This is a genomic window from Pseudomonas sp. Pso3, assembly GCF_055393275.1.
On sequence record NZ_AP043687.1, the window covers coordinates 3,060,452 to 3,114,550 of the forward strand.

Annotated in this window: 54 protein-coding genes and 7 tRNA genes (2 of these 61 only partly in view); 26 read left to right on the top strand and 35 right to left on the bottom strand. The window is 66.8% G+C overall.

The window, feature by feature from the left end; translation table 11 throughout:
• The 3 genes in view from ngg to ACZ5R1_RS14435 are tightly spaced (at most 54 nt apart) and all read left to right on the top strand, a layout consistent with a single transcriptional unit that may run on beyond the window.
• Positions 1–668, top strand: the end of a protein-coding gene (ngg, locus tag ACZ5R1_RS14425) for an N-acetylglutaminylglutamine synthetase (RefSeq protein ID WP_464712438.1). Its footprint begins 1,072 nt before the window's first position; only the last 668 of its 1,740 coding nucleotides appear in the window; its start codon lies off the left edge, out of view; the stop codon is at positions 666–668.
• Positions 665–1,852 carry an osmoprotectant NAGGN system M42 family peptidase gene (locus ACZ5R1_RS14430; RefSeq protein WP_007162736.1) on the top strand — a complete coding sequence of 396 codons (1,188 nt, stop codon included), beginning with the start codon at positions 665–667 and terminating at the stop codon, positions 1,850–1,852. Before ngg ends, ACZ5R1_RS14430 begins: the two co-directional genes overlap by 4 nt.
• A gap of 54 nt (positions 1,853–1,906) precedes the next feature.
• On the top strand, positions 1,907–2,137 hold the full coding sequence (locus tag ACZ5R1_RS14435; protein WP_464712439.1) for a YheU family protein: 231 nt from the start codon (positions 1,907–1,909) through the stop codon (positions 2,135–2,137).
• A 15-nt stretch (positions 2,138–2,152) separates the two neighbouring features.
• Here ACZ5R1_RS14435 and ACZ5R1_RS14440 read toward each other — a convergent pair whose 3' ends face one another.
• The 13 genes from ACZ5R1_RS14440 to ACZ5R1_RS14500 all read right to left on the bottom strand — a co-directional run bounded on the left by ACZ5R1_RS14440 (position 2,153) and on the right by ACZ5R1_RS14500 (position 8,237).
• Positions 2,153–2,482, bottom strand: coding sequence for a YnfA family protein (locus ACZ5R1_RS14440; protein ID WP_007162734.1), 330 nt, complete (start codon positions 2,480–2,482; stop codon positions 2,153–2,155).
• On the bottom strand, positions 2,476–3,618 hold the full coding sequence (locus ACZ5R1_RS14445) for a GNAT family N-acetyltransferase (RefSeq protein WP_145250805.1): 1,143 nt from the start codon (positions 3,616–3,618) through the stop codon (positions 2,476–2,478). The genes ACZ5R1_RS14440 and ACZ5R1_RS14445 overlap by 7 nt, the downstream gene beginning before the upstream one ends.
• A 128-nt stretch (positions 3,619–3,746) precedes the next feature.
• Positions 3,747–3,822 (bottom strand) — tRNA-Glu (locus tag ACZ5R1_RS14450).
• A 34-nt stretch (positions 3,823–3,856) separates the two neighbouring features.
• Positions 3,857–3,932: transfer RNA gene (locus ACZ5R1_RS14455), tRNA-Ala, on the bottom strand.
• A 39-nt stretch (positions 3,933–3,971) separates the two neighbouring features.
• A tRNA-Glu gene (locus ACZ5R1_RS14460) sits at positions 3,972–4,047 on the bottom strand.
• A 34-nt stretch (positions 4,048–4,081) separates the two neighbouring features.
• Positions 4,082–4,157, bottom strand: a tRNA-Ala gene (locus tag ACZ5R1_RS14465).
• A gap of 39 nt (positions 4,158–4,196) precedes the next feature.
• Positions 4,197–4,272: transfer RNA gene (locus tag ACZ5R1_RS14470), tRNA-Glu, on the bottom strand.
• Between the two features lie 41 nt (positions 4,273–4,313).
• A tRNA-Ala gene (locus tag ACZ5R1_RS14475) sits at positions 4,314–4,389 on the bottom strand.
• 99 nt (positions 4,390–4,488) lie between these two features.
• Positions 4,489–5,367, bottom strand: coding sequence for a ParB/Srx family N-terminal domain-containing protein (locus tag ACZ5R1_RS14480; protein ID WP_464712440.1), 879 nt, complete (start codon positions 5,365–5,367; stop codon positions 4,489–4,491).
• A 70-nt stretch (positions 5,368–5,437) separates the two neighbouring features.
• Entirely contained in the window at positions 5,438–6,559 is a 1,122-nt protein-coding gene (locus ACZ5R1_RS14485) for a beta-ketoacyl-ACP synthase III (protein WP_027597597.1), read from the bottom strand.
• Between the two features lie 72 nt (positions 6,560–6,631).
• Positions 6,632–7,621, bottom strand: coding sequence for a DctP family TRAP transporter solute-binding subunit (locus tag ACZ5R1_RS14490; protein WP_044341371.1), 990 nt, complete (start codon positions 7,619–7,621; stop codon positions 6,632–6,634).
• A 187-nt stretch (positions 7,622–7,808) separates the two neighbouring features.
• Entirely contained in the window at positions 7,809–7,940 is a 132-nt protein-coding gene (locus tag ACZ5R1_RS14495) for a hypothetical protein (RefSeq protein ID WP_007162893.1), read from the bottom strand.
• Between the two features lie 57 nt (positions 7,941–7,997).
• Entirely contained in the window at positions 7,998–8,237 is a 240-nt protein-coding gene (locus ACZ5R1_RS14500) for a DUF2789 domain-containing protein (RefSeq protein ID WP_007162892.1), read from the bottom strand.
• Between the two features lie 138 nt (positions 8,238–8,375).
• Here ACZ5R1_RS14500 and cprA point away from each other — a divergent pair, with 138 nt between their 5' ends.
• Positions 8,376–9,527, top strand: a complete 1,152-nt coding sequence (gene cprA / locus ACZ5R1_RS14505) for a cationic peptide resistance protein CprA (RefSeq protein WP_037007239.1) — start codon at positions 8,376–8,378, stop codon at positions 9,525–9,527.
• A gap of 43 nt (positions 9,528–9,570) precedes the next feature.
• Here cprA and ACZ5R1_RS14510 read toward each other — a convergent pair whose 3' ends face one another.
• Positions 9,571–10,509 (bottom strand): bestrophin family protein, encoded by a 939-nt coding sequence (locus ACZ5R1_RS14510; protein ID WP_027597594.1) that lies wholly within the window; start codon positions 10,507–10,509, stop codon positions 9,571–9,573.
• A 283-nt stretch (positions 10,510–10,792) separates the two neighbouring features.
• Between ACZ5R1_RS14510 and ACZ5R1_RS14515 the strand changes: the two genes are divergently transcribed.
• Positions 10,793–11,431, top strand: a complete 639-nt coding sequence (locus ACZ5R1_RS14515) for a DsbA family oxidoreductase (RefSeq protein ID WP_027597593.1) — start codon at positions 10,793–10,795, stop codon at positions 11,429–11,431.
• Here the strand turns inward: ACZ5R1_RS14515 and def are convergent.
• On the bottom strand, positions 11,428–11,967 hold the full coding sequence (gene def / locus ACZ5R1_RS14520; protein ID WP_377708114.1) for a peptide deformylase: 540 nt from the start codon (positions 11,965–11,967) through the stop codon (positions 11,428–11,430). The genes ACZ5R1_RS14515 and def overlap by 4 nt on opposite strands.
• Positions 11,968–12,026: 59 nt before the next feature.
• Between def and ACZ5R1_RS14525 the strand changes: the two genes are divergently transcribed.
• Positions 12,027–13,217, top strand: coding sequence for a serine hydrolase domain-containing protein (locus ACZ5R1_RS14525; RefSeq protein WP_464712441.1), 1,191 nt, complete (start codon positions 12,027–12,029; stop codon positions 13,215–13,217).
• On the opposite strand, the gene ACZ5R1_RS14530 is transcribed toward ACZ5R1_RS14525, so the two are convergent.
• From ACZ5R1_RS14530 to ACZ5R1_RS14565, 8 genes are all read right to left on the bottom strand, one after another.
• On the bottom strand, positions 13,205–14,059 hold the full coding sequence (locus tag ACZ5R1_RS14530; RefSeq protein WP_052382647.1) for a hypothetical protein: 855 nt from the start codon (positions 14,057–14,059) through the stop codon (positions 13,205–13,207). The two genes, ACZ5R1_RS14525 and ACZ5R1_RS14530, sit on opposite strands and share 13 nt — an antisense overlap.
• Positions 14,060–14,062: 3 nt before the next feature.
• On the bottom strand, positions 14,063–14,965 hold the full coding sequence (locus ACZ5R1_RS14535) for a response regulator (protein ID WP_027597590.1): 903 nt from the start codon (positions 14,963–14,965) through the stop codon (positions 14,063–14,065).
• A gap of 67 nt (positions 14,966–15,032) precedes the next feature.
• A complete protein-coding gene (locus ACZ5R1_RS14540; protein ID WP_464712442.1) occupies positions 15,033–16,892 on the bottom strand; it encodes a M48 family metallopeptidase in 1,860 nt (619 codons plus the stop codon).
• A gap of 4 nt (positions 16,893–16,896) precedes the next feature.
• Complete coding sequence (locus ACZ5R1_RS14545; RefSeq protein ID WP_007162885.1) at positions 16,897–17,484, bottom strand: LemA family protein; 588 nt, start codon at positions 17,482–17,484, stop codon at positions 16,897–16,899.
• 123 nt (positions 17,485–17,607) lie between these two features.
• Positions 17,608–18,216, bottom strand: a complete 609-nt coding sequence (locus ACZ5R1_RS14550; RefSeq protein ID WP_278896463.1) for a hypothetical protein — start codon at positions 18,214–18,216, stop codon at positions 17,608–17,610.
• A gap of 383 nt (positions 18,217–18,599) precedes the next feature.
• Entirely contained in the window at positions 18,600–21,239 is a 2,640-nt protein-coding gene (gene pepN, locus ACZ5R1_RS14555) for an aminopeptidase N (RefSeq protein WP_074584670.1), read from the bottom strand.
• Positions 21,240–21,250: 11 nt separating this feature from the next.
• On the bottom strand, positions 21,251–22,093 hold the full coding sequence (locus ACZ5R1_RS14560; protein ID WP_027597587.1) for a DUF2797 domain-containing protein: 843 nt from the start codon (positions 22,091–22,093) through the stop codon (positions 21,251–21,253).
• Between the two features lie 85 nt (positions 22,094–22,178).
• Positions 22,179–22,442, bottom strand: a complete 264-nt coding sequence (locus ACZ5R1_RS14565; RefSeq protein ID WP_007162881.1) for a YeaC family protein — start codon at positions 22,440–22,442, stop codon at positions 22,179–22,181.
• 382 nt (positions 22,443–22,824) lie between these two features.
• Between ACZ5R1_RS14565 and pdeM the strand changes: the two genes are divergently transcribed.
• A complete protein-coding gene (gene pdeM, locus ACZ5R1_RS14570) occupies positions 22,825–23,484 on the top strand; it encodes a ligase-associated DNA damage response endonuclease PdeM (protein ID WP_464712443.1) in 660 nt (219 codons plus the stop codon).
• A gap of 18 nt (positions 23,485–23,502) precedes the next feature.
• Here the strand turns inward: pdeM and ACZ5R1_RS14575 are convergent, their stop codons facing one another.
• Both ACZ5R1_RS14575 and ACZ5R1_RS14580 read right to left on the bottom strand, forming a co-directional pair.
• Positions 23,503–23,727: a hypothetical protein gene (locus tag ACZ5R1_RS14575; RefSeq protein WP_027602825.1), complete on the bottom strand. Its 225-nt coding sequence runs from the start codon at positions 23,725–23,727 to the stop codon at positions 23,503–23,505.
• Positions 23,728–23,794: 67 nt separating this feature from the next.
• A complete protein-coding gene (locus ACZ5R1_RS14580) occupies positions 23,795–24,676 on the bottom strand; it encodes a polyprenyl synthetase family protein (RefSeq protein WP_077173219.1) in 882 nt (293 codons plus the stop codon).
• A gap of 135 nt (positions 24,677–24,811) precedes the next feature.
• On the opposite strand from ACZ5R1_RS14580, the gene fni reads away from it, so the two are divergent.
• The 6 genes from fni (at position 24,812) to ACZ5R1_RS14610 (ending at position 31,449) form a co-directional block, all read left to right on the top strand.
• Complete coding sequence (fni, locus tag ACZ5R1_RS14585) at positions 24,812–25,861, top strand: type 2 isopentenyl-diphosphate Delta-isomerase (protein ID WP_464712444.1); 1,050 nt, start codon at positions 24,812–24,814, stop codon at positions 25,859–25,861.
• On the top strand, positions 25,861–27,156 hold the full coding sequence (locus tag ACZ5R1_RS14590) for a nucleotide disphospho-sugar-binding domain-containing protein (protein WP_464712445.1): 1,296 nt from the start codon (positions 25,861–25,863) through the stop codon (positions 27,154–27,156). The genes fni and ACZ5R1_RS14590 overlap by 1 nt, the downstream gene beginning before the upstream one ends.
• Positions 27,119–28,312, top strand: coding sequence for a lycopene beta-cyclase CrtY (crtY, locus tag ACZ5R1_RS14595; RefSeq protein ID WP_464712446.1), 1,194 nt, complete (start codon positions 27,119–27,121; stop codon positions 28,310–28,312). The genes ACZ5R1_RS14590 and crtY overlap by 38 nt, the downstream gene beginning before the upstream one ends.
• On the top strand, positions 28,309–29,805 hold the full coding sequence (locus ACZ5R1_RS14600) for a phytoene desaturase (RefSeq protein WP_007162874.1): 1,497 nt from the start codon (positions 28,309–28,311) through the stop codon (positions 29,803–29,805). The genes crtY and ACZ5R1_RS14600 overlap by 4 nt, the downstream gene beginning before the upstream one ends.
• A 2-nt stretch (positions 29,806–29,807) precedes the next feature.
• The gene (locus ACZ5R1_RS14605; protein WP_464712447.1) at positions 29,808–30,743 is read left to right on the top strand and encodes a phytoene/squalene synthase family protein; all 936 of its coding nucleotides are present in this window, start codon (positions 29,808–29,810) and stop codon (positions 30,741–30,743) included.
• Between the two features lie 172 nt (positions 30,744–30,915).
• Positions 30,916–31,449, top strand: coding sequence for a gluconate 2-dehydrogenase subunit 3 family protein (locus ACZ5R1_RS14610; RefSeq protein ID WP_007162872.1), 534 nt, complete (start codon positions 30,916–30,918; stop codon positions 31,447–31,449).
• A gap of 40 nt (positions 31,450–31,489) precedes the next feature.
• Here ACZ5R1_RS14610 and ACZ5R1_RS14615 read toward each other — a convergent pair whose 3' ends face one another.
• From ACZ5R1_RS14615 to ACZ5R1_RS14635, 5 genes are all read right to left on the bottom strand, one after another.
• Complete coding sequence (locus ACZ5R1_RS14615) at positions 31,490–31,969, bottom strand: sterol desaturase family protein (RefSeq protein ID WP_042135559.1); 480 nt, start codon at positions 31,967–31,969, stop codon at positions 31,490–31,492.
• Positions 31,970–32,039: 70 nt separating this feature from the next.
• Entirely contained in the window at positions 32,040–32,984 is a 945-nt protein-coding gene (gene yegS / locus ACZ5R1_RS14620; RefSeq protein WP_007162870.1) for a lipid kinase YegS, read from the bottom strand.
• A gap of 126 nt (positions 32,985–33,110) precedes the next feature.
• Positions 33,111–34,307, bottom strand: coding sequence for a molybdopterin molybdotransferase MoeA (locus ACZ5R1_RS14625; RefSeq protein ID WP_464712448.1), 1,197 nt, complete (start codon positions 34,305–34,307; stop codon positions 33,111–33,113).
• Entirely contained in the window at positions 34,304–34,843 is a 540-nt protein-coding gene (gene moaB, locus ACZ5R1_RS14630; RefSeq protein WP_150338424.1) for a molybdenum cofactor biosynthesis protein B, read from the bottom strand. The genes ACZ5R1_RS14625 and moaB overlap by 4 nt, the downstream gene beginning before the upstream one ends.
• Before the next feature lie 218 nt (positions 34,844–35,061).
• Positions 35,062–35,553, bottom strand: coding sequence for a hypothetical protein (locus ACZ5R1_RS14635; RefSeq protein WP_074584675.1), 492 nt, complete (start codon positions 35,551–35,553; stop codon positions 35,062–35,064).
• Positions 35,554–35,758: 205 nt separating this feature from the next.
• Between ACZ5R1_RS14635 and mobA the strand changes: the two genes are divergently transcribed.
• The 3 genes from mobA (at position 35,759) to ACZ5R1_RS14650 (ending at position 36,818) form a co-directional block, all read left to right on the top strand.
• Complete coding sequence (gene mobA, locus ACZ5R1_RS14640; protein ID WP_464712449.1) at positions 35,759–36,334, top strand: molybdenum cofactor guanylyltransferase MobA; 576 nt, start codon at positions 35,759–35,761, stop codon at positions 36,332–36,334.
• Between the two features lie 109 nt (positions 36,335–36,443).
• A complete protein-coding gene (locus ACZ5R1_RS14645; protein WP_007162865.1) occupies positions 36,444–36,665 on the top strand; it encodes a YgdI/YgdR family lipoprotein in 222 nt (73 codons plus the stop codon).
• 76 nt (positions 36,666–36,741) lie between these two features.
• Positions 36,742–36,818: transfer RNA gene (locus tag ACZ5R1_RS14650), tRNA-Pro, on the top strand.
• Between the two features lie 100 nt (positions 36,819–36,918).
• Here the strand turns inward: ACZ5R1_RS14650 and ACZ5R1_RS14655 are convergent.
• The 3 genes from ACZ5R1_RS14655 to ACZ5R1_RS14665 form a co-directional block, all read right to left on the bottom strand.
• The gene (locus ACZ5R1_RS14655; protein ID WP_145249288.1) at positions 36,919–37,539 is read right to left on the bottom strand and encodes a LysE family translocator; all 621 of its coding nucleotides are present in this window, start codon (positions 37,537–37,539) and stop codon (positions 36,919–36,921) included.
• 109 nt (positions 37,540–37,648) lie between these two features.
• Complete coding sequence (locus ACZ5R1_RS14660) at positions 37,649–38,137, bottom strand: hypothetical protein (RefSeq protein ID WP_108581912.1); 489 nt, start codon at positions 38,135–38,137, stop codon at positions 37,649–37,651.
• Positions 38,138–38,351: 214 nt separating this feature from the next.
• On the bottom strand, positions 38,352–38,738 hold the full coding sequence (locus ACZ5R1_RS14665) for a response regulator (protein WP_052504098.1): 387 nt from the start codon (positions 38,736–38,738) through the stop codon (positions 38,352–38,354).
• 235 nt (positions 38,739–38,973) lie between these two features.
• On the opposite strand from ACZ5R1_RS14665, the gene ACZ5R1_RS14670 reads away from it, so the two are divergent.
• The 4 genes from ACZ5R1_RS14670 (at position 38,974) to ACZ5R1_RS14685 (ending at position 44,955) form a co-directional block, all read left to right on the top strand.
• Positions 38,974–40,587 (top strand): histidine kinase famiy protein, encoded by a 1,614-nt coding sequence (locus ACZ5R1_RS14670; protein WP_464712450.1) that lies wholly within the window; start codon positions 38,974–38,976, stop codon positions 40,585–40,587.
• Positions 40,588–40,841: 254 nt separating this feature from the next.
• Positions 40,842–42,335, top strand: a complete 1,494-nt coding sequence (locus ACZ5R1_RS14675) for an ATPase domain-containing protein (RefSeq protein WP_464712451.1) — start codon at positions 40,842–40,844, stop codon at positions 42,333–42,335.
• Positions 42,332–44,434 (top strand): ATP-binding protein, encoded by a 2,103-nt coding sequence (locus ACZ5R1_RS14680; RefSeq protein WP_464712452.1) that lies wholly within the window; start codon positions 42,332–42,334, stop codon positions 44,432–44,434. Before ACZ5R1_RS14675 ends, ACZ5R1_RS14680 begins: the two co-directional genes overlap by 4 nt.
• A 35-nt stretch (positions 44,435–44,469) precedes the next feature.
• A complete protein-coding gene (locus ACZ5R1_RS14685; RefSeq protein WP_108581908.1) occupies positions 44,470–44,955 on the top strand; it encodes a GNAT family N-acetyltransferase in 486 nt (161 codons plus the stop codon).
• A gap of 591 nt (positions 44,956–45,546) precedes the next feature.
• Here ACZ5R1_RS14685 and codA read toward each other — a convergent pair.
• Together codA and codB are read right to left on the bottom strand one after the other, a co-directional pair.
• Positions 45,547–46,788 (bottom strand): cytosine deaminase, encoded by a 1,242-nt coding sequence (gene codA, locus ACZ5R1_RS14690; RefSeq protein ID WP_042135569.1) that lies wholly within the window; start codon positions 46,786–46,788, stop codon positions 45,547–45,549.
• 10 nt (positions 46,789–46,798) lie between these two features.
• A complete protein-coding gene (codB, locus tag ACZ5R1_RS14695) occupies positions 46,799–48,061 on the bottom strand; it encodes a cytosine permease (protein ID WP_027602796.1) in 1,263 nt (420 codons plus the stop codon).
• Positions 48,062–48,259: 198 nt separating this feature from the next.
• Here codB and ACZ5R1_RS14700 point away from each other — a divergent pair, with 198 nt between their 5' ends.
• From ACZ5R1_RS14700 to ACZ5R1_RS14725, 6 genes are all read left to right on the top strand, one after another.
• A complete protein-coding gene (locus ACZ5R1_RS14700) occupies positions 48,260–49,177 on the top strand; it encodes a 3-hydroxyacyl-CoA dehydrogenase family protein (RefSeq protein WP_464712454.1) in 918 nt (305 codons plus the stop codon).
• Positions 49,174–50,610, top strand: coding sequence for a sigma-54 interaction domain-containing protein (locus ACZ5R1_RS14705; RefSeq protein ID WP_197850748.1), 1,437 nt, complete (start codon positions 49,174–49,176; stop codon positions 50,608–50,610). The genes ACZ5R1_RS14700 and ACZ5R1_RS14705 overlap by 4 nt, the downstream gene beginning before the upstream one ends.
• A 360-nt stretch (positions 50,611–50,970) precedes the next feature.
• A complete protein-coding gene (locus tag ACZ5R1_RS14710) occupies positions 50,971–52,365 on the top strand; it encodes a GntP family permease (protein ID WP_464712455.1) in 1,395 nt (464 codons plus the stop codon).
• Between the two features lie 10 nt (positions 52,366–52,375).
• Positions 52,376–53,128 carry a 3-hydroxybutyrate dehydrogenase gene (locus ACZ5R1_RS14715; RefSeq protein ID WP_464712456.1) on the top strand — a complete coding sequence of 251 codons (753 nt, stop codon included), beginning with the start codon at positions 52,376–52,378 and terminating at the stop codon, positions 53,126–53,128.
• Between the two features lie 19 nt (positions 53,129–53,147).
• Positions 53,148–53,849, top strand: a complete 702-nt coding sequence (locus tag ACZ5R1_RS14720) for a CoA transferase subunit A (RefSeq protein WP_007162850.1) — start codon at positions 53,148–53,150, stop codon at positions 53,847–53,849.
• A gap of 1 nt (position 53,850) precedes the next feature.
• Positions 53,851–54,099 carry the start of a CoA transferase subunit B gene (locus tag ACZ5R1_RS14725; protein ID WP_007162849.1) on the top strand. It continues 378 nt past the right edge of the window, so 249 of the gene's 627 nt are visible here — the first part of the coding sequence; the start codon lies at positions 53,851–53,853; its stop codon lies off the right edge, out of view.

Genomic DNA, 54,099 nt, shown 5'->3' on the forward strand with positions numbered 1-54,099 from the left:
TGGAGAAACACGGCGCTCTGGTGGTGAAGCCGGTCAACGGCGAACAGGGCAAGGGCGTGGCGGTGGACATCCGCGACGCCGAGCACCTCGCCGCGGCCATCCAGGCCGCGCGCCGGTATGACGACCGGGTGCTGCTGGAAAGCTTCCACCAGGGTCTCGACCTGCGCGTGGTGGTCATCGGTCACGAGGTGGTGGCCGCCGCCATTCGCCGTCCGGCGGAGATCGTCGGCGATGGCCAGCACAGCGTCAGGGACCTGATCGAAGCCCAGAGTCGCCGGCGCCAGGCCGCCACCGGCGGCGAGTCGCGCATCCCGGTGGACGAGGAAACCGAACGCGCCATCCGCAGTGCCGGCTATGAGTGGGACAGCATCCTGCCGACCGGTACCCACCTGGCCGTGCGCAAGACCGCCAATCTGCACACCGGCGGCATCCTCGAGGACGTCACCGACAGTCTCCATCCAGTGCTGGCCGACGCCGCCGTCCAGGCGGCCCGGGCGCTGGACATTCCGGTCACCGGCATGGACCTGCTGGTGACCGCCGCCGATGCGCCCGACTACGTCATCATCGAAGCCAACGAGCGGCCGGGCCTCGCCAATCACGAACCGCGTCCCACCGCCGAACGCTTTATCGACCTGCTGTTCCCGCTGTCCCGGGAGGTTCCGCTATGAATCGCTTGCCCGAGCCCGATCTGGATTACCTGCGCAAGGTCCTGCTGGACATGCTGGCGATCCCCAGTCCCACGGGTTTCACCGACACCATCGTCATGTACGTCGCCGAACGGCTCAACGAACTGGACATCCCCTTCGAGCTGACCCGTCGCGGCACCATCCGCGCCACCATCAAGGGCCACAAGGAGAGTCCGGACCGGGCCGTCTCCGCGCACCTGGACACCATTGGTGCCATCGTCCGCGAGATCAAGGACAACGGTCGCCTGGGCCTGGCGGCCGTGGGCCACTGGTCGAGTCGTTTCGCCGAAGGCAGTCGCGTCAGCCTGTTCACCGATGACGGCACCCTGAGAGGCAGCGTGCTGCCCCTGCTCGCCTCCGGCCATGCCTTCAACACCGAGATCGACAAGATGCCGGTGACCTGGGACCACATCGAGCTGCGCCTGGATGCCGTGACCAAGAGTCGCCACGAGACCGAGCAGCTGGGCGTGCAGATCGGCGACTTCGTCGCCTTCGATCCGCTGCCGGAATTCACCGACAGCGGCTACATCAGCTCGCGCCATCTGGACGACAAGGCCGGCGTCGCCGCCCTGCTCACCGCCCTGAAGATGCTCAAGGAAAGCGGGCAGACCCCGCCGATCGACTGCCACCCGCTGTTCACCATCACCGAAGAGGTGGGCTCGGGCGCCGCCGGTGCCCTGCCCTGGGACGTCAGCGAATTCGTCGGTATCGACATCGCCCCCGTGGCGCCCGGCCAGCGCTCCGACGAGCACCGCGTCAGCGTGGCCATGCAGGATTCCTCCGGGCCTTACGACTATCACCTGTCGCGACATTTGCTGCGCCTGGCGCAACGCAACGACATCCCGGTGCGTCGTGACCTGTTCCGCTACTACTACAGCGACGCCCACTCGGCGATCAGTTCCGGCCAGGATGTGCGGGTGGCCCTGTTGGCCTTTGGCTGCGACGCCACCCACGGCTACGAGCGCACCCATATCGTCAGCCTGGCGGCGCTCAGCCAGCTGCTGACCGGCTACATGCTCAGCCCGCCGGTGTTCGACAGCGATGCCCAGCCGGCCGACAGCTCGCTCGACCGCTTCGGCCACCAGTTGCTGCCGGAAGACACCCAGATGGACAACCAGACCCACCTGCCGCCGCTGGAGGAGGTCGTCGGCGACGGCAGCAAGTAGCGTTCGATCAACGCGCCTGGGGTATCCTGGGCGCCTTTTTCCAGGCACCTCTCGATGATCATCCCCCACGACCAGCTCGCTGCCGCCACCCTCGACAATCTGCTGGAAGACTTCGTCACCCGCGACGGCACCGACAACGGTGACGAGACGCCCCTGGCGACCCGGACCCAGCGCGCGCGCTGCGCCCTGGAAACCGGCGAAGCCGTCATCCTCTTCGATCCGGACAGCGCCCTCTGCCAGCTGGTGCTGCGCCGCGACGTGCCGCCCGAACTGCTGGACGACTAGCGCCTCTCGCGCCTGTCAGGCGCTGCCACGCGGCGCCAGCAGGATCACCAGGGCCCCCGCCACGCAGAGCAGACCACCAGCCAGATCCGTCCAGGTCGGTCGGGTACGCTCGACCAGCGCCAGCCAGCCCAGCGAAGCCACCACATAGATGCCGCCGTAGGCCGCATAGGCGCGTCCGGCGTAGGCCGCCTCGATACGGGTCAGCAACAGGGCAAAGAGCACCAGGCTGGCGAGTCCCGGCGCTATCCACCAGGGACTGCGATCCAGCCGCAGCCAGAGCCAGAAGGCATAGCAGCCGGCGATCTCGAACAGCGCGGCCAGCAGGAACCAGAGATAGTTCAGCATGGCGCCGCGCCGTCCTCCTGGCGATAGGGCAAGGCCTCGGCAGCCCGCCGCGCATAGGCCTGGACGCCGTCGCGCTCCTGCTCGAGAAACTCCGCCACTGCCGCTCTCAGGCCCGGATGCACCAGGTAGTGCCAGGAACGGGTCAGGGTCGGCTCGAAGCCACGAATCAGCTTGTGTTCGCCCTGGGCGCCGGCATCGAAGCGCTGCAGCCCCTCGGCGATGGCGTATTCGATCCCCTGGTAGAAACAGGTCTCGAAATGCAGCTGATCGAATTCCTGCAGGCAGCCCCAGTAGCGGCCATAGAGGGTGTCGCCGTCCTTGAGATAGAAGGCCATGGCCACCGGCCGGCTGCCCTGGCGGACCAGCACCACCCGGATCGCCGCAGGCAGCCGCTCCGCCAGCAGACTGAAGAAGGCACGGGTCAGATAGGGATCCTGGCCGCGCACCTCGTAGGTGTTGGCGTAGCAGGCATAGACGAAATCCCACTCCGCTTCGCTCAACTCTCCGCCCTGGCGCCATTCGAAGCTCACCCCCAGGCCCGCGACCTGGTCGCGCTCCTTGCGCAGCTGCTTGCGCTTGCGCGAGGTCAGGGCGGCGAGGAAATCGCCGTAGTCGCCATAGCCGCGGTTGTGCCAGTGGAACTGGCAGCCAAGCCGCGCCAGCCAGCCCTCCCGATCCTCGAGCAGCGCATCGGCCTTGGGATCTGTGAAGTTGACGTGCAGGCTGGAGAGCTCCAGGCCGGCCAGGCTGCCGGTGGTGGCGTCCAGCAGGATCGCGCAGGCGGCGGGATCGCCCAGCAGGCGCGCGCCCTGTACCGGTGAGAAGGGCACTGCGGCCAGCAGCTTGGGGTAGTAGTCGATCCCGGCCCGGCGGCAGGCATCGGCCCAGGCCCAGTCGAAGACGTATTCGCCATAGGAATGCATCTTGAGATAGGCCGGCATGGCGGCCCGCAGCTGCCCCTGTTCATCCCTGAGGATCTGGTGCGCCGGTTGCCAGCCGGTCCCCTGCCCGAGGCTGCCACTGTCTTCCAGGGTGGCGAGGAATTCATGGCGCAGAAAGGGCTGGTCGTCCGCCAGCAGCGCGTTCCACTGGGCGGCAGGCACCTGGGCCAGGCTGTAGAGATACTCGACGATCATCCCACTCCCCTTGCTTGGACTCGGCCTACAGATCTAACACAGTAGCCGGACGGCTCCTGTGAAAGACTCTGGCGGCTGGCTTTCGTGCGGACGAAAAAAAACCGCCGTGAGGCGGTTTCTTTCGAGTGTGGCGTCCCCTAGGGGACTCGAACCCCTGTTACCGCCGTGAAAGGGCGGTGTCCTAGGCCACTAGACGAAGGGGACGTTACCCTGGTGCAATCCTTGCGGATCACGAATTTGGTGGAGCTAGACGGGATCGAACCGTCGACCTCTTGCATGCCATGCAAGCGCTCTCCCAGCTGAGCTATAGCCCCGCGTACAACGTTCGCCACGTCTGGGATACGTGACTGATATGGCGTCCCCTAGGGGACTCGAACCCCTGTTACCGCCGTGAAAGGGCGGTGTCCTAGGCCACTAGACGAAGGGGACGTTACCCTGGTGCAATCCTTGCGGATCACGAATTTGGTGGAGCTAGACGGGATCGAACCGTCGACCTCTTGCATGCCATGCAAGCGCTCTCCCAGCTGAGCTATAGCCCCGCGTACAACGTTCGCCACGTCTGGGATACGTGACTGATATGGCGTCCCCTAGGGGACTCGAACCCCTGTTACCGCCGTGAAAGGGCGGTGTCCTAGGCCACTAGACGAAGGGGACGAAACCTTCTACCGATTCCCCCCGAAGGCGAAACCGAAATTTGGTGGAGCTAGACGGGATCGAACCGTCGACCTCTTGCATGCCATGCAAGCGCTCTCCCAGCTGAGCTATAGCCCCGTCGGTCAGGACGGGGCGCATGTTAAGAGGCCCGGCCTCCCCTGTCAACACCAATAAGAAAAAAACCTGCTAGTAACAGACACTTAAGCCGGAAACCGACTAGATCGCCCGGGACAGGGCCGCACGCTGGGCGCGGGCGGCCAGCAGGTAGGTGAACTTGCCATCGCTGGAAGAGAGCTTGCGCAGGACCTTCTTGTCCAGGGCGCGATAGGCCCCCATCTCCAGCGCCGTACGGCCCGAGCTGCCGATCAGCATGCTCGGGTTGGCCACCATCAGCCTGGCGGCCTGCTCCACCGCCTTGGCGTAGCTCTTGCGATCGTCGAGATCGTAGTCCCGCAGCGGCAGCAGCATGCGCAGCCACTCGGCCCAGTAGAACTCGAGGAACTCCGACGGCAATACCCGGCCATCCGGGGTCCGCGGCTTGTCGTAGCCGATCTGGCGGGTGAAATAGACCAGCGCGCGGTAGGGGTCGTCGGCCATGGCGGAGAGACCCAGAGTCGGCGGCAGCTGCTCGGGCAGGATGGGCCGGCCCTGGGGATCCTTGAGCCAGGCCTTGCGCTCGTCGAGCAGGCGGATCCAGAAGTCGGCCATGCTCGCGGCGTCGCTGAAATCGTCGGTGACCCTGACCCATACCGGGGTCTCGGGGCCGCCACCGGGGTGCTCCCAGAAGGCGGAAAAGGTGTGGTGGCCGTCGGTGAGATAGAGCTGCCGCCCCGGACCTATGACGACGGTCTTCATTTCATCCGGACAGCTACCCGGCGGCCGTACCCCGAGGGCGTCGCCGGCCGAGCGCAGACTGGTGCTCGGCTGGAAGCCACCACTCAGGTGCTGGCCGTTGGCTTCGCAGTAGTCGTCGAACAGCTTGCGCCGGTCGCAGGCGTACTTGCCGAGCTTGTACAGCACCTGGTCGTGGCCGATCGCGGGCTGGGTGGGGCGCAGCTGATGCAGTTGCACCTGGAGCAGACTTCCTGGCGGCACGGGGTCTTCCTATTTCAAGAGGTCTTCCCAGGTCCGACAACGGTCATCCCGGGAAGACTCCTGCCGTCGATCAGACCTTGCGCAGCACCACGCTGCCGATGGAATAGCCCGCGCCAAAGGAGCTGAGCACGCCCAGGCTGCCGCTGGCCAGATCCTCATGGTGCAGATGCAGCGCGATGACCGAACCGGCCGAGCTGGTGTTGCCGTAGGTGTCGAGAATGACCGGCGCCTCGTTGGGCTCGGGTTCGCGGCCCAGCAGGCGTTTGACGATGAGCTGATTCATCGCCAGGTTGGCCTGGTGCAGCCAGAAGCGCGAGACCCGCTCGACGGGGATGTCCAGTTCGGCCAGGTGATTGCCGATCAGCTCGGCCACCAGGGGGCAGACCTCCTTGAACACCTTGCGCCCTTCCTGGACGAACAGCTTGTCCGGGTGGGTCATGCCCTCCTCCGCCGCGCGGTTGAGGAAGCCGAAGTTGTTGCGGATATTGTTGGAGAACTGGGTGAACAACCGGGTGCCGAGGATCTCGAAGCGGTGCGCCGAGGTCGCCTGGTCGGCACGCTCCACCACCAGGGCGGTGGCCGCATCGCCAAAGATGAAATGGCTGTCGCGGTCGCGGAAATTCAGGTGGCCGGTGCAGATCTCCGGATCGATCACCAGCACCGCCCGTGCCTGGCCCAGTTGCACGGCGTTGGCCGCGGTCTGCAGGCCGAAGGTCGCCGAGGAGCAGGCGACGTTCATGTCGAAGCCGTAGCCCTGGATACCCAGCGCGGCCTGGACCTCGATGGCCACCGCCGGATAGGGCCGCTGCAGATTGGAACAGGCGACGATGACGCCGTCGATGTCGGCGGCCGTCCGTCCGGCGCGATCCAGGGCCTCGCGTGCCGCGGCGACACCCATCTCGCAGAGGATCGAGGGCTCGTCGTTGGAACGCTCGGGGATGCGCGGCACCATGCGTGCCGGATCGAGGATGCCGGCCTTGTCGACCACATGGCGGCTGCGGATGCCGGAGGCCTTCTCGATGAAGGCGGCGCTGGATTCAGGCTGGGGCGCCAGGCTGCCCTGGGCGATGGCGTCGGCATGCTCGGCATTCCACTGGCCTGCCCACTGGTTGAAGGACGCAACCAGCTCGTCGTTGGAAATGCTTTCGGGCGGCGTATAGAGCCCACTACCGCTGATGACCGCGTGCTGCACGGCTATTCCTCTTGTTGTCGGGATGACGCCGTGCCAGTTTGCCGCAAATCCGGGGTGGACGCCCGTGCAATCTCAGCGCCGATTGGCCGCCTCGGCGGCGCGCAGGACATCGCTGCCCACTTCGCTTTCGTACCCCTTGATCAGGGGCGCCACCGCCGCGCGCCAGGCCTCGCGCTCGGCAGCCGTCGGCACCAGGATCTTGCTGGTATTGGCCGCCACCACCCGCTCGCGTGCCTTGGCGTTGATGGCTTCGGCATCGCGATTCACCGACTGGGACACCTCGTCGAGGATGGCCTCCAGCTCGCTGCGGATTTCGAAGGGCAGCCCGTTCCAGAAGGTGGTGTTGGTGATGAGCATGTAGGTGAGGAAGCTGTGGTTGTCCTCGACGATGTAGGGCTGCACGGTATTGATCTTCTGCCCCAGCAGGTTCGACCAGGGATTTTCCGCGCCCTGGACCTTGCCGGTACGCAGGGCGTCGTAGACCTGGGCGAAGGGCAGCTTGACCGCCTGGGCGCCGAGCTGCTGGTAGTAGGCCGCCAGCACATCGGAGGACTCGACGCGGAAGGTCAGGCCCTTGAGGTCGGCCGGAACGTGGATTTCCCGGGTGGCCGAGAGTTGCCGGCCACCGTTGTTCCAATAGGCCAGCCCGGTGATGCCATGGGGGACCAGGCTGCCCAGCAGTTCGCGACTCTTGTCGCGGCGCTGAAAGCGCTTGACCGCCTCGATATTGTCGAACAGGAAGGGCAGATCGTAGACCTTGAGCGGCTTGGCCAGGGCATTGAGCTTGGAGACCGAGGGTGCCAGCAGCTGGACCCTGTTGCTGCGCAGCGCCTCCAGTTCGTCGGCATCGCCCACCAGGCTGGAGTTGGGATACACCTCGATCTTGACCTTGCCCGCCAGGCGTTCCTGCACCAGCTTCTGCAACTGCAGGGCACCGCGCCCCTTGGGCGTGTCGTCCGTCACCACATGGGCGAACTTGATGACAATGGGTTCGGCCACGGCGAAGGGCATGGCCAAAGCGATAAGCGAGCCGGCCAGGGTGGCGAAAAAGGTCTTGATCATGGGATTCCCTGCGTTGAACGATCCATCGGATCGCCTGCGCGACCCCGGTCGCGATGCGTGCGCGACGCGATTACCTTAGCAGCCGCGGCGGGAAAGGCTGGTCAGCGGAGGAAAACGGCACGACGAAAGTGCAGGAAAGCCGGATCAGGGGTAGGAACAGCGCCGTCGAAACGGCGCCAAGAATCCATCAGGGCGAGATGGGATCGCTCGCGGGAAAGGTTTCCTCGACGGATTCGTCGAGTTGCTCTTCGCTGACCTCGTCCTCGTCATCGGCGACGGGCGGATCGTTGGGCTGCTGCTGGGCATGGACGGCGTTCATGGCAAATCTCCGGACACGAGAGGTGTGGCAGGGCTGGAGACCTCCAGCCCTACAGCATTAGTCATGACTATGCAGACGGACGTTCAGCTCGTCGACGATCGGCGCCCAGTCGGCGTCGCCCATGATTTCGTCCTTGAGAAAGGCCTTTTGCGCCGGCGACCAGAAGTCGGCCTCGGACACCTTGACCTCATCGGGCAGTGGCGAATGACTGGCGATGAAGTCGTCGATGGCAGCCGGATCGGAGTCCAGGCCCAGTTGTTCGAAGAGGGTCGTCAGATCGTGAACGGGAAGTTCCATGGGGGTCTCCAGGCGGTTATCGGTCGTTACGCTGGGCATCTAGAAAGACGCCAGCCTGGAGGGGTTCCCCGGCCTTAATAAATCCTTCAGCGTCGACCCTTAAGGTACGCCCACGTTCCGCCAACCAGGGCCTCCGCCATGTCGCTTCCCGTCTCTTCCATCCAATTCACCGCCGCGCCGCGCCGTATCCTCGTCACCGGCGCCACCGGCTTTCTCGGCGGCGCCGTCACCCTGCGCCTGCTGGAGCTGGGCCATGTCGAAGGGCTGAGATTCCTGGTCCGGGCCGCGACTCCCGCAGAAGGCCTGGAGCGCCTGCTGCAGAATCTGCGCGTGCATGACGTCGACGAGCGCCTGGCCGCCCTGCTCAGGCCCGAACAGATCCTCTGTGGCGACCTGCTGGACACCCACTGGATCGACGCCGCCAAGCCGCTCCTGCAGACGCTGGACGAGGTCATCAACTGCGCGGCGGTCGCCTCCTTCTCGCGCAATCCGAAGATCTGGCCAGTCAACGTCGAAGGCACCTTCGCCCTGGCCGAGGCCTGCGCCCAGTCGCGGCGGCTGAAGCGCTTCCTGCACGTCAGCACCGCCATGGCCTGCGGTCCGCAGCGCCAGTCACCGGTCGCCGAGACCTGGGACTTCCCCGAGCCGGAGCAGCAACTGGTGGACTACACCGCCTCCAAGGCGGCCATCGAACTCAAGCTGCGCAACGAGTTGCCGCTGCTGCCGCTGGTGGTGGCACGCCCTTCCATCGTGGTGGGTCACCGTCGTTCCGGCTGCAAGGCGTCAGGCAGCATCTTCTGGGTGTTCCGCATGGGTTTCGCCCTGGAGCGCTTCACCTGTGGCCTCGACGAGCAGATTGATGTCATTCCGGTGGACTACTGCGCCGAAGCCCTGGTGGAACTGGCCCTCAAGCCGAAGCTGAACTACAGCCTGTATCACATCTCGGCGGGCAATGCCGGCGCCTGCACCTTTGGTGAAATCGACGAGGCCTATGCCGGCGCCATGGGCGATGCCCCGGTGGGCGAGCGCTATCGCCAGGTGGACAGCGCCGATCTCAAGGAACTGGCGGCCGACTTCAACGAACGCATCGGCCCGGCGAATCCGCGGCTGGTGCTGCGGGCGCTCAAGCTGTACGGCGGCTTCGCCGATCTGAACTACCTGTTCGACAACCAGCGTCTGCTGGACGAAGGCATCGCCGCCCCGCCGCGCTTCACCGACTACCTGGATGTCTGCGTGCATTCCTCGCGCGACATCAGCATCCCGGCGCAGATGCAGTGGGACTTCAAGTAAGGCCCATGCCCGGGGCTGGCGATGGCCAGCCACCGGGCGCCGCTCAGACGGAATCCTTCTCCGGCGAACTCAACCGCGAATCCCGCACGATCTCGCTGACCGAGGCGTAACCCCCGCGGGCATCGCGCAGCATGGTGCGCAGGTTGCCTTCGATGGTGTTGCAGATGGTGCCCATGGTGATCTGGTGCCGACTGCGCTGGAAGGGACTCTGCAGATCGGTCCCGACCTTTTCCAGCGCCAGGAACATGAAGCCCACCACGGTGGAGGCCAGCGGCGTGTACCACTCCAGGCTTTCCACCAGGCCGATGGGCATCAGCACGCAGAACAGGAAGACGAACAACCGCGGGAAGTTGACGTAGGGATAGGGCAAGGGCGTGTTGGCGATGCGCTCCATGCCGCCCTGCCAGTTGGACATGTCGACGAAGGTGGCTTCCAGGCGCTCCAGGCGGATGCTGTCCAGGCGACCGGCGCGGTACTCCAGGGCGATCAGGCTGGAAGAGCCGCTGAGGATGGCGTTGGCGAAGTTGTTGGTCTCCTTGCGCATCGCCCACTCCTCCTTGCCCAGGTAGGTGCGGACTTCCTTGGGCAGCGGGTCGCCGCTGAGCTGGCAGGCCAGGCAGCGGACGTAGGCGAGATGGCGCTCGATGAGTACCGTCTTGATGGCGTTGAAATGCTCGTCGCCATCGTCGATGAGCGTCAGCGCCTGCCGGGCGAAGCTGCGCGAGCTGTTGACCATGCCGCCCCAGAGGGTGCGCGCTTCCCACCAGCGCTGATAGGCACTGGTGTTGCGAAAGCTGGTCAGCACGATCAGCGCCGAGCCGATCAGGGTCAGGGGGATGTTGGGCAGCTGCGCCCGTTGGTCGACGAAGATCATGTAGTCGACGGTGACGGCGATGTCCCACAGCAGCAGCCAGAAAACCGACCAGCCGACGTAGCTGAAGGTTTGCCGAAGGAATGTCAGTTTGCGTTCGAAAAAACCCAAGGTGATAGTCCTTAGCGCGTGAAAGAAAGGATGCAGCCATAGGAACCTGGGGTCGGGGACAGGTTCAAGGCAAGCGTCTAGAGCGCGGATCGCCACCCATTTCACGCAATTGGCCGGTGGCCATTCCGTTTCCGGATATGAAGAGGACGTCGGTTGCTGGCTGCCAACCTCCGGCTCGCAACCCGTACTTGGAGGCCCTATCGGCCGTGGATATCGGCACGTTCACCGAACATCCGCTTTCGGGTGCGGTCCGACAGACACCATGCCCTTCCGGAGCACTGCCATGACCGCCACCCCGCGCGTTCGTCTGGATGTCTGGAGCGATTACGTCTGTCCCTTCTGCTACCTGGAGCTGCCCCAGCTGGCGCGTCTGCAGGAGGAATTCGGCGACCAGCTGGCCATCGAGTGGCATGCCTTCGAATTGCGTCCCGAGCCCACGCCCACCCTCGACCCTGCCGGTGACTACCTGCGCCGGACCTGGGATCGCGCCGTCTATCCCATGGCGGCGGAATACGGCATGGTGCTGCGGCTGCCGCCCGTGCAACCCCGCAGTCGCCTGGCGCTGGAGGCGGCGGAATTCGCCCGCGAGCAGGATCGCTTCGACGCCTTCCACCTGGCGGTCTTCCAGGCCTTTTTCGAAGAGGGTCGGGATATCGGCGAGCTGGACGTGCTGCTCGACCTGGCGCGTCACAGCGGTCTGGACAGCGAGGCGCTAAGAGCCAGCCTGGCCCGGGGCGACCATACCGATGTCGTGCTGCACGCCGAGGATCGCGCCGAAGCCCTGGGCATCACCGCGGTACCGACGCTGCTGCTGCGCTCCGCCGGGGCGCCCGTCGAAGAGGCTCGCGCCCTGGATGGCGCGGTGCCCTTCGCCCAGTTGGCGGCGGCCGTCAGGGCGCAGCTGGAGGCCGCCGGCGCCTAGCGCTGCGCGGCCGCGGTCAACTCGGGAAACAGTACCTCGGTGAAGCCGAAGCGGGCGAAATCCTGGATGCGCGAGGGATAGAGTCGCCCGATCAGGTGATCGTATTCGTGCAGCACCACCCGTGCATGGAAGCCTTCGGCCTCCTGGTCCACCGGACGACCGTCGCCATCCACGCCCCGATAGCGGATCCGCCGCGGCCGTGGCACCTCGCCGCGCAACCCCGGGATCGACAGGCAGCCTTCCCAGCCCAGCTCCTCGCTGGCGTCCAGCACCTCGATCCGCGGATTGATCAGCACCTGCAGGGGCACCGGCGCCGCCTCGGGATAGCGGACATTGCGCTCGAAGCCGAAGACCATCAGTTGCAGATCTTCGCCGATCTGCGGCGCCGCGAGGCCCACGCCACCGGCGGCGGCCATGGTGTCGAACATGTCCTGGATCAGCCCCTGCAGCTCGGCCGAACCGAAGCGCTCGGCCGCCACCGACGGTGCCACCCGCAGCAGGCGGGGATCGCCCATCTTCAAAATGTCACGAATCATGCGAGGATTCCTCCTTTGGCCGGTCCAGCTGCCGGCGATTCGCCAGGAGCTTAAACCAGATGTCTTCCCTACTGCTCGCCAGCGCACTCGGCCTCGGCCTGAGTACCCCCCTTGCCCAGGCCGAGGACGCGGCCCTCGCCGCCCGCCTCGATCCGATCCTGGAACAGGCCATCGCCCAACAGCGCATCGTCGGCACCGTGGTCATGGTCGCTCACCAGGGCCGCGTGGTGTATCGGCGCGCCGCCGGTTTCGCCGATCGCGAAGCCCGGCGGCCGATGCAGGAAGACCAGCTGTTTCGCTTCGCCTCCCTGACCAAGCCGCTGGTGGCCGTGACCGCCTTGCGGCTGGCGGACCAGGGCCGCCTGGATCTGCAGGCGCCGGTCAGTCGCTACCTGCCCTACTTCACCCCGGCTCTGGCCGATGGCACTCCGGCCACGCCGACCCTGGCGCAGCTGCTCAGCCACACCGCCGGCCTGCACTATGGTTTCGGCGAAGACCAGCACGGTCCCTATCACCGTGCCGGGGTATCCGACGGCCTGGATGATGCCTCCCTCACCCTGGAAGAAAACCTCCGACGCCTGGCGGGGGTGCCGCTGGACTTCCAGCCGGGCACCCAGTGGCGCTACTCCCTTGGGCTGGACGTGATGGGCGGCGTGCTGGCGGCCGCCACCGGGCAGCCCCTGCCGGCGGTCGTCCAGCGGGAGGTGGCCGCACCGCTGGGTCTGCACGACCTGAGCTTCCACGTCAGCGACGCCGGGCGCCTGGCCACAGCCTATCGCGACGGCTATCCGCGCCCCGAACCCATGAGCGAGCCCTATCTGCTACCCATGCCCAGGGGCGGCATTCTCTATTCGCCGGCACGCGCCCTTTCGGCGCAGGCCTTCGCCTCGGGCGGCGGTGGCATGCAGGGCAGCGCGGGCGACTATCTTGCCTTTCTCGAGGCGCTCCGCCAGGGGCGGCTGCTCCAACCGGCCAGCCAGCGCCTGTTCATGGAAGACCAGATCCCTGAGCTGCAGCGCGACGACGCCCCGGGCTGGGGCTTTAGCCTGGGCGCGGCGGTGCTGCGCGATGCCCGGATGGCGAAGACCCCGCAGACGCCTGGCACCCTGCAATGGGGTGGCGTCTACGGCAATGCCTGGTTCATCGACCCGGCGCGCGAGCTGAGCGTGGTGATCCTCACCAACACGGCGATCGCCGGCATGAGCGGCCCCTTCCCCGACGCCATCCGTAATGCCCTCTACCGCGACTGAGCGGCGTCCAGCCGGGCCTGCAGCGCCTGCAGCTGCTCCTGCAACGCGGCATGCTCCTGCTGCAGGGCTTGATAGCTGTCGGTGACGGCGTCGGTATCGATGAACACCTGCTCGATGAACTCCTTTTCCACCAGGGTGCGCGACAGCTTCGCCCGCTCCTCTTCGAGACTCTCGCGCAGGGTCTCCAGCTCCTCTTGCAGGCGCCCATCCACCTCGGCCACGCCCGCCGCGGCCGGCGCCGCGGGCTGTTGCCGCAGCCGCAGCAGCTCTTCGCCGAGTCGCTGTACCTTCACCTTGAGCTGATCGCGCTCGCGGCGCACTTCCAGCAGGGTGCCCTGCACCCGATCGTGATCGAGACTGAGGCGCTGCAGCTTGGCTTCCGCACCGCGCATCTCGCGATTCTGCACATGCAGGTTGGTGATCAGCTTGTGCGCCCGGTCCAGCTTGGACTTGAGATCGTCCAGCTTGAATTCCAGACTCTCGCGATGGGACAGCAGGTCGTCGATATAGGGCTGGTTGGTCTTCTTCCAGTCCGGATAGTCGTCACCGCCCACCCCGTCGAGGCGGCCTACCAAATCCAGGCTGTCGCTGATGGCCTGCCCCAGGGGCTCGACATCCGCCTGCCGCGCCGCGTCGATCAGGCTGGCCGCGGTCTCGGCCTGACTGGTGAGCGGCAGCGGCGCGCCGGGCGCAGACGCCGCAGGAACCTCGGGGTCCTCGACCGCGGCCTCGGGGCGTGGAAAGAGGCGCTGCCAGAGCAGGGTCAGGACCAGGGCGATGAGCAGGACATTGGACAGGGTGACCAGCAGGAAACCCCATTCGACGAAGCGCGAGTCGGCCATCCCCTAGCTCAACAGGAAGGCGATGAAGCCGTCACCCAGCCCGGGAAAGGACAGGCTGAAATCGGCGCGACCATTGTTCTGCCGCCAGAGGCTGTAGAGCTTCTCGAAGGGCTTCTGCACCAGGTGACTGGTGCTGAGTACCAGCGGCGCACCACCCTTGCCGGCGGAGATCATGCCGCTGAGGTCGGCGAGGAAGGCGGTGGCGTTCTCGTAGATTTCCCGGCTCAGGGTCGCGCTGGCAATGGCGCTGTGGATGGCTGCCGGCGCGAGTCCGGCCAGGGAGCCACCGAGAATGCAGGCCGCGTTGAGGTCCAGCAGGCAGACGGCTTCCAGTGCCTTGCTCTGCGGATGGCCATAGATGCCGATCACATAGGGCAAGGCCAGCCGATCAACCGGAATCGGCGCCATGGGCTCTATCTGGCAGACGATGGACGAGAGGCCGAGCAACTGGCGGATGCGCTGTGGATCAGGGTTGAAACGAGTCGGGATCGGCAGGCTCTCGCGACCGGAGGATTCAATGGCCTGTTCGGCGCTGGCGCCATCCTGCAGCACGGTGAGCACCGCCTGCTGCAGGGTTTCCTGGGCGAAGGGCTTGGTCACCACGAAGGCTGCGCCATTGCGGTAGGCCGCCTCGATGTTGCGCGCCGACGACTCGGTGGTGACAAAACCCACGTGGATGTCGGCGCCCACCCGCTGACGGATCGCCTGGAGCAGTTCCAGACCGGTCATGCCGGGCATGTGCCAGTCGGTGAGCACCAGGTTGGGCGTCCAACTCTCCAGCAGCGCCACGGCTTCCTCACCGGTGGACGCCACGCGCAATTCGATATCCCTGTAACCGGTATTCGCCAGAATCCGCTTGATGATGGTCTGGACCGCTCGACTGTCGTCTACCACGAGGAACTTCATGCATCATCCTGAATTATGAACGCCACGTTATCCCTCGGCGAGCTGTCGCCGCGGGCGCCAGTGTGGATCACAGTGCAGATATCACCTGGCCAGTATCAGCCGAACGGCAACCTTTTTGCGAGAGCTTGTCATCGGCGAGTGAAAGGTATTCGTCCAGGGCGGGATACGGCAATTCGAGGACCGTACAATAGAGCCTCAGCAGCTCCAGCTCTGCGGTTTGCACCCTTTCGTCCGCCTCGATGAGACAGAGCAGGCCCTCCAGTACCAGGGTGCGCGCCGCCACGCTCAGCTGGGCGAGCTGCGCCAGGGCGCCGTCCAGCGCCGGACGCCAGGGACGCGGCGGCGCGTAGCTACAGTGCAAACCGGGAAAGGTACGGGCGACGGCGAGCAGGAAGGCCCGACGAGCGGCCTGGACGTCATCGTGGCTCTGTTCGGCGGCCACCGCATAGAAGGTAAGGACCGCGGTCCGGGCCTGCGCCAGCTTGCCCCGCCCCGACAGCCGTTGGCGACCCGGCGCCAAGCTGGCGATCAGCTGACGCTGGATGATCTGCGCCAGGCAGTAGCGGGACAACTCCAGGTCCGGCGCAGCGGCGAAGCCTGCCTTGAGATCGATCAGCAGCTGGCGCAGGACCGGCCGCGGCAGTTGGCGGATGGCTGGAAAGGTCAGTTGCGCCACCGGCAGCCGCAGAGAGGCATGCAGACTGTTCACCCAGCGCGCGCCCTCCCCGCCGCCCGCTGCCGGCGGCGTGCCGGCCAGTGCCAGCAACAGCTCCGCCGCCTGCTGCGGCTGGCGCAGCACTTCGAGCAGGGCCGGTGGAAGGGTGCGCAGGGGCGTATCGGCCAGTGCCGGTGCAACCGGCAGCGCTACGGCGGTCGGCGGCGGCGAAGCGGGCGGCGTACCTCCTGCCACATAGGCGACGCCCATGGGCAGCAAGGCTTCCGCCCGGAGGCGCTCCAACTGCCATTCGTCGAAGTCCGGTTCCAAGAGCTGGATGCGCTCCAGCACCGGGGGATGGGTGGCGAACCAGGAGGCGCCCGAGTCGCCCAGCACCATGTGCGCGACGCTGCGCGCCCGACGGTGATAGAGCCGCCCCTGCAGCGGATGGGCGGCGATCTTCTTCAGGGCACTGGCCAGACCCTGGGGCTGGCGGGTGAACTGCACGGCGGAGGCATCCGCCAGACGCTCGCGTGAGCGCGCCGCCGCGGCCTGGATCAGGTTGGCGAAGAACAGTCCGCAGCCGCCGACCGCCAGCAGCACGGTGCCCAGCAACCAGCCCAGCAGGTGATTGCCATCGACCCGGGTGATGGTCGAGGTGCGATCCGAGAAGAGCTCCTGTCCGAGGTCGGCGATCAGGCTGATGCCATGCAGCCAGCCCAGCAGGCGCAGATTCAGGCGCATGTCGCCGTTGAGCAGATGACTGAATTCATGGGCGACGACACCCTGCAATTCGTCCCTGTTCAAGAGCTGGAGCGCGCCGCGGGTCAGGCACAGGCTGGCATCTGCCGGTCCGTAGCCGCTGATGAAGGCATTGATTGCCGGCTCGTCCGGCAGCAGGCACAGCCTCGGCACCGGTACGCCGGCGGCCAGGGCCATCTCCGCCACCACGTTGTGCAGCTGACGGGTACGGGGGTCGGTCTGATCGTCCAATGGCACGGCGCCCAGCCGCCTGACCACGGCCTCGCCGCCCTGGCGCGCCAGTTGCCGCACCTTCCAGAAGGAAGCGCCGGCGATGATGCCGGTGAATGCCAGGCCGGTCTTGACCAGCGTCGCCCCACGCCCACCGAGGTAGTCGATCACCTCCCGCGGCAGGAACACCAGGGCCAGGCCGGCGCTGGCCAGCGCCATGAGCAGCACCACCAGGGCCAGCAAGGCAAGACACAGCCGGGTGCGCCGGCGCGCCGCGGCCTGGTCGTCGAGAAAGCGCACGCGCTCAGCTCAGGCTGATGCGCGGGGTCTGGCGGGCGGCCCCGTCCGGCAAGGTCAGCGGCTGCGCCAGGCGAAAGCCGAAGCGACGGGCGAGCAGCGATCCGGGAAAGGTCTCGCAGCGATTGTTGTAGTCCATCACCGCATCGTTATGGGCCTGACGGGCGTAGGCCAGGCGATTTTCCGTGGAGCTCAGCTCTTCCATCAGCTGCAGGACCGTGTCGTTGGCCTTGAGCTCCGGATAGGCCTCGCTCACGGCGAACAGCCGCCCAAGGGCGATGCCGAGTCCCTGCTCGCCCTGCTCCAGGGCGTGCAGGGCGACGGGATCCTCCGGCCGGGTCTTGGCCTGGTGCAGGCCGGACTGCGCCTGCTGGCGCGCCGTCATCACCGCCTGCAGCGTTTCGCGCTCGTGCTGCAGATAGCCCTTCACCGCTTCCACCAGATTGGGGATGAGATCGTGCCGGCGGGTGAGCTGGACATCGATCTGGGCGAAGGCGTTGCGGTAGGCGTTACGCGCCGTGACCAGAGCGTTGTAGAGGCTGATCGCGAACAGGCCGAGAGCGACCAGGGCAGCCAGCAGGAGCAGCAGTTTCATCGAATCGTCCTTGAAGGTGCTGAGAATTTCCAGTCTAGGGCGCGCGCCGCTGCACCCGCTGCACAGCGCGACGGATGCGGCGGTTGAGGGGATGGCTGGTGAATCCGGGGGGCATACCGCGGTTCAAGACGGGGATGGCGTGCCCGGGTCGGTGGGCTGGCGTGGCGCTGCGTCCGCCTTGCGGCCGGGCTGGAGCTGCAGCAGCAGGGCATCGCGCTCCTGACGCATCTGGGCGAGGCTGGTCTGGGTCCGGGTCAGTTCCTCCTGCAGTCGCTGGGCCTGGGCTTCGGAAGCGCGCAATTCGCGATTCTGCGCGCGCAGGCCGGTTACCACCTTGTGCGCCCGGGTCAGCCGCATGACCATGTTGTCCACCTTGAGCTCCAGGGCTTCGCGGTGCGACAGCAATTCCTCGACATAGGGGTCGTCGCTTTTCTTCCACTCGGGATAGTTGGCGTCGTACACCTCTTCCGGACCCTCGTCGAAGAGGTCGACGTTGCGGTTCGCCGTCGGGGCGGGACCGGCGGGAAGTGGCGGCGGCGGAGCGTCGGCAGGCGCGCTGTCGACCACCTCGGGAGCGGCCGGCGCCTGCTCCTCGTTAACGCCCTCGGCCTTGGAAGCCGCGTCGCTGGCGACGTACCGCTGCCACAGCAGAAACACCACCAGGGCGATCAGCAGGATATTGCACAGGGTTATCAGGACGAATCCCCAATCCATCAGCTGTGCATGACTCATCTGCCGCTCCGTGCTTTTCCGGTGACTGGATCCAAGGCCTGTCGAGACCTCTCGCCTACCCTGTCGGCGGCGGCGCCTCGTTCTGCAGCCGATTTGAATACAGCTGGCAGCCTAAAGCATTTCTATCAGCCAAGCGGCGCCAGGGCGGAGACGAATTGTCAGGCACGGGGGTGTGCGCGGTTTTTTCCGTAGGCAGCAGAGGCGCTATAGGCTAGGGCCGCGCGGGAAAATCCGGGCGAAAAAAAGCCCGACGCTGGACGTCAGGCTTTGCAACGGTGGGCGGATGTTGGGCTTCGCTGCGCTCAACCCAACCTACGAGACGAAGTAGGTTGGATTGAGACGGCTCTGTCGTCGAAGCCCAACAAGCAGCCCAGTCGGATCTCCTACGCCAGGCTCTTGCTCACCACCTCGTAGACGTCGCTGGACAACTCGCCGCTGGCCAGGATGCGCTCCAGCTCGGCACGCATCAGCGCCTGACGCTCCGGCGTGTACTTCTTCCAACGCGTCAGGGGCGTGAGCAGGCGCGAGGCGATCTGCGGATTGAGGCGGTTGAGGGTGATGATCTGGTCGGCCAGGAAGCGATAGCCGCTGCCGTCCTCGGCGTGGAAGTTGACCAGGTTGGCGTTGGCGAAGGCGCCGATCAGGGCCCGTACCTTGTTGGGGTTCTTCAGGGTGAAGACCGGGTTTTCCATCAGCGCCTGGACCCGCGCCAGGCCGCCCGGCAGCGGGCTTGAAGCCTGCACGCTGAGCCAGGTGTCCATGACCAGCGGATCGGCCTTGAACTCTTCGAAGAAGCGCGCCAAGACGTCGGCCTTCTCCTGTTCGAAGCTGGAGTTGACCAGAGCGCTCAGGGCGGCCAGGCGCTCGGTCATGTTGTCGGCGTTATCGAACTGCTCCAGGGCGGCGTCGCGGGCTTCCGGCTCTTCCAGCAGCATCAGATAGCCGAGGGCGGCGTTCTGCAGACTGCGGCGGGCGATGTGGTCGGCACTGGCCTGGTAAGGCGTGGTGCGGGATTCCTCGCGGGCACGGCGATAGCGCTGCCAGAGCACGTCACGCAGGGCCTCGGCGATGGCCCGACGCGCCTGACGACGGGCGCCGTAGATGGCCCCGGGATCGGCCTGCTCGGACAACTCCACCAGATAGGCTTCGGACGGCAGCGAGAGCATCTCGGCGACCATGGCCGGGTCGAGGGACTCGTCCGCCGCCACGGTGCGCAGGGCTTCCACCAGCCGGGTGTCCAGCGGCTCACCGGCGATCATGCCCTGCAGCACCTGCACGGCCAGCTGCTGGCCGGCGTCCCAGCGGTTGAAGCCGTCGCTGTCGTGCTGCATGAGGAAGGTCAGCTGTTCACGGCTGTAGGGGAAGCTGAGCTTGACCGGCGCGGAGAAGCCACGCAGCAGCGACGGCAGCGGCCGCTCGGGCACGTCGACGAAGGTAAAGGTCTGCTCGGCCTGGGTGACCGACAGCACCCGGTCGGTGCCCTGGGCAGCGCCCTCGCCTTCCAGGCGCAGCGGCAGGTCGCGCCCCTGGCCATCCAGCAGACCGAGCTGGACCGGGATCACGAAGGGCTCCTTGGTCGGCTGGCCCGGGGTGGGCGGGCAGCTCTGGCTGAAGGTCAGCCGATAGGTCTGGGCCGCGGCGTCATAGCTGTCGCTGACCGCCAGGCGCGGGGTGCCGGACTGGCTGTACCAGCGCTTGAACTGGCTGAAGTCGGTGCCATTGGCGTCTTCCAGGGCCTTGATGAAGTCGTCGCAGGTCACCGCCTGACCGTCGTGGCGCTCGAAGTAGAGATCGGTGCCCTTGCGGAAGCCCTCGGCGCCCAGCAGGGTGTGCAGCATCCGCACCACCTCGGCGCCCTTCTCGTACACCGTCAGGGTGTAGAAGTTGGAAATCTCGATGAAGTGGTCCGGGCGCACCGGGTGGGCCATGGGACCGGCGTCCTCGGCGAACTGGTTGGTGCGCAGGAAGGCCACGTCCTCGATGCGCTTGACCGTGGGCGAATTCATGTCGGAGCTGAAGCCGGCGTCGCGGAACACGGTGAAGCCTTCCTTGAGCGACAGCTGGAACCAGTCGCGGCAGGTCACGCGATTGCCCGACCAGTTGTGGAAGTATTCGTGGGCGACGATGGCCTCGACGCGCTGATGGGCGGCGTCGGTGGCGGTGCGCGGGCTGGCCAGCACGGCGCTGGAGTTGAAGATGTTGAGGCCCTTGTTCTCCATGGCGCCCATGTTGAAGTCGTTCACCGCGACGATCATGAAGATGTCCAGATCGTATTCGCGGCCGTAGACCTCCTCGTCCCAGCGCATGGATTTCTTCAGGCTGTCCATGGCGTGCTGCAGCTTGCCGATGTTCTCCGGTTCGACGTAGATGCGCAGGGCCACGTCGCGGCCACTGCCGGTGCGGTAGCTGTCTTCGACGCACCAGAGGTCCCCGGCGACCAGGGCGAACAGGTAGGCCGGCTTGGGGAAGGGATCTTCCCAGGTGGCCCAGTGACGGCCGCCCTCGGCTTCGCCGCTGGCCACCGGGTTGCCGTTGGAGAGCAGGATCGGGTACTTGGCCTTGTCGGCTTCCACCGTGGTGGTGAAGACGCTCATCACGTCCGGCCGATCCAGGTAGTAGGTGATCTTGCGGAAGCCTTCGGCCTCGCACTGGGTGCAGAACATGGTGCCGGAGACGTACAGGCCTTCCAGGGCGGTGTTGCTTTCCGGATGGATGCGCACCGCGGTCTTGAGCACGAAGGCTTCGCCCTGGGGCTGCAGGGTCAGGCTGCCCGCCTCGACCTGATAGTCGTCGGCGGCCAGGGCCTGGTCGTCCAGGGCCACGGCCAGCAGCTCCAGTTCCTCGCCATGCAGCACCAGCGGCGGCAGGCCCGCGCCACGGGCCGGATTGCGCTGCAGCCGCAATTCGGCATGTACCAGGGTCTGGTCGTCGTGCAGCTCGAATCTGAGGCGGGTCTCCTCGATGAGGTACTCGGGCGCCTGGTAGTCCTTGAGGTAGATGGTCTGGGGCTGGTCGGTGCGCATGGCTTACGTCCTTACATCTCTGCTGCGGAGGCGGACACGGCCAGCTGATAGGCCGTGTACTTGCGAATGTTGATCACGCCGGTATCGAACATCAGGTATTGACCCTTGATGCCCAGCAGCGTGCCTTCCACCACGGGGGTCTTTTCCAGGTCGTGGCTGACCACCTTGGTGGGATAGACCGTCACCGGATAATGGATCTCGATGGGCGCCATGTCGACCACCGGCTGGATCGCCTGCAGGCCGAAGCGGCCCTGGAGATCGTCCAGACCCTGGGCGCAGGCGTCGAAGATCCGCTCGCGCACCGCCACCAGGTCTTCCGGTGCGGCCACGCCCTTGAGCATGGCGCGCCAATTGGTGCGATCGCCCACCTGGCTGCGCAGCAGGTCTTCCACCAGGCCGGACTGCTGGCGCGTGGCGACCCTCAGGATCGGCAGCGCCTGGTAGGCGCCCTGGTCGATCCAGCGGGTGGGCAGCTGGGTGGCGCGGGTGATGCCCACCTTGAGGCCCGAGGAGTTGGCCAGGTAGACGACGTGGGGCACCATGCAATGGGCTTCGCCCCACTCCGGCTGGCGACAGGTGCCATGCTCGTAGTGGCACTTTTCGGGGCTGACGATGCAGCTGTCGCACTGGGCCAGGGCGGTGAAGCAGGGATAGCAGTAGCCCTGGCTGAAGCTCTTTCGGGTCTTGCGGCCGCAGTGGGTGCAGTGGATGGCGCCCAGGTATTCCAGGCGCAGGCGACGGCCGATCAGCGGATTGACCGGTACCTCGCGCTCGTCGAGGCGAAAGGCGTAGTTGACGGGGTCGGCCAGGGTCACGGCCATCTTGCGCAGGGCGCCACGGCCCAGTTCGGTCATCACGGTAGGAATTTCTCGATTTCTAAAAGACGCGAGGTGCCTCTTCGTCGCCGAAGGGCACCTCGTCGGGGTAAGGCGCGGACAATCAGTGGATGGCGTCGGACTTGAACAGGATGTTCTCGATGGGCACCGACTTGGAGGCGCACTCCTGGGGACCCATGTAGCCGGTCCGCTGGTCTTCGGGCAGGTGCTTGGCCTCGTAGGCGATCACCGCCTGCAGACAGAGCTCGACCTGGTCGCGACTGAGCTTGCGGCCGTCCGGCCACTTGCCGATCTCCACGGCCAGCTTGAGGCCTTCGTAGATATCGGGGGTGATGTTTTCCAGCATCTGGGCGAAGGATGTCGACATGGGTCGCTCCGGACTCTAGTGAACCGCCAGTTTACCGGGCTGCAGGCGACGGCGCACCTGGCCTGGTTCAATGGTGGTCATAGGTTGTATTTCGGCTCGCGGCCCGGTGTCGCGATAGGCTGGGTTGAGACGGCTCCATCGTCGAAGCCCGACAGGGGCGATGCCGATTGGGCTGTGCTGTGCTCAACCTAACCTACGCGGGTGCGTATTCCGTGGCGTGGAAAACGGCCTGGCCTTTTCCACTGGAGCATTGGTCAGGGTCGCCCTCACCCCAACCTCCTCACCCAGGGAGCGAACGCTAGCCGAGCAGGCCTACCCTGCAACAGGGCTGAACCCTGGCACCTGGCCGCCATCAGAGCAGGAAGCGCTTCCTGGAGACCCCATGCCTGCCTATCACCCTCTCATCCTCGCCGGTGTCGAGCTCTGGCTGCTCGCGGAAAAGGCCATCTATTGGCCGGCGCGCCAGGCGCTGCTGGTGGCCGATATCCATTTCGGTAAGGCGGCCGCCTTCCGGGCGCTGGGCCAGCCGGTGCCCCATGGCACCACGGCCGGCAACATCGCCCGGCTCGACAGCCTGCTGGCACGCTACGACTGTCGCGAGATCATCTTTCTCGGCGACTTCCTGCACGCTCCGGAATCCCGCGCACCCCTGACCCTGGACACCCTCGAGCGCTGGCGGGAACACCAGGCCCATCTGCGGCTGCTGCTGATTCGTGGCAACCATGACCGGCGCGCCGGGGAACCACCGGCCGCGCTGGGCATCGACGTGGTGGGCGAGCCGCTGGAGCTGGACGGCCTGTCGCTGCAGCACGAACCCGATCCACACCCGCGCCTGCCGGTGCTGGCCGGCCACATCCATCCGGCGTTTCGCCTGCAGGGGCGTGGGCGCCAGGCGCTGCGCCTGCCCTGCTTCTGCCTGGAAAATGACGAGGTACTGATCCTGCCGGCCTTTGGCGACTTCACCGGCGGGCACCTGCTGGCACCCGATCCGGCGCGGCGGATCTTCGTGGTGGGGGATGGCGGTATCTGGCCCTTGCGCTAGAGCCAGATACCCTGGCGATCAGCCTTCTTCGGTGATCCCGGTGATGGTGATGCCGTGGCGTTCCAGCAGGGCCACCGTGGGTTCGTCGTAATCCCGGGGGACTTCGCTGTCGTCGTACTCTTCCAAGGCATCGTCGCGGACGATCTGGGCGACGCGCTCCATGTCCGGTTTCTGGTCTGCGTCGGTGGTGACCACCGAGGTGTTGCCATCAACGTTGCTGTAAGCAATTTTCCACTTCGACATCTCAGGACTCCTCAGGGGGAAAAAAGGCTATCGAGAGATTAGAGGGCCGGATCCCCAGTAATTCGCCCTAACGCGGACGAAAGACGATATCCAGCAGGCCGGCCAGGGCGCCGTCGGCGCAACCAGCCTGGGCCAGAGCCTCGCGGGCCTGCTTGAGGTGACCGTGCAACTGGCGTTGCGCATGGTCGCGGCCGAGCAGGCTGACCAGGGTGGACTTGTCGCCATCCTTGCCGGCGTCCTTGCCCAGGCCCTTGCCGTCGTCCAGATCATCGAGCAACTGGAAGGCCAGGCCGAGCTGGCAGGCGAAGACGTGGAAGGCCTCGCGCTGCACGGCGGTGGTGACCAGGGTGGCACCGGCCATGGCCATGGCCGCGGAGAACAGCGCGCCGGTCTTGAGCTGGTTGGTCAGGGCGATGGCATCGGCCGGCCGTGCCTGGCGGCCGCCGTGCAGGTCATGGTACTGGCCGCAGACCAGCCCGGCGGTGCCGACCGCATCGGCCAGTTGGCAGACCATCTGGGTGCGGGTTTCCGCTGGTACCCCGGCGAGGCCCGCGACCAGGCGCAGGGCGTGGCTGAGCAGGGCCACCGCAGCCAGCATGGCGACGTCCTCGCCGAACTCGACGTGCAGGGTCGGCCGCCCGCGGCGCAGGCGGGCGTCGTCCATGCAGGGCATGTCGTCGAGGAACAGCGAGGCGGCGTGCACCATCTCCACGGCGCAGCCAAGATCGAGGACGGCCTCGTCTCCCTGACCCAGGTCCTCGGCGGCCAGCACCATCAGCAGCGGACGCAGCCGCTTGCCGGGTGCCAGCACACCACTGCGAATCGCTTCGGCGACCGGATCGCTGCCGGCCGGTAACAGCTCTGCCAGACGCTCGTCGATACGGGTACGCTGCCATTGCAGCGCAGCGGCAAAATTGTCTGTCGCGTTCGGCACTAATACGGTCGCCATGAGTCGAGATACTCCATATGTGGAACCGACGAACGGTCGCACCTTGGTGGATTAGGTCTTCGCAAAGCGAACCCGTCGTCCCCTACCAGACCACAACGACCGACGAAAGGTCATTCAGGGCGGACTCTAGAAGACATGGTGGATTGGGAACTGGCAAGCCGCAAGAACGATCATCTGGACATCGTGCTGGATCCCCACAAGGCCCGCAGCGCCGTTACTACGGGCTTCGACGCCTACCGCTTCACGCATTGCGCCCTGCCCGAGCTGAACCTCGACGAGATCGACCTCGGCACCCGCCTGTTCGAGCGTCCCCTGGCCGCGCCGCTGCTGATCAGCTCCATGACCGGCGGCCCAGAGCGGGCCGCGCTGATCAATCGCCATCTCGCCGAAGCGGCCCAGACCCTGGGCATCGCCCTGGCAGTCGGGTCCCAACGCATCGCCCTGCAGCAGGGTGGCGACCAGGGCCTCACCGGCGAATTGCGCCGTCTGGCGCCGGACGTGCCGCTGCTGGCCAACTTCGGCGCGGCGCAGCTGGTGGCGGGCTATGGCCTTGATGAAGCCCGCCGCGCGGTGGAGATGATCGAGGCGGACGCCCTGATCGTGCATCTCAACCCCCTGCAGGAAGCCGTGCAAGCCGGTGGCGATCGCCGCTGGCACGGCATTCTTCTCGCTCTGGAAAATCTGGTTACACAACTGGCCGTGCCGGTCGTCGTCAAGGAAGTCGGCGCCGGGTTGTCGGGCCGAGTCGCCAAGCAATTGGTGGAAGCTGGCGTGGCGGTACTCGATGTCGCCGGCGCCGGAGGCACCAGCTGGGCGGCGGTGGAAGCCGAACGGGCCCGTGACGACCAGCAGCGCGCCGTTGCCCGCGCCTTTGCCGACTGGGGCATCCCCACCGCCGAGAGCTTGCGCCAGGTGCGCGCTGCATGCCCCCAGGCGACGGTGATCGCCTCCGGTGGCATCCGCGATGGCATCGACGTGGCCAAGGCCATTCGCCTCGGCGCGGACCTGGCCGGTCAGGCTGCCGCGGCCCTGCCCGGCGCCACCGAATCCACCGAGGCGGTGATCGCGCATTTCCAGGTGGTGATCGAACAGCTGCGCATCGCCTGCTTCTGCACTGGCTCGGCCAATCTGGCCGGCTTGCGCCAGGCCGAGCTGCTAGACGCCGCGCTGCTGCGGTGCCCATAGTGGCCGACACCCGACCGGACGCCGCCATGCATGTCGCCCTGATCTCGCCGCCGCTGCCGAGCCACCTGTCCACCCATCTGGTGCTGGGCGAGGCGCTGGTCGCGCTCGGCCACCGGGTCACCCTGCTGCACCAGGTGGAGGTGGGCGACCGGGCGCTGCCGGCGGACATCGAGTTCGAGGCGATAGGCGCGACCAGTCATCCGCGCGGCAGCCTGGCGCCGCTGCTGGCCCGTACCGCCAGCAGCAAGCCCTGGTCGGTATTCGGCGTGATCGCCGACATGGCGCGCAATACCGAACTGTTCTGCCGCGAAGGCCCTGCCGCCCTGCGTGACCTCGAGGTCGACTGCCTGATCGCCGACCAGATGGAACCGGCCGGCGGACTCCTCGGCGACCACCTGGGCCTGCCCTATGCATCCCTGGCCTGCGCCGTGCCGATGAATCGCGAGCCCCATCTGCCCCTGCCCACCCTGCCCTTCGCCTACCCCGCCAGCGAGCGGGAGCGGCAGATCGTCCAGGGCGCCACCCAGGTGTTCGACCTGATGATGCGCGGCCAGGGCAAGGTCATCCAGCGCCATGCCCAGGCCTTCGGCCTTGGCGACCGCCGGACCCTCGACGATTGCTTTTCGCCCTATCTGCAGCTGAGCCAGTGCCTGCCGGGCTTCGACTTTCCGCGTCGTGCCCCGCCACCGCATTTCCACGAGGTCGGGCCGCTGCGCTCGCCGGCGGTGCGCGAGCAACGGCTGGCGCTGGAGATCGATCCGCGCCGGCCCTTCGTCTTCGCCTCCTTCGGCACCCTCCAGGGTGGCCGTCTGCCCCTGTTCCGCCGCATCGCCCAGGCCTGTCGCCACCTGGGCGTCCAGGTGCTGATCGCCCACTGCGGGCGTCTGGATGCCAGCGGCGAACGCCGCCTGCTCGACGACGGCGCCACCTGGGTCACCGACTTCGCGCCCCAGGAAGCGGCCATTGCCCGCGCCGATGCGGTCATCACCCACGGCGGCTTCAATACCGTGCTGGACGCCCTGGCGGCCGGCAAGCCCATGCTCGCCCTGCCCATGGTGTTCGACCAGCCGGGCATCGCCCGGCGCCTGGAGCGGGTCGGCGCCGGCATCTGCCTGGCACCGCGGCTGGCCAGCAAGGACCGCCTGACCCAGGCCCTGGGCGCCGTGCTGGCCGACCCCAGCTATCGCCAGGCGGCCGAACGCTTCGTGCCCATCGCCAGAGCGGCAGGCGGCGTCGCCACGGCCGCTCGCCTGGTGGATGACCTGGCCCGCCGAGGACTCGAACGTGCGTCCTGACCTGCTGATCGTCGGCGGCGGCCTGGCCGGCGGCCTGCTCGCCCTGCGCCTGACCGAAACGCGTCCGGAGCTGGACTGGCGCCTGGTGGAAGCCGGTCCGCGCCTGGGCGGCAACCACACCTGGTCCTTCCACGAGCCGGACCTCACCGCGCCGCAGCATGCCTGGATCGATCCGCTGGTCGCCCATCGCTGGCCGGGCTACGAGGTGCGTTTCCCCCAGCGCCAGCGGCAACTCGGTAGCGGCTACGCCAGCATCAGCGCCGAACGCTTCCATGAGGTATTGAGCGCGCGCCTGCCCGCCGAGCGCCTGCTGCTGGGGCGCCAGGTGCTGCGCCTGCAGGACGACGGCGTGGTCTTCGCCGATGGCTACACCCTGGCCGCCGGCGCGGTGATCGACGCCCGCGGACCGCGGCCCGATCCGGCGCTCTGGCTCGGCTATCAGAAATTTCTCGGTCAGGAGGTGCGTCTCACGCGGCCCCATGGCCTGGCCGAACCCATCGTGATGGACGCCACCGTCGATCAGCTGGACGGCTATCGCTTCGTCTACAGCCTGCCACTGGCCCCCGATCGGCTGCTGATCGAGGACACCTACTACGCCGATGGCGAGAGCCTGCCGGTCGAGCGCCTGCGCCAGCACCTGGCCGACTATGCCGGGCAGCAGGGCTGGGAGATCGCCGAGGTACTGCGCGAGGAACAGGGCGTGCTGCCCATCACCCTGGGCGGCGATCTCGACCGCTACTGGGACAACGTCACCGCCGGCGCCCCCATTGGCCTGGCCGCCGGGCTGTTCCACCCCACCACCGGCTATTCGCTGCCCGAAGCGGTGCGCCTGGCGCAGCACCTGGCCGCCCAGCCCTTCACCTCCAGCGCCGTGCTGCGCGACAGCCTGCGCCAGTACGCCCAGGGCCGCTGGCAGGGCCAGGGCTTCTTCCGCCTGCTCAATCGCATGCTCTTTCTCGCCGGCCGCCCCGAGCACCGGGTGCGCGTCATGCAAAGGTTCTACGGCCTCGGAGAACCGCTGATCCAGCGCTTCTACGCCGGCCGCCTCACCGCCTTCGATCGGCTGCGCATCCTGTCTGGCAAACCGCCGGTGCCGCTGAAACCGGCCCTGGATGCCGCGCTGGCTCGTCCTCCTCAGTTCAAGGAAGCACCATGACCCAAGGTAACGCGCCCAAGCGGGCCATCGTCATCGGCGCCGGCTTTGGCGGTATCGCCCTGGCGATCCGTCTGCAGTCGGCCGGCATCGCCACCACCCTCATCGAGGGCCGCGACAAGCCCGGCGGCCGTGCCTACGTCTACGAGGACGCGGGCTTCACCTTCGACGCCGGTCCGACCGTCATCACCGATCCCTCGGCCCTAGAGGAGCTGTTCACCCTCAGCGGTCGGCAGATGCGCGACTATGTGGAGCTGCTGCCGGTCAGCCCCTTCTACCAGCTGTGCTGGGAAGACGGCACCCGCTTCGACTACGTCAACGACCAGGCCCGGCTGGACGAGCAGATCCGCGCCCTGGAACCGGACGACGTCGCCGGCTACCAGCGCTTCCTGGCCTATTCCCAGGCGGTATTCGAAGAAGGCTACATCCGCCTCGGCGCCAAGCCCTTCCTCAAGGTCGGCGACATGCTCGCCGCCGGTCCCAAGCTGGCCCAGCTCAGCGCCTGGCGCAGCGTCTACACCCAGGTGTCGCGCTTCGTGAAGAGCGAGAAGCTGCGCCAGACGCTGTCTTTCCATACCCTGCTGGTGGGCGGCAACCCCTTCGCCACCTCCTCGATCTATGCGCTGATCCATGCGCTGGAACGCAAGTGGGGCGTCTGGTTCGCCAAGGGCGGTACCCACCAGCTGGTGCTCGGCCTGCTGAAGCTCTTTACCGACCTTGGCGGCGAGGTACGGCTGAACGCGCCGGTGGAACGCATCCTCACCGAAGGCAATCGCGCCACCGGCGTTTGCCTGGCCGACGGCAGCCAGCTCGCGGCCGATCTGGTGGCCTCCAACGCCGACGTGGTGCACACCTATCGCAAGCTGCTTGGCCACCACACCCATGGCGTGGTCGAGGGCAATCGCCTCAAGCGCAAGAGACACAGCATGTCGCTGTTCGTCATCCATTTCGGCCTGAGCCAGCCGCCGGTGGGTCTCGAACACCACATGGTCTGCTTCGGCCAGCGCTATCGCGGCCTGATCGACGAACTGTTCAAGGGCCCGGGCGTGCCGGACGACTTCTCGCTCTACCTGCACTCGCCCTGCGTCACCGATCCGTCGCTGGCACCGCCCGGCCACAGTTCCCACTACGTGCTGGCGCCGGTGCCGCACCTGGGCAATGCCGACGTCGACTGGAGCGTGGAAGGCCCGCTCCTGAGAGACAAGATCTTCGCCTACCTGGAAGAGCGCTACATGCCTGGCCTGAGGGCCAACCTGGTCACCTCGCGCATCTTCACCCCGGCCGATTTCCGCCAGGAGCTCAATGCCCATGTCGGCTCGGCCTTTTCCTTGGAGCCCATCCTCACCCAGAGCGCCTGGTTCCGGCCGCACAATCGCGATAGTGTCATTCCCAACCTCTACCTGGTCGGCGCGGGCACCCATCCCGGGGCCGGCGTTCCGGGCGTGGTCGGCTCAGCCAAGGCCACCGCCAGCGTCATCCTCGAGGAGCACGGTTAGCCATGCCAGCCACCCCTGACGTCGTCGACCACGCCGAGCAGAGCATTGCCGTCGGTTCCAAGAGCTTTGCCGCGGCCGCCAAGCTGTTCGCCCCCGAAACCCGCGAGAGCGCCGTGCTGCTCTATGCCTGGTGTCGCCACTGCGACGACGTCATCGATGGCCAGGAACTGGGCCATGGCCAGGTCGACGGCGATCGCCGCGCCGGGGGGGAACGCCTGGCCGAGCTGGAACGCCTGACCCGCGCCGCCTACGGCGAGGAGCCGCTGCAGGATCCGGCCTTCGCCGCCTTCCAGCGCGTGGTCAGGCGCCACGGCATTCCCCTTGCGCTGCCGCTGGATCACCTGGCCGGCTTTCGCATGGACGTCGAGGAGCGCGTCTATGTGGAACTGGAAGACACCCTGGAGTACTGCTATCACGTCGCCGGGGTGGTCGGGGTGATGATGGCGCGCATCATGGGCGCCGAAGACGAGGAGACCCTGGATCGTGCCTGCGACCTGGGCATGGCCTTCCAGCTCACCAACATCGCCCGCGACATCGTCGAGGACGCCCGCATCGGCCGCGTCTATCTGCCGCGGCTATGGCTCGACGAACTCGGGGTGCCGGCGGACGAACTGGCCGCGCCGCGCCATCGCGAAGCCGTCGCCCAGCTGGCCGAGCGTCTGGTGCGCCTGGCCGAGCCCTACTACGACTCGGCACGCCAGGGCCTGGCCGCCCTGCCCCTGCGTTCGGCCTGGGCCATCGCCACCGCCCGCGGCGTCTATCGCGAGATCGGCGTGCAGGTGCTGCACCTGGGCGCCCAGGCCTGGGATCAGCGGGTCAGCACCAGCACCGCCGACAAGCTGCGCCTGGTCTGCCGCGGCGCCGCCCGCGCCATGCTGTCCCGCCACCAGCGCGACGAGCCACGCGCGAGCGAGCTCTGGACCCGGCCGCGGCGCTGACGCCCGCGATCGCGCTTCGGTCACATTTGTGCGCATCTTGGGGCTGCCCACCTGCAAACTTTTATGCGATAAACGGGTCGGATTAAAGCGACCCCTGGTGGGCCGCGGATGGATGGATGCCTGAGCCAGAGCGCTGCATCCGGTAGTCAGCCTACGAGTATGGGATTTGCACATGCACAAGACGGAAACGGCTGTTTCACACGATCGCTTCGCTGCCTCCTCGTCACTACTTGCCCTTGGCCTTTCCGCTAACGCGCAGTCCGGTTACAAGCCCGAATTCTTCAACGCCACCCAGTGGCGCACCCTGGTCGCCCTTTGCGCTCACCTGCAGGCCGACAGCGAGCAGGCCGATGCCCGGCTGCCCGAGTTCATCGATCGCCACATGCTGACCCCCTACGCCCATGGCGACCGCTCCAACATCGTCGATCCCTTCGACGAGCAGGCGCAGGTCCAGCAGGGCGCCAACCTGCGCGATCTGCTGCGTGATGGTCTGGCCGTGGTGGACAGCTATTGCACCGAGCGTCTGGGTGCCGGTTTCGCCGAACTGGCGGCCGGTGAACAAGCCCAGGTGGTCACCGCCGCCGAAGCGGGTACCCTGAATCCGCCGGCCAAGGAATTCATCGATCTGCTGCGCAACGAAAGCGAACGCAGTCAGTACGCCCACTCCCTGTTCGCCGCCTACGACGACACTCCCGCCGTCGCCTGACCCCGATTAGCGCCTCCTCGGAGGCGCTCCCCTCTCCCGCCTAATCCGCACCTTCCTGCACCTGATCCCGCGCCTTGCGCTCGCGCGAGGAATCCAGAGCGCCGCCGTGTATCTCGCGCAGCTGCTGCTTGAGTTGCTGGGTGGTGGGCGCCAACAGGAAACCGAAGGACACGCAGCCGTCCTTGCCGTCCACCGCATGATGCATGCGATGCGCCTGATAGAGCCGCTTCAGATAGCCGCTGCGCGGGATGTAGCGGAACGGCCAGCGCTGATGCACCAGGCCGTCGTGGGCGATGAAGTACAGCAGGCCATAGAGGGTCATGCCGGCGCCGATCCACTGCAGGCGCCAGTAGCCGGCATTGCCCAGGGCGATCAGCAGGATCGCGAGGCCGGCGAAGACCACCGCATAGAGATCGTTCTTCTCGAACCAGCCGGTACGCGGGCGGTGGTGGGATTCATGCCAGCCCCACCCCCAGCCATGCATGATGTACTTGTGCGACCACCAGGCGAAGGCCTCCATACCGGCCACGGTGGCCAGCACGATTCCCGCATTGATCAGTAGCTCCAACGTTACCTCCGCAGGCGCCTGCTCAGGACGTCGCCGCCGGCTCGGCCAGGGTGCCGGCGGTCTCGCCCAGCAGGGGCGAATCCACCGGTAGACAGACCTGCAGGATACCCGGACGCACCTCGAATCTCACCCGGTCTCGTTTGACCGGTTCACCATCGAGGTTCATGTCCAGGCCTTCGGCGGCTTCCAGCTCCACCCAGGGCAGCCGCGCGCGGATAAACATCTCTTCGGTGCTGAAGCCCTTGCTGAGGAATTCGCCCAGGGTGCCGAGTACGTCCTGCGACGCCGGCAGGATACCCACGTCGAGCAGACCATCGTTGACCACGGCGGTGGGACAGAGCACATGACCACCGCCGGCCTGGCGACCGTTGCCGATGCCCAGGGCGAGGAATTCGCCTTCCCATTCGAAACCGGGACCGCGGAAGCGGCCATGGGCCGAATGCACCTCGGCGAAGCGGGTCAGGCCGGTGAGGAAGTAGGCCGCGCCACCCAGCAGGCGCTTGAGCTCGCCCGGGGTGTTGGCGGTGACCTGGGAGCCGAAGCCGCCGGTGGCCATGTTGAGGAACAGCTGCCCCTCCGCCTCGACCAGGTCGATGGCGCTGGTCGGACCGTCCAGCAGGGCCAGGGCCGCGGCAGGCTCCACCGGCACACCCGCCGCGCGGGCGAAATCGTTGGCGGTCCCCAGGGGCAGCAGGCCGAGACGGGCCTGGCTGTGGTTCTGCGCCATGGCCTCGGCCACCGCCCGCAGGGTGCCGTCGCCGCCGGCCGCGACCAGGGTACCGTAGCCTTCGCGGGTCGCCTGCTCGACGAAGCGCGCGGCATCGTCTTCTTCCCAGGTCACCCGCACATCGATGCGATGACCAGCGGCACGCCGTTCGAGAATGGCCTCCCGAACGTCCTCGTTACCGGTTTCCTTGCCATTGAGAATGACCAGGGCTGCGTCAGCCAGGGTGCCTGTCGTCGTCATGTCTGTCGTCCAAGGTTGGCGCTGCGCGGCGAGATGCCGCGTCAGGTACCGGGCAGCGCCCGGCGAGCGAATCTGGAGACTAGGACTGTGGCCCAACGGCCACGTTCAGTCCTGACCGCCGGTTGGCTAGGCCTTGAGCAATTCCGCGAGTGGAATGAAGCGCACCGGGTCACCCAGGGCGAAGGTGCGGTCCTCGCGGATCTCCACCACGCCATGGGCCCAGGCCGCCGTCTGCAGCACATTGGAGCCCTGGTTGCGGTGGGGTACCGCCCGGCCATTCTCCAGGCGCGCCCGCTGGTATTCGCGGCGGGCACCGGCACGCGGCCAGTCGAAACCGGCCGGCACCTCGACGCTCAGCGGGGCCACGTCGATCTTGCCGGCCCGCCGCAGCAGATAGGGCCGCGCCAGCAGACCGAAGGTCACCAGGGTCGAGGCGGGATTGCCCGGCAGGCCGATCAGCGGGATCCCGCGGAAGCGCCCACAGGTCAGCGGCTTGCCCGGCTTGAGCGCCAGCTTCCACAGGGTCAGCTCGCCCTCCTCGCGCAGGGCCTGACCCAGGTAGTCGGCTTCGCCCACCGAGACACCGCCGGTGGAAAGGATCAGATCGGCCTGCAGCGCGCCCAGCCGCCGGCGGGTCTCGGCGAGATCGTCGGGCAGGATGCCCTGGTCCGACACCTCGCAGCCCAGCCGCCGCAGCCAACTGATCAGCAGGGCACGATTGCTGTTGTAGATCTGCCCCGGCCCAAGCGGCTGGCCGGGCGCGACCAGTTCATCGCCGGTGGACAGCACCGCGACCCTGAGGCGCCGAAAGACATTCAGCTGGGCACGGCCGAGGGAGGCGGCGACGCCCAGCTCCGCAGGACCCAGGGCGGTGCCGGCCGACAGGACCTCGTCACCCACCTTGACCTCGTTGCCGCGGCGCCGGATGTTGCGGCCAAGCCGCAGTTGCTCGACGAAGCGCACCCGGCCATCGTCCAGCACCTCGGTGTTTTCCTGCATTTCCACGCAGTCGGCACCCGCCGGCACCGGCGCACCGGTAAAGATGCGGGCGCAGGTGCCCGGCTCCAGCGGCGCTGGTGCCTGGCCGGCGAAGATGCGCTGGGAGACCCGCAGCGGCTCGCCCTGCCAGTCGTCCAGGCGCAGGGCGTAGCCGTCCATGGCGCTGTTGTCCCAGGGCGGCAGATCCAGGTCGGCTACCAGGGGCGCGGCCAGGATGCGCCCGTCGGCCTCTTCCAGGGCGACCTGCTCCAGGGGCAAGGGACCGTCTTCGGCCGCCAGGGCCAGCAGTCGCGCCAGGGCCTCTTCCAGCGATAGCAGGCTCATCCGCGTGGCCCGCAGGGTTCGGCCTGCTTGAGGTGCGGCACGAAGTTGCAGGGGCGATGACGATTGTCCAGCTGCTCGGCGAGGATGCCGTCCCAGGCGGTGCGGCAGGCATTGGTCGAACCCGGCAGGCAGCAGACCAGGGTGCCGTTGGCCAGGCCGGCCAGGGCGCGGGACTGCACGGTGGAGGTGCCGATATCGGCCACGGAGATCTGGCGGAACAGTTCGCCGAAGCCATCCACCTGCTTGTCCAGCAGGCAGGTCACGGCTTCCGGGGTGCTGTCGCGACCGGTGAAGCCGGTGCCGCCGGTGATCAGCACCACCTGCACCTGGTCTTCGGCGATCCAGTGGGCGACCTGGGCGCGGATCCGGTAGAGGTCATCCTTGAGCAGCACGCGGTCGGCGAGGAAATGGCCGGCGGCCTCCAGGCGGTCGACGAACAGCTGACCCGAGGTGTCGGTCTCGAAGGTGCGGGTATCGCTGACCGTCAGGACGGCGATGTTCAGCGGTACGAAAACCGCCTCGGCTTTGTGGCTCATCTGCTTGGGTTTCCGAAGTGTGCGAAAGAAAGGGTGCAGCGGAAGACCGCCGGACGGGCCGCAGGTTTCCCGAAAGGGGGAGCGCCGGACTGGCAGCGGCCAGGAGATAGCCGCGCCGACTGTCGGCCAGGATCGCGGGGAAGGTCCGAGAAGGCTGCATCGTCACAGCCTAGAGGAAAAGCCGGCGCCCCTTCAACCGAGAGGGCGCCTGGCCACGCCTAGCGCTGGCGTTGTTCGCCTTCGGCATGGGTCTCCCATTTGATGGGGCGCGGATCGGCGATGTCGTTGACATCCTGGCTGAAGCGGCCGTACTGGGGCGCGATATTCGGGTCCTCCTCCCAGGTCGCCTGCTGGGTGAAGGTGCCGGCCTTCCGATCGAACTTGAGAAAATGCCGGGCCGTCTTGCCACCCCAGTCCGCGGACGGCAGGGAGATGAAATCCACCTGATACTGGTCGTCGGTCAGCTTGCCGTGCACCACGTAGACGCCGTAGTGCTCCTCGCCGGGCGAGATGATCTTGTAGACGCCGTTGCTGTAGTAATAGAGGGTGGCGTCGGGATAGGGCTTCTTCTCGTAGAGCTTTTCGTAGAACAGCTTCTGGCGGATGGTCGGCTGGCCAAAGGTGACCTTGACCGAGGGAGGTTCACCGCCGCCCGCGCCAAAGGCGGGCAAGGCGGCCAGGGCCAACGCAGGGAGCAACATCGTCTTCATCGTTTCCAAACTCCTTCTGGGCAGGGACTCCCCGCCAGCGCACGGCAGGGATCAAAGGTGTCTAGCACGCCCCTTTGCACGGGACGCGCCCGAGTCTAGCCCAGCCGTTTAGCCCGGACAAACCCTTGCTCCAGCCGACCGCCAGCGGCGAAACCGGGCTAGGATGAAAGCCCGCTCCCCACGTCCAAAAGCCGAGGTCCGCTGCATGTCCCTTCTGCCCGCTTCCATCCTGATCCTCGCCGGCGGTCGCGGCCAGCGCATGGGCGGACGCGACAAGGGACTGGTGGAATGGCGCGGCCAGCCCCTGGTGGCCCAGGTGCAGGCCGCGGTAAGGCCACTGACCGATGACCTGGTGATCTCGTGCAACCGCAATGCGCCGCGCTATGCCCAGTGGGCCGACCAGCTGGTGGCCGATGACCAACCGGACTATCCCGGCCCCCTGGCCGGCATCCTCGCCGGCCTCGCCGTGGCGCGGCATGACTGGGTGCTGCTGCTGCCCTGCGATGCACCGCGGATCGATACCGCCCTCGCCCTGCAACTGCTCACGGCGGCTCAGGCGAGCGCGGGCCCGGTGATGGCGCGCCAGAGTGGCTTCTGGCAACCGCTGTTCAGCGCCCTGCCCCGACGCCTGCTGCCGGCCCTGCGCCAGGCCTGGGCGGATGGCGAGCGCAGTCCGCGTGGCGCCCTGCTGCCCCTTGGCCTGACCGCGGTGGACTTCGCCGAAGACGATATCCGCCTGGCCAACTTCAACGATCCCGCGGCGCTGGAAAGCGCGGTCTGAACGCGGCGATCCACTAGGCCAGAGGGCGTGACCCACCGGTTCCCGGACGAACTCGGCCCTGCCCCCGCGGTCCTAAGCCCGCTTGGTTGCCAAGAAAGGAGACCGTCACATGAACAAGCACCTGCTCCCCGCCGCCTTGCTGGTCGCTGCCAGCGCCCTGCTCGCCGGCTGCTCCACGCCCAGCGTCATCACCCTCAACGATGGTCGCGAGATCCAGGCCACCGACACGCCGAAGTACGATGACGACTCGGGCTTCTATACCTTCAAGCAGCTCGACGGCAAGCCGACCCGCATCAACAAGGACCAGGTTCGCACCATCAAGGAGCTCTGATTCCAGCCCGGCGCGATTTTTTTACCTAACCCCTTGTGCTTGCATGAGTTTTAGGTAGAATGCGCGCCATCCATCACGGAGCGTAGCGCAGTTTGGTAGCGCGTCTCGTTCGGGACGAGAAGGTCGCTGGTTCGAATCCAGTCGCTCCGACCAATTTGATCCGCAAGGATCGCCCCAAGGCCCGCCTAGTGCGGGCTTTGTCGTTTCTGGGGTTTGGCCTTGGCGCCCCAAGGAGCGCCGCCCTACCCCCTCTCTACCGCCGACTCAACGCCAGCTTGGCGGCGAACAGCAGAAAGACCACGCCCGTCACCCGATCCAGCCAGCGAATCACCGCGGCCTTGCGCAGGGTCTCGCCCAGGGTGCGGGTGGCGCCGATCAGGGTCAGGGACCAGAGCAGGCCCAGCGCCACATGGATGGCGACCAGGCCGAAGGTCCAGGCGATCAGGGGTTGGCCCTGGGGGATGAACTGGGGCAGGAAGGACACGTAGAAGATGCCGACCTTGGGATTGAGCACGTTGCCGAGCATCCCCTTGAGGAACCAGTTGGAGTCTGAGCCGCCCTCGCCTGCCGCGGCGGCGATGGCGTTACGGGGGCGCAGCAGCAGGTTGAGGCCGAGCCAGCAAAGGTAGGCGGCGCCGCAGTATTTGAGCAGCGTATAAGCCAGTTCCGAGACCGCCAGCAGCGCACCCAGGCCGAAGGCCACGGCGGCGCCCCAGAGCAGGCAGCCGGCATTGATCCCCAGGGCCGCGCGCCAGGCCTGGGCGCGGCCTTCTACCGCAGCGGTGCGCAGGATCAGCGCGGTATCAAGACCCGGGGTGACGGTGAGCAGGGACGCGGCCAGGGTGAAGGCCAGCAGGTTGTCGGCGAGGGACATGGCGGGGCTCGTTTCGGCGAGAGAGGCTCGAAACGGTAGCACGGGGTCAGGACGACGATCAGCCTGCTCTTGAACTGCCCTGGCCGCCCGCAGGCGGCCAGGGCAAGGCTCAACCGGCGGCGCGGAAGGCGGGTTCCTGGTCGGCGATGTAGCGGGCAGCGGCGCGGCGGGCTTCCAGTTCGAAGGCCTGGGGATTGCGATCGACGATGCGCTCCAGGGTGCCGCGGGGAATGCCGTCAGCTTCGAAGTCGGTGCGGCACTGCAGGGCGCCGGCGTGGCAGACATTGCGCTCGACCGCCTCGATCAGACCACCGGCGCGCAGGGTCTTGACGATGTTATGGGGCAGACGGCGGCTGCGACGCAGGGCGGCGGTGGCCATGGCCAGGACGTCGAGGATCTCGTTTTCCACCGGGCTGAAGGGGCCGTTGCCGAGCTTGCCCTTCTGCATCAGGTAACGGCGCGAGAGCAGATTGCCCTGGCGTTCGAGGGCTTCTCGCGCGGCCAGGTCGAGGCGACCGCGGCTTTCCAGGCTGCGCTCCAGCGCAATGAGAAATTCCCAATCGGTGATCTGAGAAATCTGGGTGATGACTGCGTCCATGAAGCGCTCCTTGCCAGTCGGGAATAGATGGCACATTGATAGCGTTCAGCGCATTTGGTTCCCTGCAAAACCAGCATGCCGACGGACGTCATATCATTTGGCCAGTCACGACCGGTCGAGGCCGACGAGCGTGTCTATTCGGGGGACAAAAGGCAGGATGACAGGTGCGGGGAGGAAGCCACGGTCAAGCCGCTCTATTCCATGAAGCAGGACGCTAGCGACGCGGCAGCAGGCTCTCGACCAACTGGCTGAGGTCGGCCACGCTCCAGGGTTTGGGCAGGAAGGCGGCGCGCCGCGGCAGGACGGCGAGATCCTGGTCGATGTAGCCGGAAATGATGATGAAGGGCACCGTGGGCCAGCTCACCGCCGCGAGCTGGGCGAAGGCCAGACCGTCCAGCATGCCCGGCACGTTGACGTCGGCGATGACCATCTTGGTATCGCTGCCGCGGGTGTCCATATGAGCCATCGCTTCATCGCTGGAGGCGACTGCCACGACGTTCAGCCCCTGTTCGGTGAGGATTTCGGTCAGCAGCTCGCGCTGCCCCGGATCGTCTTCCAGAACCAGAATTTGTCTTTGTATTTCAAGGCTTCTCGGCTTCATGGCAGCTCAGACAGCGAAGGCGGGAGAGGTTCTCCCCGAACCTACCTAACGGTCACCTGAGGCAGGTGAGCGGTAGGCTGGCCAATTGCCTTCAAACCCGCGCCACGCCTGGCTTTCAGCCCTTAAAAGAACCATGCCAGACGGCCTCGTGAGGGGCGCGGATGAAGTTTTTTCGCCGCTTGGCTGTCTGAGGGCCAAGACGCCCATTTTTCGCCTGCGCAAGGACCCCGCCTCCGTGAGCCGACAGCCCCCCTCCCGCAAGGCGCGGGTCGACAATTCCGCTACCAGCGATGTTTCGCACGAGGGCAAGAACATCTTCTTCGCCGCCGTGGAAACCACGCGGATGCCGATGCTGGTGACCGATCCCAAGCAGCCGGACAACCCGATCATCTTCGCCAACAACGCCTTCACCGACATGACCGGCTACCGGGTGGACGAGTTGCTGGGGCGCAACTGCCGCTTCCTGCAGGGACCGGAGACGGATCGTTCGGTGGTCGGCCAGATTCGCGAGGCGGTGGAGCAGGAGCGCGAGATCTCGGTGGAGATCATCAACTACCGCAAGGACGGCTCGACCTTCTGGAATGCGCTGTTCGTCTCGCCGGTGTACAACGACGCGGGCGAGCTGACCTACTACTTCGCGTCCCAGCTGGATGTCAGCCGGCGGCGCGACGCCGAGGACGCCCTGCGCCAGGCGCAGAAGATGGAGGCGCTAGGCCAGCTCACCGGCGGCATCGCCCACGACTTCAACAATCTGCTGCAGGTGATGATGGGCTATATCGACATCATCCAGCGCACTGCGGAAAAGCCCAGCTTCGACCAGGAACGCATCGTGCGCAGCGCCACCCACGCCAAGTCGGCGGCGGAGCGCGCCAGTACCCTCACCCAGCAGCTGCTGGCCTTTTCCCGCAAGCAGAAGCTCGAAGGCCGGGTACTCAACCTCAACAACCTGATCCGCACCTCCCATGAACTGGCGGAGCGGACCCTGGGCGACGTGGAAATCCGCACCCAGCTGGACCCCGAGCTGTGGAATTGCCGCATCGATCCCACCCAGGCCGAGGTGGCGCTGCTCAATATCCTGATCAACGCCCGCGACGCCCTGGCGGATTGCCCGCAGCCCAGCGTGGGCATCGAGACGCGCAACGTCGAGGTGCGCGAGCTGGCGAACATGTCCTACGACGGCCTCATGCCCGGGCGCTATGTCAGCCTGGCGATCACCGACAACGGCCACGGCATGCCGGCCAGCATCCGCGATCGGGTGATGGATCCCTTCTTCACCACCAAGGAAGAAGGCAAGGGCTCGGGGCTCGGCCTGTCGATGGTCTATGGCTTCGCCAAGCAATCCGGCGGCACGGTGCGCATCTATTCGGAAGAAGACGTCGGCACCACCCTGCGCCTTTACTTTCCGGTGGATGACAGCCATGTCACCCAGCAACAGGCCGAGCAGCGCTCGGAGCGCCGCAGCGGTACCGAGCGCATCCTGGTGGTGGAAGACCGTCCGGACGTTGCGGAACTGGCCAAGCTGGTGCTGGAAGACTACGGCTACACCGCGCGGATCGCCTTCAATGCCAGCGAAGCCCTACGCCTGCTGCGCGAAGACGAGCAGCCGTTCGACCTGGTGTTCACCGACCTGATCATGCCGGGCGGCATGAATGGGGTGATGCTGGCGCGCGAGGTGAAACGCCTGCACCCGGCGATGAAGATACTGCTCACCACCGGCTACGCCGAGAATTCGCTAGAGCGCACCGACATCGGCGGTTCGGAATTCGATGTGATCTCCAAGCCCTACATCCCCAACGACCTGGCGCGCAAGATTCGCCGGGTGCTGGACGGACCCAACGGGATCGCCTGAGGGTGCGAGCGCTCTTACCCGCGCCGGGGCCGGGCCGTGTCGATGGGTCGGAGTGGCCTTGGACCAGCGACACGATTAGACTGACGATTAACGGGGCGCGGATCGCGCCCTCCGTTTTTTCCGCTGCATGGTTCCAACGCAGCTCCATCGCTCCCTTCACCTCAGCGTAACGCACGGCGCCCCTGCTCCAGCAGCCGTCTGCGCCGCATGTTTTCCGTGCTCTCCGTTTCCGACGCCGCGAGGTTTGGCCATCCATGAATTCTTCTAGCGCGTCCATTATCGCGACAGGCAATGCCGGCCTGGATCAGGTCCTGCGCGGCGGTCTACCCAAGGATCGGCTCTACCTGCTGGAGGGCACCCCAGGTTCGGGCAAGACGACCCTGGGCTTGCAGTTTCTCTTCGAAGGCGTCCGCCAGGGCGAGTCGGTGCTCTATATCACCCTGTCGGAGACCAGCGAAGAGCTGCGGTGCGTGGCCGAGTCCCACGGCTGGAGCCTGGACGGCGTGCACCTGTTCGAGCTGTCCGCCGCCGATGCCGTGCTCGGCGGTGCGCAGGAGCAGACCATCCTGCATCCCTGGGAGTCCGAACTGGGTGACACCATCGAGCTGATCCAGGCCCGCGTCGACGAACTCCAGCCGCGCCGCCTGGTGTTCGACAGCCTGTCGGAGATGCGCCTGCTGGCCCAGGATCCCTTGCGCTATCGCCGCCAGGTGCTCGCGCTCAAGCAATTCTTCGCCGGACGCGGCCTGACCGTGTTGCTGGTGGACGATCTGACCGCCAGTGGGGGCGAGCGCGACAATCATCTGCACAGCCTCTGCCACGGGGTGCTGACCCTGGAGCGCCTGACCCTGGACTTCGGCGCCGCCCGCCGGCGCCTGCAGATCCAGAAGTTGCGTGGCGTGGACTTCATCGCCGGCTATCACGACTTCGTCCTGCGCCGCGGCGGCCTGGAGATCTATCCGCGCATGATCGCCGCAGGGCGCTACCAGGATTTCGTGGGCCAGCCCGTGCCCAGCAACATCGCGGACATGGATGCGCTGCTGCATGGCGGCCCCCTGCGCGGCACCAGCACCCTGATCACCGGCCCGGCCGGTACCGGCAAGACCACCCTGGCCCTGCAATATGTCACCGCGGCCTGCGCGCGCGGCGAAAGGTGCGCCGTCTATGAATTCGACGAGCGTATCGGCACCCTGCTCAAGCGCGCGGAAAGCATGGGTATGCCGCTCCATCGCTATATCGACGAGGGTCTGCTGGTGGTCCACCAGATCGATCCGGCCGAACTGTCTCCCGGCGAATTCGCCTGGCGCGTACGGCGGGATGTCGATGAGAACGACTGCCGACTGCTGGTCATTGACAGCCTCAACGGCTACCTCGCCGCCATGCCCCAGGAGCAACACCTGATCCTGCAGATGCACGAGTTGCTTTCCTACCTGAGTCAGTCCGGGGTGGTGACCTTTCTCATCAATCCCCAGCACGGTCTGGTCGGGACGATGACCTCCAGCCTCGACATCTCCTACATCGCCGATACCGTGGTGCTGATCCGTTTCTTCGAGGCCCAGGGCCGACTGCGCAAGGCCATTTCCATCCTCAAGCACCGCGGTGGCGGCCACGAGGACGCGATTCGGGAATTGCGCATCGATACCCGGGGCATCCGGGTGGGTCAGCCCCTGGTGGACTTCCGCGGCGTGCTGACCGGCACCCCGGAGTACTTCGGTGCCAAGCAACCCCTGATGGAAGAGCGCGATTGACCGAGACCAAGACGTCTTCCTGCGAGCTGATCATCTGTGCCCCGCTCCGGGGCGATGCCGCCAGCCTGCAGCGACTCTTCACCCAGGGCTATCACACGCGCTACCTGTCCACGCTCAACGAGGTTGCAGCCGCGCTGGGCGACGAGACGGGCATCATCGTGTTTACCGAGGAGGCTCTGCGCCAGGAGCTGAACGCTCTGGCGCAGGCCTTGGAGCGCCAGCCAACCTGGTCGGACATCCCGCTGGTGCTGCTGGCTTCCGACTCCAAACGCTCGGGCCGCGGCAACGATCTCCTGCGTCGTCAGCTGCCCGCGGCCGCCACCAATCTGGTCATCCTGGAGCGGCCCCTGAGTGGGGCCTCCCTGCTGAGCAGCGTGGCCGCCGCCTGGCGGTCGCGACTGCGCCAGTTCGAGATGCGCGACCGTCTCGCCGAACTCGCCCAGGAGCGCGAACGCCTGCAGACGCTGCTGGAGAACCTGCCGGTGGGGGTGTGCTTCATGGATGCCCAGGGCCGCACCCTGGTCAGCAATCCCTTCTATGAGCAGTACGTGCCGGGTCAGCGCATTCCGTCCCAGCAACCGCAGGAAGTGGCACGCTGGACCGCGCTCGACAGCAATGGCCGGCTGCTGCCGCCCGAACGTTTCCCGGGCGCTCGGGCGCTGGGTGGCGAGCGGGTCAAGGGGCAGGACTTCTATCACACCAGTGCCACCGGCGAGGAATCCTGGCTGCGGGTGAGCGCGGTGCCGCTTCACGACGCCGGCCAGCAGATCATCGGTGCGACCACGGTGATCGCCGACATCAGCGAGGAGAAACGCGCGGAACTGGCCTTGCGCCGCTTCAACGAAGAACTGGAAGTCCAGGTCGAGGAGCGCACCCGTACCCTGGCGCTTACCCTCAGCGAATTGCAGCGGGAAACCGCCGAACGCAGTCGCGCCGAAGAGCAGCTGCGTCAGTCACTGAAGATGGAAGCGGTTGGCCAGCTCACCGGCGGCATCGCCCATGACTTCAACAACATGCTCACCGGGGTGCTGGGCGCCCTGGACCTGATGAAGATCAAGAACAAGGGGCAACTTGCCGGCCTGGAGCGCTACATGGAGGCGGCGCAGCACTCGGCGCATCGGGCGGCGGCGCTCACCCAGCGGTTGCTGGCCTTCTCGCGCCGGCAATCGCTGGAATCGCGCCCGATGTCGGCCAACGACCTGATCCTGGCGCTGCAGGATCTGCTGCAGGGCACCGTGAGCGAGCAGATCTCGGTGACGCTGGAACTGGACCCGGCGGCGCCCTGGATCCTGGCCGACGCCAATCAGCTGGAGAATGCCCTCCTCAACCTGGTGATCAATGCCCGCGATGCCATGCCGGATGGCGGCGTCGTCACCCTGACGACCTATCCGGTGACGGTCACCGAGCCGGCGGCCGAAGACGAGGCGCTGCCTCCAGGAGACTATGTCTGCATCGAGGTGCGGGACAGCGGAACCGGCATTCCGGAGCGCCTGCTGGACAAGGTGCTCGAGCCGTTCTTCACCACCAAGCCCCAGGGCCAGGGCACCGGTCTGGGGCTGTCGATGGTCTATGGCTTCGCCCGGCAGAGCAATGGCCGCCTGACCCTCGCCAGTGACGCCAGCGGAACCCGGGTGTGCGTCTATCTGCCCACGGCGGAACAGCGCCGCGCGCCGCAGCGCGCCGAGCCGGCGGAGCTCGTCCAGGGTGCCGGCCAGACCATCCTCCTGGTGGAAGACGATGATGCGGTACGGCTGGTCAATCAGGAGGCGCTGCAAGCCTTGGGCTATCGGGTCTGGAGCGCGGCCGAGGGCAAGGCCGCGCTGCGTCTGCTGGATCAGATCCCGCAGCTGGACCTGCTGGTGACCGACGTCGGTCTGCCGGGCCTCAATGGTCGCCAGCTGGCGGAGGTCATCCAGCAGCTCAGGCCGCGGCTGCCGGTGCTGTTCCTCACCGGCTACGCCGAGGGCGCACTCAGTAGGACCTCCTTCCTGGGTGGTAACATGGAGCTGATGACCAAGCCCTTCACCCTGGACCAGTTGGCCGCGCAGGTCGCCGCCATGCTGTCCGGGTCCGCCAATCGGGCCGTGGTGCCCTCCTGAGGTCGCCGCCGCCCCGCGACCTAGCCAAGGACCCCATGACCTCCCAGATCCGCCCCGCCCGCCGCGAAGACGCCACCCGCATTCACGAACTGATCGTCGAACTGGCCGACTATGAAAAGGCCGTCCACGAGGTGCTGGCCAGTCCGGCCCAGATCGAGGCGACGCTGTTCGCCGCCGACACCCCGACTCGGGCGCTGGTCGCTGAGCACGACGGCGTGGTGGTGGGCTATGCCGTGTATTTCTACAGCTATTCCACCTGGCTGGGCCGCAACGGCATCTACCTGGAAGACCTCTATGTGAGCCCCAGCGCCCGCGGCACCGGCCTGGGCAAGGGCCTGCTGCGCGAACTGGCCCGGGAAGCGGTGGCCAACGACTGCGGCCGCCTGGAATGGAGCGTGCTGGACTGGAACACCCCGGCCATCGACTTCTACGAAAGCCTGGGCGCCGAGGCCCAGAGCGAATGGGTGCGCTATCGCCTGGATGGCGCAGCGCTGCGGGATTTCGCCGAGAGTGGGCGGTAGGATTCACAGGTTGAATTGAGCACCAGCGAAGCCCGACGCGATGGGACGCGACATGGGTAATGTTGGTTGCGGTTATGGCGATCCGCTGTTGCCGGGGGACGCCGATCGCGGCCATGGGCCGCTCCTACGGATTCCGATTCCCCTGCAGGAGCGCCCCATGGCCGCGATCAGCGCCTTAGCGTGGAAAACGGCGTAGCCTTTTCCACCGGGGACTGCGGCATGAGGCGCGCCCTCACCCCAGCCCTCTCCCAGAGGGAGAGGGGGGTTGTCCGAATGGGTATCAGTGTCGTAGCGCCGTAGCGTGGAAAACGGCGTAGCCTTTTCCACAGGGGACCGCGGCATGAGGCGTACCCTCACCCCATCCCTCTCCCAGAGGGAGAGGGCGTTGTCCGAATGGGTATCAGTGTTGTAGCGCCGTAGCGTGGAAAACGGCGCAGCCTTTTCCACAGGGACTTTGGCATGGGGCGCCCTCACCCCAGCCCTCTCCCTGAGGGAGAGGGGGCTCTGTCCGAGTGAAAATCAGATCTTTGCCAGCCCTGAAAATCGCAGGCGACCGGCACAAGCCTGTCCGCATCGGCGGACCGCCACCCGTTACCGATCCGCCAGTTCCACCTGTGCCGGGCGGCGCTGCATCAGCACCTTGCCGTTACGGATGGAGTACAGCGGCAGGCCCTGGCTGCGGACCATCTCGTAGTCGCTGTCGGCGGAGAGCACCAGCAGGTTGGCCGGTCGCCCCTCCTCCAGGCCGTAGCGATCGCCCAGGCACAGGGCCTTGGCGCTGTTGACCGTGACCAGATCCAGCGCCGATTGCAGGTTGCGATAGCCGAGCATGTGGCAGATGTGCAGTCCCGCTTCCAGCACCCGCAGGATGTTGCCGTTGCCCAGCGGATACCAGGGATCGACGATGGAATCCTGGGCGAAGCAGACGTTGAGGCCGGCCTCCAGCAACTCGTTGACCCGGGTCACGCCGCGACGCTTGGGAAAGGTGTCGAAGCGGCCCTGCAGGTGGATGCTCTCGGTCGGGCAGGAGATGAAGTTGATGCCGGCGTGGGTCAGCAGGCGGAACAGCTTGGCGCAGTAGGCGTTGTCGTAGGAGCCCATGGCGGTGGTGTGGCTGGCGGTGACCCGCGAACCCATGCCGCGGCTGCGCGCCTCTTCGGCCAGCACCTCGAGAAAGCGCGAATGGGGATCATCGGTCTCGTCGCAATGGACGTCCACCAGGCAGCCGGTGCGCTCAGCCAGGTCCATGAGGAATTTCACCGAGCTCACGCCCTGGTCGCGGGTGTATTCGAAGTGCGGGATGCCGCCGACCACATCCGCGCCCAGGCGAATGGATTCCTCCATCAGCTCGCGCCCGTTCTTGAAGGACTCGATGCCCTCCTGGGGAAAGGCGACGATCTGCAGGTCGATCAGGTGGCCGGTCTCCTCGCGTACCTCCAGCATGGCCTTAAGTGCGGCCAGCGACGGATCGGTGACGTCGACATGGGTGCGCACGTGCTGGATGCCGTGGGCGGCGAGGGCGCGGATGGTGCGTGTGGCGCGGGTCTTGGTGTCTTCCTGGGTGATGGTGGCCTTGCGCTCGCCCCAGCACTCGATGCCCTCGAACAGGGTGCCGCTCATGTTCCAGCGCGGCTCGCCGGCGGTCAGGGTGGCGTCGAGGTGGATGTGCGGCTCGACGAAGGGCGGCACCACCAGGTTGCCAGCGGCGTCGATGTCGTCCGGCCCTACCGCAGGCGGCATGAGCTGCTCGGCGATGGCGGCGATGCGTCCGCCTTCGAGGCGGATGTCATACAGGCCTTCGCGGTCACGCAGGCGGGCGTTGAGGATGCGCATGGTCGATCTCCTAGAGCGAAGCGGGGGCGGCGGCACGACGACCGCGACTCAGGCCATTGAACACGCCATAGCCGAGCGCCGCCACCCCGATGCCCACCAGGGGCGCCACCCAGGGCGAACCGAAGGCGGCGATGGTGCCCAGGCCGTAGGCCGCCAGCCCCGGCCAGTTGTAGTGCGGCAGGCGGGCCTCGGCGAGCAGCGGATAGCGCCCGCGATGGCGCAGCCAGAAGTCGGCGACGATCACCCCGCCGATGGGCGGGATCACCGTGCCGAGCAGTACCAGATAGGGCACCAGCAGGTCGTACATGCCCAGCACGGCCAGGGCGGTACCGATCAGGGCGCCGGCAAGGGTCACCGTCTTGCGGCGGCTGGTACGCACCAGATTGCAGCCGGCCACGGCGAAGTTGTAGATGGTGTTGTCCTGGGTGCTCCAGATGTTGAGCAGCAGCATGGCCAGGGCGGCGGTGGCGAAGCCCTGCAGCATCAGCACCTCCACCACGTCCGGCTGCTGGTAGACGATGGCGCCATAGGCGCCGATCAGCACCATCAGGCCGTTGCCGATGAAGAAGCCGATCAGGCTGGCCAGCACCGCCACCCGGGTGGAACGGGCGAAGCGAGTCCAGTTGGTGGCCTGGGTGGCGCCGCTGACGAAGGTGCCGAACACCAGGGTGATGGCGGTGGACAGGTCCAGGCTGGCGCTGGGCTGGATCGCCAGCAGGCCGGCCAGGCCGCCGGCCTTGGCGGTGGTCACGCTCATGGACAGGATCAGCAGCAGCGCCATGGCCGGCACGGCGATCCAGGAGAGGATCTCCAGGCCGCGGTAGCCGATGTAGGCGGTGGCGCAGAAGCCCAGGCCGAACACCGCCATCAGCGCCAGCACCGCGCCCTGCTCCAGGCCGAAGTACCTGCCCAGCACCACGGCAGCGGTGGCCGTCCCCCAGGCGTACCAGCCGATCTGGGTGAAGCCGAGGATGAGGTCGCACAGCTTGCTGCCGCGTTCGCCAAAGGCGAAGCGCCCCATCAGTACCGAGTTGAGGCCGCTGCGACAGGCGATATGGCCGAGGGCGGCGGCATAGAGACCCAGCAGCAGATTGCCGAGGGCGATCACCCACAGCAGGTCGGTGAAACCGAAGGCCACCCCCAGCTTGCCGCCGGCGAACATGGTGGCGGTGAAGAAGGTGAAGCCCAGCAGCACCATGGCCAGGGAGGCCAGCCCCTTGCGGGCGTGGGGCGGGACTTCGCTCAGGGGATAGTCGTTGCCGGCGTTGCTCATAAGGCATTCCTCGGGATGGGCGTACCTGACCCTTAGCAGTGGCCGTGCCAGGCTCCGCCAAGCGGCATGGCAGAGGCCAGGGCGCCCTCGCCGGCCGGCCCCTGGAGCCCGGCTTTGGTGCAAGGCACAGCCCCGTGCCTTGGCCGGGGGCGGTCAAGTGTGAGACGGTTGCCGCGGCCGCCTCACAAGGAAAAGATCATGACCACGCCACGTCTCGCCGTCCTGGGTTCCGGTCTCATGGGCATCGGCATCGCCGTACACCTGGCGCGCCACGGCCATGCCGTGCAGCTGCAGGACGTCGACCCCGCCCGCCTCGCCGAGGTGGCCGCCACCGCGCGCACCCTGCTCGCCGAGCTGGAAGAAGCCGACATCGCGGTGGACACCGAGGCAGTCATCGCCCGCCTCAGCACCACCACCGAGCTGGCCGATCTCGCCGACTGCGACCTGCTGTTCGAAGCCGTGCCCGAGCGCCTGGAGCTCAAGCATCGCCTCTATGCCCAGCTCGAAGCCATGCTGCGCCCGGACGCCCTGATCGCCAGCAACACCAGCGGCCTGCCACCGGACGAGTTGGCCGCGCACCTGCGCCATCCCGAGCGCCTGCTGATCGCGCACTTCTGGAATCCACCGCACTTCATTCCCCTGGTGGAGCTGGTGCCCGGCACGGCCACCCTGCCCGCCCATCTGGAATCCATGTGCCTAATGCTGGAAGCCGCGGAACTGGAAGCCGTGGTCCTGCAGCGCGCCATTCCCGGCTTCGTCGGCAATCGCCTGCAATTCGCCCTGCTGCGCGAGGCCCTGCACATCGTGCAGAGCGGCGCGGCGGACGCCGAGACGGTGGACCGGGTGATGCGCGCCTCCCTGGGTCGGCGCTATGCCATGGTCGGGCCGCTGGAAACGGCGGACATGGGTGGCCTGGATACCTTTCGCGACATCGCCCGGCATCTCTGGCCGACCCTGGCGCGGGACGAATCCCCACTGCAGCTGCTGGAAGACCAGGTGGCCGCCGGCCGTACCGGCCTGCGCAGCGGCCACGGCTTCCATGAGTGGGACGCGGCGCGGCGCGAGCGCATCGTCCAGCGTCGCCTGCACCAGCTGCGCCATGCGCTGAAGCCATGAGCCGCACCCCGCCGGGTCTGCCCGGGCTGGAAGACTACGCCGACATCCGCCAGCGGGCGATCCGCTCGCTGTTCGAGATCATCGAGCAGACCAGCAACGGCACGGTGATCGTCGACCGCGAGGCGCGCATCGTCTGGATCAACCAGAGATACGCCCAGCACTTCGGCCTGCCGGATGCCGCCGCCGCCATCGGTCAGCCGGTGGAACAGATCATTCCCCACAGCCTGCTGCGCGAGGTGGCGCGCAATGGCCAGCCGATCCTGCTGGACATGCTGGAGACCCGCAACGGACCGCTGGTGGTGATGCGCCTGCCGATCCATACCGACGAGGGCGAACTGATCGGCGCCATCGGCTTCGCCCTGTTCGACCAGTTGCAGCAACTGGCGCCGCTGGTGACCCGCTACCTGCGCATCCAGGAAGAACTGGCCACCACCCGGCGCTCGCTGCAGCATGCGCGCACCGCCAAGTACGGCTTCGGCCACTTCGTCGGCAGCGGCCCGGCCAGCCTGGAGGTCAAGCGCCGCGCCCGGCGCGCGGCCGCCAGCGAGGCCGCGGTACTGCTGCTGGGCGAAACCGGCACCGGCAAGGAGTTGCTGGCCCACGCCATCCACGGCGCCTCGCCACGGGCCGGGCGGCCCTTCGTCAGCATCAATGCCGCGGCCATCCCGGAAAGCCTGCTGGAAGCGGAATTCTTCGGCACCGCGCCGGGCGCCTTCACCGGTGCCGAACGGCGCGCCCGCCCGGGCAAGCTGCAGATCGCCCAGGGCGGCACCCTGTTTCTCGACGAGATCGGCGACATGCCCCTGGCCTTGCAGGCCAAGCTGCTGCGGGTGCTGCAGGAAAAGGAGTACGAACCCCTGGGCTCCAACGAGGTGCTGGCCTGCGACGTGCGCATGATCGCCGCCACCTCCCGCGACCTGGAGACCGCCGTGGCCGAGGGACGCTTTCGCGCCGATCTCTATTACCGCCTCAACGTGCTGCCGATCCGCATCCCGCCGCTGCGTGAACGCCTGGACGACCTGGCGCTGCTGGCCGAGGCCATCCTCGACGGGCTGCCGCAGGTGGGCGGACAGTCGACGCCCGACCTCACCGCCGACGGCCTGGCCCTGCTGCAGCGCCAGCCCTGGCCCGGCAATGTGCGCGAGTTGCGCAACGTGCTGGAGCGCGCCGTATTGCTGGGCGACGACAGCCAGCTGGACGCCGCGGCGCTGGCGGAGGCCTTGGGCGTTTCCGCCGAACTGCCAGCCAAGCCTGTGACGAGCGCTACCGGCGAAACCTACGCCGAAGCGCGCCAGCGCTTCGACCGGGAATTGTTCCAGGCGACCCTGGCCGCCTGCGGCGGCAAGGTGGACGAAGCCGCCCGGCGCCTGGGGTTGGGGCGTTCTACGCTATATAAGAAGCTGATGGCGCTGGGGCTGATGTCTCGAATATGAGACAGATCCATAGATAGAGACAAAGCCTGTAGGAGCGGCCCATGGCCGCGATTGACGATCTATCGCGGCCATGGGCCGCTCCTACAGATTCATGCGCACGCTGGGTGGAGAAGGCTTTATCGTCGAAGCCCAACATGGCCGGCGTCGGGCCGTTGTTGGGCTTCGCTGCGCTCAAGCCAACCTACGGGGTCCAGCTTTTGAGACAAAATGGCGGTAATTGGCAGCGATCAAAATAAAAATCCATACAAAACAATAACCTATGAATCTGGCACGGTTCTGGCTCCTGCATTCGGGCGATCTCTGCATCGCCCTATAACAACAAGAACCGCTTCGCCCCAAGGCGAAGCTCTAGGAGAAGCCATGAGTGTCCTGATCGCACTCGCCGCCCTGGCGCTGCTGATGTTCGCCGCCTACCGGGGTTTCAGTGTCATCCTCTTCGCCCCTCTCGCCGCCCTCGGCGCCGTGCTGCTCACCGACCCGTCCGCCGTGGCGCCCGCCTTCACCGGGGTGTTCATGGACAAGATGGTGGGCTTTCTCAAACTCTATTTCCCGGTGTTCATGCTGGGCGCCCTGTTCGGCAAGCTGATCGAGCTGTCGGGCTTTTCCCGCGCCATCGTCGCCGCGGCCATTCGTCTGCTCGGTCGCGAGCGGGCCATCCCGGTGATCGTCGCGGTCTGCGCCCTGCTCACCTATGGCGGCGTCTCGCTGTTCGTGGTGGTCTTCGCCGTCTATCCCTTCGCCGCGGAGATGTTTCGCCAGAGCGACATTCCCAAGCGGCTGATCCCGGCGACCATCGCCCTGGGCGCCTTCTCCTTCACCATGGACGCCCTGCCCGGCACGCCGCAGATCCAGAACATCATCCCCACCAGCTTCTTCCAGACCACCGCCTGGGCCGCGCCCTGGCTGGGCCTGGCCGGATCGCTGTTCGTCATCGCCGTGGGCCTGACCTACCTCGGCAGCGCTCGCCGCAAGGCGCGCAACAGTGGCGAAGGCTATGCCAGCGTACCGCTGCGCAACGAACCCGAGACCGCTGCCGACCTGCCGCTGCCCAATCCCTGGCTGGCCCTGGCGCCGCTGGTGCTGGTGGGCGTGCTCAACCTCTTGCTGACCCGTTGGATTCCCGACTGGTACGGCGCCACCCATAACCTGGTCCTGCCCGGCATGGCCAAACCGGTGACCCAGGAAGTCGCCAAGCTGACCGGCATCTGGGCGGTGGAAGGCGCGCTGCTGGCGGGCATCCTGTTGGTACTGGCGACCGGCTTCGGCGCCATCCGCGGACGCCTGGCGGAAGGCAGCAAGACCGCCGTCTCCGGTGCCCTGCTGGCCGGGATGAACACGGCCTCGGAATACGGCTTCGGCGCGGTGATCGCCGCCCTGCCCGGCTTCGTGCTGTTCGCCCAGGGCCTCAAGGCCATCCCCGATCCGCTGATCAACGAAGCCGTCAGCGTGACCCTGCTGGCCGGCATCACCGGCTCGGCGTCCGGTGGCATGAGCATCGCCCTGGCCGCCATGAGCGACACCTTCATCGCCGCCGCCAACGCGGCCGGCATCCCCCTGGAGGTGCTGCACCGGGTGGCGGCCATGGCCAGCGGCGGCATGGACACCCTGCCGCACAACGGCGCGGTCATCACCCTGCTGGCGGTGACCGGCCTGACCCACCGCGAAGCCTATGGCGGCGTGTTCAAGATCACCCTGATCAAGACCGTGGCGGTGTTCTTCGTCATCGCCCTCTACTACCTGACCGGCCTCGTCTAAGGAGACAGCCATGGACCTCACCGGCAAGACCGCCCTGGTCACCGGCTCCACCAGCGGCATCGGCCTGGGCATCGCCCAGCGCCTGGCCGCCGCTGGCGCCACCCTCATCCTCAACGGCTTCGGCGATCCCGCTGCGGCCCAGGCCAGCCTGCCCGGTCGCAGTGGCTTCCACGGCGCCGACCTGTCCAGGCCGGAGGAGATCGAAGAGCTCTTCGCCTACGCCCAGCGCGACTTCGGCGGCGTGGACATCCTGGTCAACAACGCCGGCATCCAGCACGTGGCGCCGGTGGAAGACTTTCCGGTGGAGCGCTGGGACGCGGTGATCGCGCTCAATCTCTCGGCGGTGTTCCACACCACCCGCCTGGCGCTGCCGGGCATGCGCGAGCGCGACTGGGGTCGCATCATCAACATCTCTTCAGTGCATGGCCTGGTGGCCTCCACCGGCAAGGCCGCCTATGTGGCCGCCAAGCATGGCGTGGTGGGCCTGACCAAGGTCACCGCCCTGGAGACCGCCCGCACCGGCATCACCTGTAACGCGCTCTGCCCGGGTTTCGTGCTCACCCCGCTGATCCAGCAGCAGCTGGACAGCCGTGGCAGTGATCCGGACCAGGCGCGGCGCGACCTGCTCAGCGAGAAGCAGCCGTCGCAGGAATTCGTCACCACCGAGCAACTGGGCGAACTGGCGCTGTTCCTGTGCAGCCAGGCCGCTGCTCAGGTACGGGGCGCCGCCTGGACCATGGACGGCGGCTGGACCGCCCAATAACGACAAGAGGATCTCCATCATGAACAAGCTCTATCCCAACGCCGCGGCTGCCCTCGATGGGCTGGTCAGCGACGGCATCACCCTGGCCGTGGGCGGCTTCGGTCTCTGCGGCATCCCCGAGGCGCTAATCGCCGCCCTGAGAGACACCGGCGCCCGCGAACTGACCGCCATCAGCAACAACGCCGGGGTGGACGGCTTCGGCCTCGGCCAGCTGCTGGAGACCCGGCAGATCCGCAAGATGATTTCCTCCTACGTGGGCGAGAACAAGGAATTCGAGCGCCAGTACCTGGCCGGCGAACTGGAGCTGGAATTCACCCCCCAGGGCACCCTGGCCGAGAAGCTGCGCGCCGGTGGCGCGGGCATTCCGGCGTTCTATACCCGCACCGGCTACGGCACCCTGGTGGCCGAGGGCAAGGAGGTCCGCGACTTCAATGGCCAGCCCCATGTCATGGAGCTGGCGCTGACCGCCGACGTGGCCTTGGTCAAGGCGCAACGCGCCGACAAGGCCGGCAATCTGGTCTTCAACAAGACCGCGCGCAACTTCAATCCGCTGTGCGCCATGGCCGGTCGCGTCTGCGTGGCCGAGGTGGAAGAGCTGGTGGAGGTCGGCGAGCTGGATCCCGATCAGATCCACCTGCCCGGCATCTTCGTGCAGCGCCTGGTGGTCAATGCCAGCCCCGAGAAACGTATCGAGAAACGTACCCTGAGCGAGGAGAAGTAAGATGGCCTGGACCCGCGAACAGATGGCGCAACGCGCCGCCCGGGAGCTGCAGGACGGCTTCTACGTCAACCTCGGCATCGGCTTGCCGACCCTCGTCGCCAACTACATTCCCGCCGGCATGGACGTCTGGCTGCAGTCGGAAAACGGCCTGCTCGGCATCGGCCCCTTCCCCACCGCCGAGACGGTCGATCCGGACCTGATCAACGCCGGCAAGCAGACCGTCACCGCCCTGCCCGGCAGCAGCTATTTC

What these genes read in the sequence shown, in the direction of transcription:
- ACZ5R1_RS14430 (WP_007162736.1), top strand. Translation starts at nt 665, where the DNA reads ATGAATCGCTTGCCCGAGCCCGATCTGGATTACCTGCGCAAGGTCCTG.
- ACZ5R1_RS14435 (WP_464712439.1), top strand. Translation starts at nt 1,907, where the DNA reads ATGATCATCCCCCACGACCAGCTCGCTGCCGCCACCCTCGACAATCTG.
- ACZ5R1_RS14440 (WP_007162734.1), bottom strand. Translation starts at nt 2,482, where the DNA reads ATGCTGAACTATCTCTGGTTCCTGCTGGCCGCGCTGTTCGAGATCGCC.
- ACZ5R1_RS14445 (WP_145250805.1), bottom strand. Translation starts at nt 3,618, where the DNA reads ATGATCGTCGAGTATCTCTACAGCCTGGCCCAGGTGCCTGCCGCCCAG.
- ACZ5R1_RS14490 (WP_044341371.1), bottom strand. Translation starts at nt 7,621, where the DNA reads ATGATCAAGACCTTTTTCGCCACCCTGGCCGGCTCGCTTATCGCTTTG.
- ACZ5R1_RS14495 (WP_007162893.1), bottom strand. Translation starts at nt 7,940, where the DNA reads ATGAACGCCGTCCATGCCCAGCAGCAGCCCAACGATCCGCCCGTCGCC.
- ACZ5R1_RS14500 (WP_007162892.1), bottom strand. Translation starts at nt 8,237, where the DNA reads ATGGAACTTCCCGTTCACGATCTGACGACCCTCTTCGAACAACTGGGC.
- cprA (WP_037007239.1), top strand. Translation starts at nt 8,376, where the DNA reads ATGTCGCTTCCCGTCTCTTCCATCCAATTCACCGCCGCGCCGCGCCGT.
- ACZ5R1_RS14515 (WP_027597593.1), top strand. Translation starts at nt 10,793, where the DNA reads ATGACCGCCACCCCGCGCGTTCGTCTGGATGTCTGGAGCGATTACGTC.
- def (WP_377708114.1), bottom strand. Translation starts at nt 11,967, where the DNA reads ATGATTCGTGACATTTTGAAGATGGGCGATCCCCGCCTGCTGCGGGTG.
- ACZ5R1_RS14525 (WP_464712441.1), top strand. Translation starts at nt 12,027, where the DNA reads ATGTCTTCCCTACTGCTCGCCAGCGCACTCGGCCTCGGCCTGAGTACC.
- ACZ5R1_RS14530 (WP_052382647.1), bottom strand. Translation starts at nt 14,059, where the DNA reads ATGGCCGACTCGCGCTTCGTCGAATGGGGTTTCCTGCTGGTCACCCTG.
- ACZ5R1_RS14535 (WP_027597590.1), bottom strand. Translation starts at nt 14,965, where the DNA reads ATGAAGTTCCTCGTGGTAGACGACAGTCGAGCGGTCCAGACCATCATC.
- ACZ5R1_RS14545 (WP_007162885.1), bottom strand. Translation starts at nt 17,484, where the DNA reads ATGAAACTGCTGCTCCTGCTGGCTGCCCTGGTCGCTCTCGGCCTGTTC.
- ACZ5R1_RS14550 (WP_278896463.1), bottom strand. Translation starts at nt 18,216, where the DNA reads ATGAGTCATGCACAGCTGATGGATTGGGGATTCGTCCTGATAACCCTG.
- pepN (WP_074584670.1), bottom strand. Translation starts at nt 21,239, where the DNA reads ATGCGCACCGACCAGCCCCAGACCATCTACCTCAAGGACTACCAGGCG.
- ACZ5R1_RS14560 (WP_027597587.1), bottom strand. Translation starts at nt 22,093, where the DNA reads ATGACCGAACTGGGCCGTGGCGCCCTGCGCAAGATGGCCGTGACCCTG.
- ACZ5R1_RS14565 (WP_007162881.1), bottom strand. Translation starts at nt 22,442, where the DNA reads ATGTCGACATCCTTCGCCCAGATGCTGGAAAACATCACCCCCGATATC.
- pdeM (WP_464712443.1), top strand. Translation starts at nt 22,825, where the DNA reads ATGCCTGCCTATCACCCTCTCATCCTCGCCGGTGTCGAGCTCTGGCTG.
- ACZ5R1_RS14575 (WP_027602825.1), bottom strand. Translation starts at nt 23,727, where the DNA reads ATGTCGAAGTGGAAAATTGCTTACAGCAACGTTGATGGCAACACCTCG.
- ACZ5R1_RS14580 (WP_077173219.1), bottom strand. Translation starts at nt 24,676, where the DNA reads ATGGCGACCGTATTAGTGCCGAACGCGACAGACAATTTTGCCGCTGCG.
- fni (WP_464712444.1), top strand. Translation starts at nt 24,812, where the DNA reads ATGGTGGATTGGGAACTGGCAAGCCGCAAGAACGATCATCTGGACATC.
- crtY (WP_464712446.1), top strand. Translation starts at nt 27,119, where the DNA reads ATGACCTGGCCCGCCGAGGACTCGAACGTGCGTCCTGACCTGCTGATC.
- ACZ5R1_RS14600 (WP_007162874.1), top strand. Translation starts at nt 28,309, where the DNA reads ATGACCCAAGGTAACGCGCCCAAGCGGGCCATCGTCATCGGCGCCGGC.
- ACZ5R1_RS14605 (WP_464712447.1), top strand. Translation starts at nt 29,808, where the DNA reads ATGCCAGCCACCCCTGACGTCGTCGACCACGCCGAGCAGAGCATTGCC.
- ACZ5R1_RS14610 (WP_007162872.1), top strand. Translation starts at nt 30,916, where the DNA reads ATGCACAAGACGGAAACGGCTGTTTCACACGATCGCTTCGCTGCCTCC.
- ACZ5R1_RS14615 (WP_042135559.1), bottom strand. Translation starts at nt 31,969, where the DNA reads ATGGAGGCCTTCGCCTGGTGGTCGCACAAGTACATCATGCATGGCTGG.
- yegS (WP_007162870.1), bottom strand. Translation starts at nt 32,984, where the DNA reads ATGACGACGACAGGCACCCTGGCTGACGCAGCCCTGGTCATTCTCAAT.
- ACZ5R1_RS14625 (WP_464712448.1), bottom strand. Translation starts at nt 34,307, where the DNA reads ATGAGCCTGCTATCGCTGGAAGAGGCCCTGGCGCGACTGCTGGCCCTG.
- moaB (WP_150338424.1), bottom strand. Translation starts at nt 34,843, where the DNA reads ATGAGCCACAAAGCCGAGGCGGTTTTCGTACCGCTGAACATCGCCGTC.
- ACZ5R1_RS14635 (WP_074584675.1), bottom strand. Translation starts at nt 35,553, where the DNA reads ATGAAGACGATGTTGCTCCCTGCGTTGGCCCTGGCCGCCTTGCCCGCC.
- mobA (WP_464712449.1), top strand. Translation starts at nt 35,759, where the DNA reads ATGTCCCTTCTGCCCGCTTCCATCCTGATCCTCGCCGGCGGTCGCGGC.
- ACZ5R1_RS14645 (WP_007162865.1), top strand. Translation starts at nt 36,444, where the DNA reads ATGAACAAGCACCTGCTCCCCGCCGCCTTGCTGGTCGCTGCCAGCGCC.
- ACZ5R1_RS14655 (WP_145249288.1), bottom strand. Translation starts at nt 37,539, where the DNA reads ATGTCCCTCGCCGACAACCTGCTGGCCTTCACCCTGGCCGCGTCCCTG.
- ACZ5R1_RS14660 (WP_108581912.1), bottom strand. Translation starts at nt 38,137, where the DNA reads ATGGACGCAGTCATCACCCAGATTTCTCAGATCACCGATTGGGAATTT.
- ACZ5R1_RS14665 (WP_052504098.1), bottom strand. Translation starts at nt 38,738, where the DNA reads ATGAAGCCGAGAAGCCTTGAAATACAAAGACAAATTCTGGTTCTGGAA.
- ACZ5R1_RS14675 (WP_464712451.1), top strand. Translation starts at nt 40,842, where the DNA reads ATGAATTCTTCTAGCGCGTCCATTATCGCGACAGGCAATGCCGGCCTG.
- ACZ5R1_RS14685 (WP_108581908.1), top strand. Translation starts at nt 44,470, where the DNA reads ATGACCTCCCAGATCCGCCCCGCCCGCCGCGAAGACGCCACCCGCATT.
- codA (WP_042135569.1), bottom strand. Translation starts at nt 46,788, where the DNA reads ATGCGCATCCTCAACGCCCGCCTGCGTGACCGCGAAGGCCTGTATGAC.
- codB (WP_027602796.1), bottom strand. Translation starts at nt 48,061, where the DNA reads ATGAGCAACGCCGGCAACGACTATCCCCTGAGCGAAGTCCCGCCCCAC.
- ACZ5R1_RS14700 (WP_464712454.1), top strand. Translation starts at nt 48,260, where the DNA reads ATGACCACGCCACGTCTCGCCGTCCTGGGTTCCGGTCTCATGGGCATC.
- ACZ5R1_RS14705 (WP_197850748.1), top strand. Translation starts at nt 49,174, where the DNA reads ATGAGCCGCACCCCGCCGGGTCTGCCCGGGCTGGAAGACTACGCCGAC.
- ACZ5R1_RS14710 (WP_464712455.1), top strand. Translation starts at nt 50,971, where the DNA reads ATGAGTGTCCTGATCGCACTCGCCGCCCTGGCGCTGCTGATGTTCGCC.
- ACZ5R1_RS14715 (WP_464712456.1), top strand. Translation starts at nt 52,376, where the DNA reads ATGGACCTCACCGGCAAGACCGCCCTGGTCACCGGCTCCACCAGCGGC.
- ACZ5R1_RS14720 (WP_007162850.1), top strand. Translation starts at nt 53,148, where the DNA reads ATGAACAAGCTCTATCCCAACGCCGCGGCTGCCCTCGATGGGCTGGTC.